The following is a 57671-nucleotide window of genomic DNA, read 5'->3' as shown; positions in this document are numbered from 1 at the left end:
GCGCCGCCTCGGCGAACATCTTCGCCGTCTCGTCATAGCCGGGGTCGCCGCCCGAGACCTCGGTGAACACGCGCCGGCCGCCGCCCTCGCCCACGAACCGGACGGAGAACCAACTGCGCGCCCGCTTCTCGGCGCTCGGCCCGTCCCCGGGCTTCAGCCGGTCCGACAGCCAGTGCCGGGCGGGCGGCAGCTGGGCCGCCGCGAACAGCGCGCCGACGGCCGCGGTACCGCCCAGGGCGACGGGCAGCCGCCGTACGGCCGCGTAGTGCCGGTAGCGGAAGTCGGGGCCGTAGCGCTCCAGTGACTTCGCCGACCGGCGCACGATCTGCGGGTCGATCGTCGGCAGCGGCAGCGCCCACGCGCCGACCTCCGGGGCGAACCGTGGCGTGCCCAGCGCAGCGGTGGCCCGGCGGCCCATCAGCCGCGGCTCGTGCCGGTGCCGCTCGCGCGCCGCGGCCACCATCTGCCGGCCACGCGCGAACTGGTTGAGCGCGGAGGCGAAGGTGCCGCCCGAGAAGGTGGCGTCGGCGGTCACGAAGCCGTCCACGGTCAGGGGCACGCCCTCCGGCAGCTGCCGGACGGTGAAATACGCGCCGAGGTCGTGCGGGACCGAGTCGAACCCGCAGGCGTGCACCAGGCGGGCTCCCGTTTCCCGCGCGCGTGCGTCGTGCCGGACGTACACCAGGTCCACGAACTCCGGCTCACCCGTGAGGTCGACGTAGTCGGTGCCGGCGTCCGCGCAGGCGGCCGCCAGGTCCTCGCCGTACGTCACGTAGGGGCCCACCGTCGTCGCCACCACGCGCGCGTGCTCGGCGAGGGCGCGCAGCGAGGCGGGGTCCGACACGTCCGCCCGCAGCACGCCGGGCTCCGCGCCGCCGGGGAGCCGGTCGCGCAGCCGCCTGAGCCGGATCTCGTCGCGGCCGGCGATCGCCCAGCGCAGGTCCTCGGGCGCGTGGGCCGCGAGGTACTCCGCGGTGAGCGCCCCGACGAAGCCCGTGGCTCCGAAGAGCACGATGTCGTAGGGACGGTCCGTCCTTTTCAGCCTGCTCATGACACCCCTTGGTCGTGCAGCCCGCGCCGCTGTCGGTGGCTGAGGCTAGCGTGAGGAGTGCGGAGCCCGACGACGAGCCCGGAGGCAGCAGGTGGCCGTACCCAGGAACACCCTGAAAAAGTGGGAGAAGGTGCGCGAGTTCGCGCTCGGCCTGCCGGGCGCGACCGAGGAGTTCCCCTGGGGCGAGACCGTCGCCGAGGTCGACAAGAAGGTGTTCGTCTTCCTCGGCGTGGACGGCGGCGGTCACCCGCTGGGCGTCACGGTCGAGCTCAGGGACGACACGGCGCACGCCCACGCGCCGGCCTCCCCGGGCGTCGAATCCGCCGGGTACGGCCTCGGCAGGGCCGGCTGGGTGAGCGTCCCGCCGGAGCGGCAGGGCGCCCCCACGGCGGAGCTGCTGTGCGACTGGGTGGAGGAGAGCTACCGCACGATCGCACCCAGGCGGCTCATGGCGGAGCTGGACGCCCGCTGACCTCCGGGGGAAACTGGCTAAGCGCTTGCTCGCCCCGCTCTTGTCTCCGTGGGAGGGCGTTCCTAGCATCACTGGTGTTACATCGGTTGTGTCACAGCAAGGGGGCTGGATGACAACGGCAGGCACCGCTGCCACCGCAGGGCACGGCCCGCTCGCCGGTGTGCGCGTCGTCGAACTCGCCGGCATCGGGCCCGGCCCCTTCGCGGGCATGCTCCTCGCCGACCTCGGCGCCGACGTCGTCCGCGTGGACCGCCCCGGCGGCTCCTCCCTCGCGATCGACCCGGACCACGACGTCACCAACCGCAACAAGCGCTCGGTGATCGTCGACCTCAAGTCACCGGACGGCCCGGCGCGCTTGCTCGACCTCGCCGCCCGCGCCGACGTGCTGATCGAGGGCTACCGCCCCGGCGTCGCCGAGCGCCTCGGCGTCGGCCCCGAGGCCTGCCACGCCCGCAACCCCCGTCTGGTCTACGGCCGTATGACCGGCTGGGGCCAGGACGGCCCCCTCGCCCACCGCGCCGGCCACGACGTCGCCTACATCGCCCTCACCGGCACCCTCGGCATGATCGGCGCCCCGGACACGCCCCCGGCCGTCCCCGCCAACCTCCTGGGCGACTACGCGGGCGGCTCCCTCTACCTCGTCGTCGGCGTCCTCGCAGCCCTCCACCACGCGCGCGTGACGGGCATCGGCCAGGTCGTCGACGCCGCCATCGTCGACGGCGCCGCCCACCTCACCGCGATGATCCACGGCATGCTCGCCGCCGGCGGCTGGCAGGACCGCCGCGCCGCCAACCTCCTCGACGGCGGCTGCCCGTACTACGGCACCTACGAGACCGCCGACGGGAAGTACATGGCCGTGGGCGCCCTCGAGCCGCAGTTCTACGACGAGTTCGTACGTCTTCTCGGCGTCGAGGACTTCGCGGACGCCCGCAAGGACCCGACCCGCTGGGGAGAGCTGCGCGAGGCGGTCGCCGCCCGGTTCACGTCCCGCACCAGGGACGAGTGGACGGCCGTCTTCGAGGGCTCCGACGCGTGCGTGGCGCCCGTGCTGTCGCTGCGCGAGGCCCCGCACCACCCGCACCTCGCCGCCCGCGGCACCTTCACCGACCACGGCGGCATCACCCAGCCCGCCCCCGCCCCCCGCTTCTCCGCGACCCCCACCGCCGTCCGCAGCGCTCCCGCGCGACCCGGCGCCGGGACGGCGGACGTCGCGCGGGACTGGGACATACCCCGGCTCGCGACAGACCTCCCGCACCAGGGCGACTGACCCCGCTCGGCCCACCCTCCCGAAAGGCCCACCAGTGAGCACCGAAGCGTACGTGTACGACGCGATCCGCACCCCGCGCGGGCGTGGCAAGGCGAACGGCGTCCTGCACGGAACCAAGCCCATCGACCTCGTCGTCGGCCTCATCCATGAGCTGCGCGACCGCTTCCCGTCCCTCGACCCGGCCGCGATCGACGACATCGTCCTCGGCGTCGTCGGCCCCGTCGGCGACCAGGGGTCCGACATCGCGCGGATCGCCGCGATCGCCGCCGGCCTGCCGGACACGGTGGCGGGCGTGCAGGAGAACCGCTTCTGTGCGTCGGGCCTGGAGGCCGTCAACCTGGCCGCCGTCAAGGTCCGTTCCGGCTGGGAGGACCTCGTCCTCGCGGGCGGCGTGGAGTCGATGTCCCGGGTGCCGATGGCCTCCGACGGCGGCGCCTGGTTCAACGACCCGATGACCAACCTCGCCGTGAACTTCGTGCCGCAGGGCATCGGCGCCGACCTGATCGCCACCGTCGAGGGCTTCTCCCGGCGCGACGTCGACGAGTACGCGGCCCTGTCCCAGGAACGGGCGGCCACGGCGTGGAAGGAGGGCCGCTTCGACCGCTCGGTCGTCCCGGTGAAGGACCGCAACGGCCTCGTCGTCCTCGACCACGACGAGCACATGCGCCCGGGTACCACGGCCGACTCCCTCGCCAAGCTGAAGCCCTCCTTCGCCGACATCGGCGACCTGGGCGGCTTCGACGCCGTGGCGCTGCAGAAGTACCACTGGGTGGAGAAGATCGACCACGTCCACCACGCGGGCAACTCCTCCGGCATCGTCGACGGCGCCTCCCTCGTCGCGATCGGCTCGAAGGAGGTCGGGGAGCGCTACGGCCTCGCCCCCCGCGCGCGGATCGTCTCCGCCGCCGTCTCCGGCTCCGAGCCCACCATCATGCTCACCGGACCCGCCCCCGCCACCCGCAAGGCCCTCGCCAAGGCCGGCCTCACCATCGACGACATCGACCTCGTCGAGATCAACGAGGCCTTCGCGGCGGTCGTCCTGCGCTTCGTGAAGGACATGGGCCTGTCCCTGGACAAGGTCAACGTCAACGGCGGCGCCATCGCCCTCGGCCACCCCCTCGGCGCCACCGGCGCGATGATCCTCGGCTCGCTCGTCGACGAACTGGAGCGCCAGGACAAGCGCTACGGCCTCGCCACGCTCTGCGTGGGCGGCGGCATGGGCATCGCCACGATCGTCGAACGCGTCTGAACACCCCGGCGGAACCCACAGACTTCTACGGAGACCCTGTCATGACACAGAGCACCACCATCCGCTGGGAACAGGACCGCACCGGCCTCGTCACCCTCGTCCTCGACGACCCCGGCCAGTCCGCGAACACCATGAACCAGGCGTTCCGCGAGTCCCTCGCGGTGATCACCGACCGCCTGGAGGCCGAGAAGGACACCATCCGGGGCGTCATCATCACCTCCGCCAAGAAGACCTTCTTCGCCGGCGGCGACCTGCGCGACCTCATCCGCGTCACCCCCGACACCGCACAGGAGCTGTTCGACGGCGGCCTGGAGATCAAGCGCAACCTCCGCCGCATCGAGACCCTCGGCAAGCCGGTCGTCGCCGCGATCAACGGCGCCGCCCTGGGCGGCGGCTACGAACTCGCCCTCGCCTGCCACCACCGGATCGCCCTCGACGCCCCCGGCTCCAAGATCGGCTGCCCCGAGGTCACCCTCGGCCTGCTCCCCGGAGGCGGCGGCGTCGTGCGCACCGTACGCCTGCTGGGCATCACCGACGCGCTCCTGAAGGTCCTCCTCCAGGGCACCCAGTACAGCCCGCGGCGCGCCCTGGAGAACGGCCTGATCCACGAGGTCGCCGCCACCCCCGAGGAACTCCTCGCCAAGGCCCGCGCCTTCGTCGACGCGAACCCGCAGTCGCAGCAGCCCTGGGACAGGCCGGGCTACCGGATCCCGGGCGGGACTCCGTCGAACCCCAAGTTCGCGGCGAACCTCCCGGCCTTCCCGGCCACCCTGCGCAAGCAGACCAGCGGCGCCCCCTACCCGGCCCCGCGCAACATCCTCGCCGCGGCCGTCGAGGGCGCCCAGGTCGACTTCGAGACGGCGCAGGTCATCGAGGCCCGCTACTTCGTGGAGCTGGCGGCCGGCCAGACCTCGAAGAACATGATCCAGGCCTTCTTCTTCGACCTCCAGGCCGTCAACTCCGGCGCCAACCGCCCCCAGGGCATCGAGCCCCGCCAGGTCCGCAGGGTCGCCGTCCTCGGCGCCGGGATGATGGGCGCCGGCATCGCCTACTCGTGCGCCCGCGCGGGCATCGACGTCGTCCTCAAGGACGTCTCGCCGGAAGCGGCCGTCAAGGGCAAGGGCTACTCCGAGAAGCTGTGCGCGAAGGCCGTCTCCCGGGGCCGTACCAGCCAGGAGAAGGCGGACGCGCTGCTCGCCCGGATCACCCCCACCGCGGACCCGCAGGACCTGGCCGGCTGTGACGCCGTCATCGAGGCCGTGTTCGAGGACACTTCCCTCAAGCACAAGGTCTTCCAGGAGATCCAGCACGTCGTCGCGCCGGACGCCCTGCTGTGCTCCAACACCTCCACCCTGCCCATCACCGCCCTCGCCGAAGGCGTGGAGCGGCAGGCCGACTTCATCGGGCTGCACTTCTTCTCGCCCGTCGACAAGATGCCGCTCGTCGAGATCATCAAGGGCGAGCGCACCGGCGACGAGGCGCTCGCGCGCGCCTTCGACCTGGTCCGGCAGATCAAGAAGACGCCGATCGTCGTCAACGACTCGCGCGGCTTCTTCACCTCCCGGGTGATCGGCCACTTCATCAACGAGGGCGTCGCCATGGTCGGTGAGGGCATCGAGCCCGCGTCCGTCGAGCAGGCGGCGGCCCAGGCGGGCTACCCGGCCAAGGTGCTGTCCCTGATGGACGAACTGACGCTCACCCTGCCCCGCAAGATCCGGGCCGAGTCGAAGCGGGCCGTCGAGGAGGCCGGCGGCACCTGGCCCGGGCACCCCGCCGAGGCCGTCATCGACCGCATGGTCGACGAGTTCGGCCGCACCGGCCGCAGCGGCGGCGCCGGCTTCTACGACTACGTCGACGGCAGGCGGGCGGGCCTGTGGCCGGGCCTGCGCGAGCACTTCACGCGCGCGGGCGCCGAAATCCCCTTCGAGGACATGCAGGAACGCATGCTCTTCGCCGAGGCCCTCGACACCGTCCGGCTCCTCGAGGAGGGAGTGCTGACCTCCGTGGCCGACGCCAACATCGGCTCCCTCTTCGGCATCGGCTTCCCCGGCTGGACCGGCGGCGTGCTGCAGTACATCAACGGTTACCAGGGTGGGCTGCCCGGATTCGTGGCCCGCGCGCGTGAACTCGCCGAACGCTACGGCGACCGCTTCACCCCGCCGGCGCTGCTGGTGGAGAAGGCGGAGCGGGGGGAGACCTTCACGGACGGGCGCTGAGACGGTTGCCGGCGGGCGGGTCAGCCGGACCCGCCCGCCTCCGGCTCCGTCGGCCACTGCCGCAGCTCCTCCCGCAGCGACCGCTGGAAGGTCGTCAGCAGCGCCTGCACCACCAGCGGATGCATCTGCGCGGTCAGCGACTTCACGTCCTGCGCGTCACGCTCCGCGACGGCCTCCCGCAACAGCCGCGACAGCTCGTGCGCCGCCGCGCGCGCGTGCTCGATCAGCGTGGTGCGCGCCGCCAGGATCACCTCCTGCGACAGCGGCACGTCGAGCAGCCGGACCCCGAGCGGCAGCAGACCGCGGTCGACACGGTAGGAGCCGACCGCGCCCTCGACACCCTCGGCGCCCGCGCCGGCCGGCGGTCCCTCGACGACGTCCATCGCCACCAGCCGCTCCACGTCCTCCTCGCTCAGCGTCCGCCCCGCCCGCTGCTGGAGCTCCTCCCGGGTCACCGTCTCCACCGTGTCCGGCGCCCAGGAGGCCACCACCGCGCGGTGGACGGCGAGGTCGTGCGCGTCGAGACCGGGCGGCAGCCGGTCCAGGTAGCGCTCGATGGCGGCCAGCGTCATGCCCTGCCGCTGCAGCTCCTCGATCAGCGCGAGGAGCGCGAGGTGCTCCGGTCCGTAGCGCCCCACCCGGCGCGGACCGATGACCGGCGGGGGCAGCAGTCCCCGGGTGCTGTAGAAGCGCACCGTCCGGACCGTGACACCGGCCCGGGCGGCCAGCTCGTCGACCGTGAGGGCCGGCTCCTCGGTCTCGATCGTCATACGCAGCAGTATCACTGGCACACCAGTGCTGTGAAACCCGTGGCGCCGCGGTGAGGACCTTGTGAGAAGTAACGCTCTGTGACGCGAGCCATCGCATGGTCGCCGGCCCTCTGGGAAGCTGCCCCTCGGTCTGTGCCCCTACCCGGGAGCCGCGGGCCGTGACCGTACGGACACCCGCGCGCACAACGCCCGGGCGCACCAGAGAGTGGAACCACCCGTGAGCAAGGACACCGTGCACACGGCCGACATCGCCGCCCCTTCCCGGGCGAGCGCGCTGCCCGCCGACGCGGGCGACGCCGGCTACAGCAAGGACCTCAAGCACCGCCACGTCAACATGATCGCCATCGGCGGCGCGATCGGCACCGGCCTCTTCCTGGGCGCCGGAGGGCGCCTCCACGACGCGGGCCCGGCGCTCGCCCTCGCCTACCTGGTCTGCGGCGTCTTCGCCTTCTTCGTCGTCCGGGCCCTCGGTGAGCTGGTCCTGTACCGCCCCTCCTCGGGCTCCTTCGTCTCGTACGCGCGCGAGTTCCTCGGCGAGAAGGGCGCCTACGTCGCCGGCTGGATGTACTTCCTGAACTGGTCGACCACCGGCATCGCCGACATCACCGCCATCGCGCTGTACACCCACTACTGGAGCATGTTCACGAGCATCCCCCAGTGGGTGCTGGCGCTGATCGCGCTCGCCGTGGTGCTGGCCGTGAACCTCATCTCGGTGAAGATCTTCGGCGAGATGGAGTTCTGGTTCGCGATCGTCAAGGTCGCCACCCTCGTCGCCTTCATGTGCGTCGGCATCTTCCTGCTCGCCACCCAGCACGACGTGGGCGGGCAGACGCCCGGCCTGAGCGTGATCACGGACCACGGCGGCGTCTTCCCGCACGGCCTGATGCCCGTCGTCCTCGTCATGCAGGGCGTGATCTTCGCGTACGCCGCCCTGGAGCTCGTCGGCGTGGCCGCGGGCGAGACCGCCGAGCCGGAGAAGGTCGTCCCGCGCGCGGTGAACTCGATCATGTGGCGCGTCGGCCTCTTCTACGTCGGCTCCGTCGTCCTCCTCGCCGTGCTGCTGCCCGGCTCGGTCTACTCCGCCGACGAGAGCCCCTTCGTCACCGTCCTGTCGAAGATCGGCGTCTCCGGCGCCGGCGACGTGATGAACCTCGTCGTCCTCACCGCCGCGATGTCGTCCCTGAACTCCGGCCTGTACTCCACCGGCCGCATCCTGCGCTCCATGGCCATGGCGGGCTCGGCCCCCAGGTTCACCGCCCGCATGAACCGCAGCCAGGTCCCCTACGGCGGCATCCTCCTCACCTGCGCGGTGTGCGTCCTCGGCGTCGGCCTGAACTTCCTGATGCCGGACCAGGCCTTCGAGATCGTGCTGAACGTCGCCTCCCTCGGCATCATCAGCACCTGGGTGATCATCATGATCTGCCACCTGGTCTTCGTCCGCCGCGCCAAGGCCGGACTGCTCGCCCGTCCTTCCTTCCGCCTCCCCGGCAGCCCGGCCACGGAGATCGTCACGATCGCCTTCCTGCTCGCCGTGCTGGGCCTGATATGGAACGACCCCGAGGTCGGCCGCAAGACCCTCCTGCTCGTCCCGGTCGTCGCGGCCGCGCTCGTCGGCGGCTGGTTCGCGATCCGTCGACGGGTGGCCGATGCGGCCGGGCGGGAACTCGCCGATCTCACGAAGTAGCAGGCCAGGGCGGTTGTCAGTGGCATCGCCTACGGTGGCGTCATGTCGGAGATCACTTATGTCCGGGGTGACGCCACCGTGCCGTCGGTCAAGGGCGTCAAGGTGATCGCCCATGTCTGCAACGACATCGGGGGATGGGGGAAGGGCTTCGTCGTGGCGCTCTCGCGCCGCTGGCCGCAGCCGGAGGCGGCCTACCGCGCCTGGCACCGCGACCGCGCGTCCAACGACTTCGGTCTGGGCGCGGTCCAGCTCGTCCAGGTCGAGCCGTACGTGTGGGTCGCCAACATGGTCGGCCAGCGCGGCATCCGGACGGGCAGCAAGGGCGTTCCCGTCCGCTACGAGGCGATCGACGCGGCACTGGCCCGCCTGGCCGACAGGGCCGCCGCACTCGACGCGTCCGTGCACCTGCCCCGGATAGGCTGCGGCCTGGCCGGCGGCAAGTGGTCCCGGATCGAACCGCTGATCACCGAGCGGCTGGTGAAGCGGGGGATCGCGGTGACGGTATACGACCACGGGGAGGGGTAGCGCGGTGAACCGCGACATCGATGTGCTGGTCCTGGGCGGGGCGGGCGTGGACACCGTCGTGTACGTGCCGGAGCTGCCGCTCCCGTACGCCGACAGCTACATGATCGACAGCGGCGTCCGCGCCCGCGCGGGGCAGACCGGGGACTTCGTGGCCCTCGGACTGAGCGCCCTCGGCCTGCGCACTCACCACCTCGACTTCCTCGGCGACGACCCCGAGGGCGACCTGGTCCGCGCCCTGCACCGGGAGAAGGGCATCGCGCTCACCGCGATCCCGCAGCCCGCCGGCACCAAGCGCGCGGTCAACCTGGTCGGCCCGGACGGACGGCGACTGTCCCTGTACGACACGAGCCGCGCGCATCCGGACGACCGGTTCCCGGAGGACACCCTGCGGGCCCTGGCCGCGACCAGCCGCCACGCGCACGTGTCCCTCACCCACCCCTGCGCCCCCGCGTTGCCCGCGCTGCGCGAGGCCGGCGTCACCGTCTCCACCGATCTGCACAACTGGGACGGCCGCAACCCGTACCACGAGGCCTTCGCGTTCGCCGCGGACGTCGTCTTCCTCTCCGCGGCGGCCCTCACGGACCCCGAGGCGACCATGCGCCGCATCGCCGGACGGGGCCGCGCCGAGGTCGTCGTCGCCACCGCCGGCGCACAGGGCGCGTACCTGCTGGCCGACGGTGAGCTGACCCGTGTTCCGGCGGTGGCGCTCCCCGCCCCGGTGGTGGACTCCAACGGGGCGGGAGACGCCTTCGCGGCCGCCTTCCTCTACGGCCGACTCACCGGCGAACCACCGCTCACCTGCGCCCTCTACGGCGCGGTGGCCGGGGCGTACGCCTGCACGGTGCCGTCCACGGAGACGGACGCGATCGGCCGGGACGACCTCCTGGCCCGGACGGCCCGGGGAGCCCCCGCCCCCTGAGCCACCCGGCCGTCACTCAGCCCTCGCGCCCGTGCGCGTGGTCGTGGTCGTGCACGCCGTTCGTCGCGGCGATCTTCTTCCACGACCTGGGCTGCGCGGGCGCCCCCGGCGTGCCCAGTGGCCGGGCCGAGATCGACGCCTCCCGTGCCGCGGGCGCCGCCGGCTTCGACGGCTGGAACAGCCAGGTGTCGAACAGCGCGCCCAGGGACTTCCCGGAGACCTCCTCCGCGTACCGCTGGAACTCGGCGACGGTCGCGTTGCCGTAGGCGTGCTTCTGCGGCCAGCCCTTCAGGATCGCGAAGAACGCCTCGTCCCCGATCTCGTTCCGCAGCGCCTGCAGCGTCAGCGCCCCCCGGTCGTACACCGCGAGGTGGAACTGGTTCTCCGGTCCCGGATCCCCGGGCTTCACCGTCCAGAACGGGTCGTCGGCCGGCCGCGAGGCGTACACGTAGTCGGCGATCTCCTGCGCGGTGCCCTCGCCCTCGTGCTCGGACCACAGCCACTGCGCGTACCGCGCGAAGCCCTCGTTGATCCAGATGTCCTTCCACCCGGCGACGGACACCAGGTCGCCGTACCACTGGTGGGCCAGCTCGTGCACGACCACGGAGGTGTTCGACCCGGCGGCGAACTGCCGGGGGCTGTAGAAGGGTCGCGTCTGCGTCTCCAGCGCGTACCCGGTGGTCACGTTGGGCACATAGCCGCCGAGCGCGTTGTAGGGGTACGGCCCGAAGTACTCGGTCAGCCAGTCGGCGATCTCCCCGGTCCGCTCGATGCTGGCCCGCGCCGCGCCGGCGTTGGCGCCCAGGTCCTTGCTGTAGGCGTTGACGACCGGGATGCCGCTGTCGGTCGTACCGGTCGTGATGTCGAACTTCCCGACCGCGAGCGTGGCCAGATAGGTCGCCTGCGGCTTGTCGGACCGCCAGTTGAAGCGGGTCCAGCCGGCCCGGGAGGTCGTCGACTGCAGCGTGCCGTTGGAGATGGCCTGGGTGCCGTCCGGCACCTGGACCGACACGTCGTAGGTGGCCTTGTCCAGCGGGTGGTCGTTGCTCGGGAACCACCACCAGGCCGCCTCGGGCTCGTTGGCGCCGACCCCGCCGTCGGGGGTGCGGTGCCAACTGGTGAAGCCGTACGCCTGCTTCGACGACGGGACGCCGCTGTAGCGCACCACGACGGTGATCGCGGCGCCCTTGGCCAGCGGCGTCCTCGGCGTGATCTCCAGCTCGTGCTCGCCGGAGGTCGCGAAGGCCGCCTTGGCGCCGTTGACCCGTACCTCGCCGACGTCGAGCAGGAAGTCCAGGTTGAACCGCGACAGGTCCTGGGTGGTCCTCGCGAGGATCGTCGCCGTACCCTCCAGCCGGTCCGTGGCGGGCTGGTACTTCAGCCGCAGGTCGTAGTGGGAGACGTCGTATCCGCCGTTGCCGTAGGCCGGGTAGTAGGGGTCACCGATGCCCGGGGCGCCGGGGGAGACGCTCGCGGCCGACGCCGGGATCGCCAGCAGGACGGACGCGGCGGCCAAGGCGCCCGGCGCGATGAATCTGCGGTGCACGAGAGCTCCAAGTCGTAGGGGCACGAAGTCTGTTCGGAGCCTATTGACTCCCTGTGCCCAGGACCTGCCCACGACCACCGCTGTCACACGATCGCCATTCGGCCGTCATGACCGAACCCGGCCCATGGACGTGTTCCGGCCACATCCGACACCCAATCGCCCTCTTCTGCCCGCGAGTTGACCGCTGTACCGTCCCGCGCATGCCGACACGCACGCGCTTCACGATCTGGAGACCGCTCGCGACCGCCGCCGTCACCGCCCTGGTGGCCGCCCTCCTCACCCCGGCAGCGGCCCACGCCACCACCCCGCGCGAGAGCAGACCCGTCTACTCCTACGAGAACGCCATCCGTGAGGCCGTCTGGGTGGACACCCGCCTCGACGGCGACGGCGACGGGAAGACCGACCGGGTCGCCGTCGACATCGTCCGCCCCCGCGAACCCGCCCGACAGGGCCGCAAGGTGCCCGTCATCATGGACGCCAGCCCCTACTACTCCTGCTGCGGACGCGGCAACGAGAGCCAGAAGAAGACGTACGACGCGAACGGCGACGTCGTGCGGATGCCCCTGTTCTACGACAACTACTTCGTGCCCCGCGGCTACGCCTTCGTCGGCGTCGACCTGGCCGGCACCAACCGCTCCGACGGCTGCGTCGACGTCGGCGGCCGCTCCGACATCCTCTCCGCCAAGGCCGTCGTCGACTGGCTGAACGGCCGCGCCACGGCGTACACGACCCGCACCGGCGCCACCACCGCCACAGCGGGCTGGACCAACGGCAGCACCGGCATGATCGGCAAGAGCTGGGACGGCACCATCGCCAACGGCGTCGCCGCCACCGGCGTGAAGGGCCTGAAGACCATCGTCCCGATCAGCGCCATCTCCTCCTGGTACGACTACTACTTCCAGCAGGGCGCCCCGCTCTACGACTCCGGCCCCGACTGGCTCTCCGACTACGTCGACAGCCCCGACGCCCGCGCCAGGTGCGCCGCCGTGCAGCGCAGACTCGTCGACGACGCCCCGCGCACCGGCGACTGGACAGGCCTGTGGACCGAGCGCGACTACGTCAGGGACGCGAGCAAGGTCAAGGCCAGCGTCTTCCTCGTCCACGGCCTTCAGGACCTCAACGTCCGCATGAAGCACGTCGGCCAGTGGTGGGACGCCCTGGCGAAGAACGGTGTCGAGCGCAAGATCTGGCTCTCCCAGACCGGCCACGTCGACCCCTTCGACTTCCGCCGCGCCACCTGGGTCGAGACCCTGCACCGCTGGTTCGACCACGAACTCCTCGGCTACGACAACGGCATCGACCGCGAGCCCATGGCCGACATCGAACGCCACCCCGACCAGTGGGAGACGTCCACGGTCTGGCCGCCGAGGGGCACGAAGACGACGACCCTGCGGCCGTCCGGCGGCGAGCAGGCGGGCGTCGGCACGCTCGGCCTGCGCAAGGGCACCGGCACCGAGACCTTCACCGACGACCCGCGGACCGGCGAGACCGACTGGGCCGCACGGATCGACACCCCGACCCCCGACAAGGCCGGCTTCGTGACCGCGCCCCTCACCCGTGACCTGCGCCTGTCCGGCTCCTCCGAAGTCACCGTCACCGCCACGCCCACGACCCCCACGGCTCACCTGACGGCCGTCCTGGCCGACCTCGGCCCCGACACCATCCGCGACTACGCGGCGAGCGGCGAGGGCATCACCACCCTCGCCGACCGCACCTGCTGGGGCGTCAGCTCCACCGGCGACAGCGCCTGCTTCAAGGAGACCGAGGCGCGGACCACCGACGTCGACTTCACGGTCCTCAGCCGTGGCTGGGCCGACCTCGGCACCTACGCCCACGCGGGGAAGGGCGTCCCGCTCACCCCGGGCAGGCCCTACGGCATCACCCTCGACCTGGCCGCCACCGACCACGTCGTCCCCGCCGGCCACCGCCTGGCGCTGATCGTCGCGGGCACCGACAAGGACCTCATCGATCCGCCCGCCGACACCCCGACCCTCACCCTGGACCTGTCCCGCACCTCGGCCCGGGTCCCGCTGGTCGGCGGCGCCAAGGCGTTCGCGGGAGCCACAGCCGGCTCCCCACGCGTGACGGCACCCGATTCCACACCCTTGGACGGCGTCTCGGCACCGCGCCACCCGTACCGGATCCCGTAAGCCTCCCAGGCGTTGTCGTCACAGGGTCACGCCCGCGTCGCTCCCGACGCGGGCGTGACGGCTTCTCGGCGGGACCCGGCGGTCTCGCCGCGGCGGACCCCGCATCTCGGGGTGAAGAAGGCCGGCCGCATCCCGACGCGCGTCCCGGGGCAGGGCACCGCCACGGCCGGGGCGGCCTCGCGATCCAGCGGGGCCGCCTCACCCGAACGGGGGCGCCCGGGGCGCGACGGCCGGTACCGGCGGTTAGCGTCCGGAACGAAGCCCGCAGGTGCGACATGGGGGAATCGCAGCCTTCGACCCGTATGGAGGCTCCGCCGTGCGTCGACCCGAAGCCACGCGTCACACCGCGAGAACCGCCCTCATATGCCTGCCGCCGGCCCTGGGGCTGCTGGGCGCTTCGCTCACGGGCTGTGTCGCCACGACGGCCACGGAGGCCGAGAGCGCGCCGAGGGCCTGCTCGTCCGACGAGATCTCCCGAGGCGGCAGCTGCATTCCCTCCGACAGTGAGGCCTTCGTCAGGAACCAGGTCGCCGGCTCCCTGAAGAAGTACAAGCTCACCGCAGCCATGGCCGGGGTCTGGATCGACGGGGAGAAGGTCACGAGCGTCGCTTCCGGAGAGACGATGACCGGCGTCCCCGCGACGACCGACATGCACCTGCGGATCGGCGCGGTCGCCATTCCGTATCTGACGACCGAACTGCTCGAACTCGTCGACGAGGGAAAGGTCCGGCTCGACGACAAGATCTCCCGGTGGCTCCCCGACCTGCCGCACGCGAAGGAGATCACCCTGAAGATGGTGGCCTCCAGCACTTCCGGCTACGCGGACTACGTCCAGAACCCCCAGTTCATCGCCGCGCTCTACAAGAATCCCTTCCGGCACTGGACGCCGGAGCAACTGCTGGGCTTCTCCTTCTCCAAACCCCTCCAGAAACCCCCCGGCTCAGGGTTCGTCTACTCGCATGCCAACTGGGTGATCCTGGGCGACATCATCTCCAAGGTCAGGAAGAAGCCCCTCGCGGAAGTGATGCGCGAAAGAATCCTGAAGCCCCTCGGTCTGACCGGGACCGACAACCCGTCCACGGCCGAGATCCCCGCCCCGGTGCTGCACTCCTTCGACAACGAGCGGGGTGTCTTCGAGGACGCCACCTACTGGGACCCGTCATGGACGCTGGCCCCGGGAGCGGTCATGACGGGCACGCTGGAGGACATGGGGAAGTCGGTGGCAGCGTGGGGCGAGGGGAAGCTGCTCACGCCCGAGTCGCACAAGGCGCAGATCACCCCCGTCGCCAAGGTGACGCCGAGGACGTCCTACGCCCTGGGGCTGGCCGTGCAGAACACCTGGCTCCTGCAGAATCCGTCGTTCGCCGGCTATCAGGGATCGGTCGCCTATCTGCCCTCCAGGAAGATCGCGATCGCGACGGCCGCGACACAGGGAAGGGGCAGCGACACCGCCGAGAACTTCAGCACCGCGCTCCTGGTGTCGATCGCCCAGCATCTCGCCCCGGAGAAACCACTGATCCTGGAGTGAGCGGCGGGCGACGCGCGGGCCAGGTGCGCGAGCGCCACGGCGTCGGCCGGGCCCGGGCCCCGGCGGGGCCACGGACGGGCGGTGGAGCTGTGCGGGAGCGGCCCAGGCCCCGTACCGCTCGGGTCGCATCCTGCCGGCGGCGGCGGTCCGGAACTCCCACACGGTCCCGTGCGGAATCTCCTCCTAGGAGGCGGCGGCGGAGAACACCAGCCCGGCCGCCTCCTCCGCACACCCCCACGCCACGGTCACCCCACCCCCGCCGTGCCCGTAGTGATGCACCACCGTCCGCCCGTCCGGCAGGATCTCCCGCTCCAGCCGCACCGCGTCCCGCACCGGCCGCAGCCCCACCCGGTGGTCCAGGACCCGCGCCTCGGCGACCTCCGGCCGCAGCGCCGCACAGCGCCGCACGATCCCTTCGGCGACCGCCGGGTCCGGCTCCAGCGACCACGCGTCGTCCTCCGCCGTGCCGCCCAGCAACAACCGGCCCGGCTGCGGCAGGAGGTAGGCCGACTCACCGTCCGGGCCGGTGGAGACGAGCCAGGTGCTGATCCCGGGGTTCTCCACGACGACCAACTGCCCCCGCTGCGGCCGTACCGACGCGTCCGCGGCAAGGGCCCGGGCGCCGAGGCCCGTGCAGTTGACGACGACCGGCGCGTCGGCCTCCGCCAGGTCGGACACGGTCCGCTCCTCGACGGTGCCGCCCGCGCGCAGCAACCGCTCCCGCAGCCACGGCAGATGAACCGTCATGTCGATCAGCGGCAACCGCGCCCAGATGCCCCGCCCGGCGCCGTACTCCTCGGCCGTGGCCCGGCGCAGCCCGGTGAGCCGGTCGGCCGCCCAGCGCTCGACGTCGTCCAGGTCGGTCTCGCCCATGACCCCGTCGACCAGGCGCACCCCGGTCGTCCCGGGCCGCATCGCCAGTTCCTCGTACACCTCCAGCGAGCGCAGCGCCCACGTGCGCGCCGACGCGAGCGGCTCGATGTGGTACGGCCACCACAACGCGCCGGCGACGGCCGAGGTGGTCCGCTCGACGGGGTCCCGTGTCCACACCCGCACCCGGCGGCCCCGCTCGGCGAGGACCACCGCCGTCGCCAGCCCGATGACCCCGCCCCCGACCACGACGACCTCGCCGTTGCGCTGAGTGTCCACACCCGGACCGTAACCGAACGGACCGTGGACCGGCGACGGGGGGAAACCGCCGCGACTCCGGCACCGGGGGCCGACTAGGATCCTCCGTCTGTGACCGCCACCCTCGTCGTCAAGAACCTCGCCGCCGGGCACGGCGACCGCTCCCTCTTCTCCGGGCTCGACCTCGTCGTCGCCCCCGGTGACGTGATCGGGCTGGTCGGAGCCAACGGCGCGGGCAAGTCCACGCTGCTCAAGCTGCTCGCCGGCCTCACCGCGCCCGAGCGGGGCGAGCTGCGGCTCTCCCCGCCGACCGCGACCGTCGGCCATCTGCCCCAGGAACCCGAACGCCGCCCCGGCGAGAGCGTGCGCGCGTTCCTCGCCCGCCGCACCGGCGTCGCGGAGGCGCAGCGCACGATGGACGAGGCGACGCAGGCCCTCGTCGACGGCGCACCGGGCGCCGACGACGCGTACGCGACGAGCCTGGAGCGCTGGCTGGACCTCGGCGGCGCCGACCTCGACGAGCGCGCGGAGGAGGTCGCCGGCTCCCTCGGCCTCGGCGTGGACCTCGACCAGCCGATGACGTCCCTGTCCGGCGGCCAGGCCGCCCGCGCGGGCCTCGCCTCCCTCCTCCTGTCCCGCTACGACGTCTTCCTCCTCGACGAGCCCACCAACGACCTCGACCTCGACGGCCTGGAGCGCCTCGAACGCTTCGTGACCGGCCTGCGCGCCGGGACCGTCCTCGTCAGCCACGACCGCGAGTTCCTCACCCGCACGGTCACCAAGGTCCTCGAACTCGACCTCGCGCAGCAGCGGATCAACCTCTACGGCGGCGGCTACGACGCCTACCTGGAAGAACGCGAGGTGGCCCGCCGGCACGCCCGCGAGGACTACGAGGAGTACGCCGACAAGAAGGCCGCGCTCCAGGACCGCGCGCAGACACAGCGCGCGTGGATGGACAAGGGCGTGAAGAACGCGCGCCGCAAGGCGGGCAACGACAACGACAAGATCGGCCGCAAGTTCCGCAGCGAGGCCAGCGAGAAACAGGCCGCGAAGGCCCGCCAGACCCAGCGCATGATCGAACGCCTGGAGGTCGTCGAGGAGCCGCGCAAGGAGTGGGAGCTGCGCATGGAGATCGCGGCCGCCCCGCGCTCCGGCGCGGTCGTCGCCACCCTCCGGGACGCCGAGGTGCGGCGCGGCGACTTCACCTTCGGCCCGGTGTCCCTGCAGATCGACTGGGCCGACCGGGTCGCGGTGACCGGCGCCAACGGAGCGGGCAAGTCGACCCTGCTCGGCGCGCTCCTCGGCCGCGTCCCGCTGGACGCCGGACACGCCGCCCTCGGCTCCGGTGTCCTGGTCGGCGAGGTCGACCAGGCGCGCAAGCTGTTCCACGGCCCAGAGGCACTGCTCGACGCCTTCGGCGCGGCCGTCCCGGACACCGAACCGGTCGAGGTGCGCACCCTTCTGGCCAAGTTCGGCCTGAAGTCGGACCACGTCCTGCGCCCGGCGGCGACCCTGTCACCGGGCGAACGCACCCGCGCCGCCCTCGCCCTGCTCCAGGGCAGGGGCGTCAACCTCCTCGTCCTGGACGAGCCGACCAACCACCTCGACCTCCCCGCCATCGAGCAGCTGGAGTCCGCCCTCGACGGCTACGAGGGCACGCTCATCCTGGTCACCCACGACCGGCGCATGCTGGACGCGGTCCGCGTCACCCGCCGCCTGGAGGTCGCCGACGGCAAGGTGACGGAACCCTGGGCGGGTTGACCCGCCGGAAGTTCACGCGGGCGGTGCCGGGTGGCCGGCCGCCTCCCCGGCCGCCCGCTCCACCCGCTCGCGGTGCTCCCGCCACCACACCGGGTCGGCCTCGGGCGTGTTGGCGCCGCCCGGCCGCTGTCCCGTCGCCCCGTCCAGCAGTTCCCGGACGATGTCGGCGTGCCCGGCGTGCCGCTGCGTCTCGGCGATCATGTGGGCGAGGCTGTGGGGCAGTGTCAGCTCGATTTCTCTTTCCCCGGGCAACCGGCCGACGGCGTCCAGCGGCAGCGCCGCGATCGTCTCGTCCGCGTGCGCGCAGGCCCGCCGGTACAGCCCGACGATCTCCTCCCGCGTCTCGTCGGCCCGCGCCCACAGATCGGCGTTCGGCTCGGCGTCCCCCATGATCCACAACGGCGTCCCCGTGAACGGCCGCCCGTGGACCGCCCCGAAGTACAGCGCCTCCGCGCCGGCCAGGTGCTTGACCAGCCCCAGCAGATTCGTGCCGCTCGGCGTCACGGGCCGCCGCACGTCGTACTCCGACAGCCCGTCGAGCTTCCACAGCAGCACAGCGCGGGCGTCCCGCAGATACTTCTGGAGGTCCGCCTTGGGATCATGTCCGGTCATGCGATCAGTCTGTCGACCGGCTGATCTCCGGCAACGGGTTTTCAGGCGAGGCGTGTGGCCAGCCCCGGGTAGTCGAGGACGTATCCGTCCTCGTCGAACTCGATGTCGGCGCGGAAGGTCCCGGAGGCGAACCGGACCCGTGCGCCCGAGCCGGTCGGTCCGAGATACGTGTAGGTCTGCCACGACGGCCGCACGGTCAGCCCCGGCACCGACACCCACGCCATCAGCAGCCGCCGCTCGCCCGGCCCCCGGTGCAGTCCGTGCCGCAGCACCGGCATCGTGTTGGTGAGCGGGCACAGCCCCAGATCGCAGTCGACGGCGTCCTCGAACCCGGGCAGCCGCTCCCCGTCGGCCGTCCACCCACCCCGGCCGTCGTGCCGCAGATCGAGCGAGCGTGTCCGCTGCGCCGTCTCGACCGTCACCGTCAGCCGACGCGTCACGAACCGGTCGGCGGTGTCGAGCTCGTACGAGACCCAGTACGGCTGCGGCGCCGTCCCGACCGCACGTCCCCGCGCCCGCAGCACGCCGTCGCCGCTCTCGGTCCAAGCGGTCTCGTATCCGCCGCTCGCCGTGACGTTCCAGGTCAGGACACGGGAAGTGCTCATACAGTCACTGTACGAGCGGGCCGGGCTGCGATGCCCGGCCCGCCGCACTCAGCCGCGGCCCTTCTTCGGGTCGAGCAGCCCCGCCCGGCGCAGCGCGTCGGCCATCGCGCTGTTCGCCGGCGCCGGAGCCTGGCGGGCGCCGCCGCCGCGCTGGCCGCCGCCCGCGCCGCGCTGACCGGAGCCGGACTGCCGCTGCTGCGGCGGACGCCCGCCACCGCGCTGCGGCCGGCCCTCGCCGGAGGGACCGCCCTTGGGGGCCGCCTCGTCGTCCAGACGGAGGGTCAGCGAGATCCGCTTGCGCGGGATGTCGACGTCGAGGACCTTCACCTTGACGATGTCGCCGGGCTTGACCACGTCCCGCGGGTCCTTGACGAACGTCCTCGACATCGCGGAGACGTGCACCAGACCGTCCTGGTGGACACCGACGTCGACGAAGGCGCCGAAGGCGGCGACGTTCGTCACCACGCCCTCCAGGATCATCCCGGAGGACAGGTCGGAGATCTTCTCCACGCCCTCCTTGAAGGTGGCCGTCCTGAAGGCGGGCCGCGGGTCGCGCCCGGGCTTCTCCAGCTCCTTGAGGATGTCGGTGACGGTCGGCAGACCGAACGTCTCGTCCACGAAGTCGCCCGGACGCAGCGAGCGCAGCACCGACGTGTTGCCGATGAGGGCGGCCACCTCCTGCCCGGACGTCTTCACCATCCGCCGGACCACCGGATACGCCTCCGGGTGCACGCTGGACGCGTCCAGTGGGTCGTCGCCCCCGCGGATCCGCAGGAAGCCCGCGCACTGCTCGTACGCCTTGGGGCCGAGCCGTGCCACGTTCTTCAGCTGCGAGCGGGAGGTGAACGGCCCGTTGGCGTCGCGGTGCGCCACGATGTTCTCGGCGAGGCCGGAGGTGATGCCGGAGACCCGGGCCAGCAGCGGGGCGGACGCGGTGTTCACATCGACACCGACGCCGTTCACACAGTCCTCCACCACCGCGTCCAGCGAACGCGACAGCTTCACCTCGGACAGGTCGTGCTGGTACTGGCCGACACCGATCGACTTGGGGTCGATCTTCACCAGCTCGGCCAGCGGGTCCTGGAGCCGGCGCGCGATCGACACCGCGCCACGCAGGGAGACGTCCATGTCGGGCAGCTCCTGCGAGGCGAAGGCGGAGGCCGAGTACACGGAGGCGCCGGCCTCGGACACCATCACCTTGGTGAGCTTCAACTCGGGGTGTTTCGTGATGAGTTCACCGGCGAGCTTGTCGGTCTCGCGGGACGCCGTGCCGTTGCCGATGGCGACCAGCTCGACCGCGTGCTCCTTCGCCAGCCGCGCCAGCTTGGCGATCGCCTCGTCCCACCTGTTGGCCGGGACGTGCGGGTGGATCACGTCCGTCGCGACGACCTTGCCGGTCGCGTCGACCACGGCCACCTTCACACCCGTACGGAAGCCGGGGTCCAGGCCCAGCGTCGCGCGCGTGCCCGCCGGGGCGGCCAGCAGCAGGTCGCGCAGGTTCGCCGCGAACACGTTGACCGCCTCGTCCTCGGCGGCCGTACGCAGCCTCAGCCGCAGGTCGATGCCGAGGTGGACGAGGATGCGGGTGCGCCAGGCCCAGCGAACCGTGTCCGTCAGCCACTTGTCGGCGGGGCGGCCGCGATCGGCGATCTGGAACCGGTGGGCGACGATCCCCTCGTACGACGAGGGCCCGTCCGTCGGCTCCTCCGGCTCCAGGACGAGGTCGAGGACCTCCTCCTTCTCGCCGCGCAGCATCGCCAGAACGCGGTGCGAGGGCAGCTCGGTGAACGGCTCGGCGAAGTCGAAGTAGTCGGCGAACTTCGCGCCCGCCTCCTCCTTGCCCTCCCGCACCTTCGCGGCGAGCCGCCCGCGCACCCACATGCGCTCGCGCAGCTCACCGAGCAGGTCGGCGTCCTCCGAGAACCGCTCGGTGAGGATCGCCCGGGCGCCGTCCAGCGCGGCCTGCGGATCGGCGACGCCCTTGTCGGCGTCGACGAAGGCGGCAGCCGCCGCGAGGGGCTCCACGCCCGGATCGCCGAGCAGTCCCTCGGCGAGCGGCTCGAGCCCCGCCTCCCGCGCGATCTGCGCCTTCGTCCGCCGCTTCGGCTTGTACGGCAGGTAGATGTCCTCGAGGCGCGCCTTGGTCTCGGCGCCCCGGATCTGCGCCTCCAGCTCGTCCGTGAGCTTGCCCTGCTCGCGCACGGACTGGAGGATCGCCGCCCGGCGTTCCTCCAGCTCCCGCAGGTAGCGCAGCCGCTCCTCGATCGTGCGCAGCTGCGCGTCGTCGAGCATCTCGGTCGCTTCCTTGCGGTAGCGGGCGATGAAAGGCACCGTCGAGCCGCCGTCGAGCAGCTCCACGGCGGCCTTCACCTGCCGCTCCCGTACGCCGAGTTCCTCGGCGATCCTGCCTTCGATGGACCCTACTTCGATGGACCCGGGTGTCGTCACGATCCCGTACCGCCTTCTCCACTGAGGTTGCGCGGCAATTGTGGCAGGCGAGACCGACACTCGGGGATCAGGGCGCTCCTCTCGGCGAGGCTCAGGCCCTGCCGTGCCGTGTGGAGGCCGAGGCGCCGCCGAACAGCCGGGCCAGAGCCCGGAAGGGCAGGGTCACCACAGTGGCGACGGCGCCACCGATCTGCCGCAGTACGTCTGCGATCGCACGGAACACGTGAATCTCCTTTCCTCTCCCGGCCGCCCGGGCCGGGACGGCACGGGTACCTCGCCGACGCCCGGCCATGCCCGTCCTCCTCCGCCCGGGTGGCAGAAAAGGTGGGGAACTCGTCGTTGCGGCCATCGCGAAGCCCCCGAAGAATCGACCGCATGGCGCAGCGAACCGTTCTCGTCGTCCTCTTCGACGGCGTCCAGAGCCTGGACGTCACCGGCCCGGTCGAGGTCTTCGCCGGGGCCGAGCAGCACACGCCGGGGACGTACCGCCTGCACACGGCCTCCCCGGACGGCGTCCCGGTACGCACCTCCAGCGGGCTCACCCTGGTGCCCGACGGCACCCTCGCCGACGCCCCCGGACCGCACACCCTCCTCGTCCCGGGCGGCCGGGGCACCCGCCGCCCCGACCCCCGCCTGACCGACTGGCTGCGCGCGAACGCCGCCCGCGCCGAACGCCTGGTCTCCGTGTGCACCGGCGCGGTCCTGCTCGCCGAGGCGGGTCTGCTGGACGGCCGCCGCGCCACGACCCACTGGGCGTACTGCGACCAGCTCGCCCGCGACCACCCCGCCGTCGAGGTCGACGCCGACCCCATCTACGTACGCGACGGGCACGTCTCGACCTCGGCCGGCGTCACCTCCGGCATCGACCTCGCCCTGGCCCTCGTCGAGGAGGACCTGGGCCGGGAGGCGGCGCTCACCATCGCCCGCCACCTGGTGGTCTTCCTGCGCAGGCCCGGAAACCAGGCCCAGTTCAGCGCCCAGCTCGCCGCCCAGACCGCGCAGCGCGAACCGTTGCGCGAGGTCCAGCAGTGGATCACCGAGCACCCCGCCGACGACCTGACCGTCGAGTCCCTCGCCGCCCGCGCCCGGCTGTCCCCCCGCCACTTCGCCCGAGCCTTCCGCGCCGAGACCGGCACGACCCCCGGCCGCTACGTCGACCGGGTCCGCCTCGAACACGCCCGCCGCCTCCTGGAGGACACCGGCGACGGTGTCGAGGAGATCTCCCGGGCGAGCGGCTACGGCACCCCCGAGGCCATGCGCCGCGCGTTCGTCAAGGCCCTCGGCGCCGGCCCGGCCGAGTACCGGCGCCGGTTCCGCCCGCTCACCCACTGACCGCCGATCAGCCCGCTCGCCCCCTACCGTCGAAAGGAAGCCCATGCAGATCGCCATCGTGCTCTTCGACCGCTTCACCGCCCTGGACGCCGTCGGCCCGTACGAGACCCTGGGTCGTCTGCCGGACGCGGAGACCGTCTTCGTCGCCGAGAAGTCCGGCCCCGTCCGCACCGACACCGGGAGCCTCGCCCTCACCGCCGACCGGACGTTCGCCGAGGTGCCGAACCCGGACATCGTGGTCGTCCCCGGTGGCCCCGGCCAGACTGCGCAGATGGACAACGAGGTGCTGCTGGAGTGGCTGCGCACCGCCGACGCCACCAGCACGTGGACGACCTCGGTGTGCACCGGCTCCCTGCTGCTGGCCGCCGCCGGACTCCTCGACGGCCGCCGGGCGACCTCCCACTGGCTGGCCCTCGACTTCCTCGAGGGGTTCGGCGTCGAGGCGACTCAGGAGCGGGTCGTGACCGACGGGAAGTACGTCACCGCGGCCGGTGTCTCCTCCGGCATCGACATGGGGCTCATCCTGCTCGGCAGGCTCGCGGGCGACGAACACGCCCAGGCCGTGCAGCTGCTGACCGAGTACGACCCCCAGCCGCCCTACGACGCCGGATCCCCGCGGAAGGCGCCCGCCCACCTCGTCGAGGAGTTCCGGTCCAAGAGCCGCTTCATCCTGACGTAGTCCACGAGAAGCGCGGCTGCCTGCCCTCCAGGAACGCGGCGACGCCCTCCGCGGTGTCGCCGCTGCCCCGGGCCTGCGCGGCCCAGTGCGCGTCCCGGTCCGTGCGGCCGTCCGCGAACTCCTTCGCGGCGGCCTGTGTCAGCTGCGAGCGGGACACCAGCACGCGCGTGAACTCCGCGACCCGCTCGTCGAGTCCGTCGGCCGGCAGCACCTCGTCGATCAGGCCGGTCCGCAGCGCCCGCTCCGTGTCGATCAACTCGCCCGAGAACAGCAGGTACTTGGCGGTGGCCGGACCCACCAGCGCCACCAGCCGCCGGGTGGCGGAGGACGGGTAGACGATCCCGAGCTTCGCCGGCGTCACCCCGAACAGCGCGCCCTCCTCGGCGAACCGCAGATCGCAGGCGGCCGCGAGCTGCGCGCCACCGCCCACACAGTGCCCCCTGACCGCCGCCAGCGTCGGCTTGGGGAACGCGGCGAGGGCCTCCTCGGCCCGTACCGCCAGCCCCTGCGCCTCGTCCGGCGACTCCCGGAGCGTGGAGATGTCGGCCCCCGCGCAGAAGGTGCCGCCCGCACCGGTCAGCACCAGCGCCCGCACGCCGGGGTCGGCGGCCAGCTTGTCCAGCAGCGGCGGCAGCGCCCGCCACATCGCGACCGTCATGGCGTTGCGCTTGGCCGGGTGGTGCAGAACGACGGTGGCGACCGCGTCGGTGACGCCGTGCAACAGCTCGGGCTCCATGGGCCGGATGCTAACCGCCCGCCCGCGCGCGTGACCGACCGCCTCCGGGGCAGCGTTACGACACCGGGGCGAAGGGGACTCAAAGGGGGACAGAGCTCGTGAGGAGGCGTCCATGGCCGCGACCACCCACTCCCACGGCGAGACGGCGAAGCTCCAGCGGGGCTTCGGCTGGCTCGCCGCGCTCGGTGTGATCCTCGTCGGCGCCGGGCTCGTGGGTCTCGTCCACACCGCGGTCGCCACCCTGACCTCGATGCTGCTGTTCGGCTGGCTGCTGCTGATCGGCGGAGCGGTGGGCCTGCTGCACGCGATCCAGGCCCGCGGCAGCAACTTCTTCTGGCTCGGCGTCATCGTCGCCGCCCTGAACATCGCCGCCGGTGCGGTGATCATCCGCAGCCCCGACACGGCCGCCGACGCGCTCACCATGTTCGCCGCCCTGCTCTTCCTCACCGGCGGCCTGTTCCGGCTGGTCGGCAGTCTCGTCGTCCGCGGCCCGCAGTTCGGCTGGACGCTGCTGCTGGGCGCCTTCGACCTGCTGCTGGGCATCCTGGTGCTCGCGAACTGGCCGAGCAGCAGCCAGTACGTCATCGGCTGCTTCTTCTCCCTCGCCCTGCTCTTCGACGGCCTCGGACTGATCGCCACCGGCTTCGGCGGACGGCGCATCGTCGGGCTGGTCTCGGAGCGGCTGGCCGGCGCGAGCGGCCCGGCGGACGAATCGGGCGAGCGTCCCGCCAAACGCGTACAACCCGAATAGTGCACGAAGGCGGCACGACCGCGACAGGAGTCGCCACATTTCCGACCGCCTCGGGCTTCAGCGGTCGGAAACGCTCGATAACAGCTGACTTCTGTTCAGTCATCCGGCGGGGAGCGCCTCGTTGCCAACACTCGACGTGTGGTGACAATCGAGCGCGAGGGTGGCGACCGGACGATGGACAACCACGGGCGCGGGCCCGGCCCACGCCCAGAAGGCGACGCAGGCCCACCTCTCGAACCCTTCGAGAACGAACCCCTTGAGCACGACGTGCCGCGAGCGCTGCCGTACGAAGGGGTCTGGCGGTTCACCGCCGCCGCCGTGGAGGCCTCGGTCCCGCAGGCGCGGCACGCCGTGCGGGACCTGCTGTTCCGCCAGGGAGTACCGGTCTCCGACGACCTGCTCCACGGGCTCCTGCTGATCGTCTCCGAGCTGGTGACCAACGCCGTACGGCACGCGGCGCTGCTGTCGCCGGTGCTGGCGGTGGAGGTGGCCGTCGGCGCCGAGTGGGTGCGGGTGTCCGTGGAGGACAACCACCCCTACCGCCCGACCGCGCTGGAGGCCGACCACGGTCAGACGGGCGGCCGGGGCCTGCTCCTGGTGCGGGAGATCACCCTGGAGGCGGGCGGGGCGTGCGACGTCGAGCACACGACGACCGGCGGCAAGGTGATCTGGGCCGCCCTGCCGCTCAAGACCGCGCACATCGTCTAGTGCGCCGGTCGGCGCCCACCTCAGGGGTCGGCGCCCACCGCACCCGCCGGCGTCCGGCTCACCAGCCGGCCGACGGCCCCGTCAGCTCCCGGACCGCCGGCCGGGCCGCGTCCAGCACGGTCGGGAACCACGAGGAGAACGTGTCCTTCGCGTGCCGCTCGGCCAGCTCGGCCGGCGTCACGAAGGCCGTGTCGTCGACCTCCTCCGGATCCGGCCGCAGCGGGGACTGCACCATGCCGACGAAGAGGTGGTTGTACTCCTGCTCCACCAGGCCCGAGGCCGGGTCGGGGTGGTTGTAGCGGACCGTGCCCGCCTCGGCCAGCAGCGACGGGGAGACGCCCAGCTCCTCGAACGTGCGCCGCGCGGCCGCCGCGAAGGGCGACTCGCCGGGGTACGGGTGGCCGCAGCAGGTGTTGGACCACACACCGGGGGAGTGGTACTTGCCGAGCGCCCGCCGCTGGATCAGCAGCCGGCCGTGCTCGTCGAAGAGGAACACGGAGAACGCCCGGTGCAGCTGCCCCGGCGGCTGATGGGCGGCGAGCTTCTCCGCGGTGCCGATGGTCACGCCGTCCTCGTCGACGAGTTCCAGCAGAATCGCGTCCGCGGTGCCGTTCGACGAGGCGGTCGTCGTGGTGGCAGGTGTGATCGGCATACCCATCCTTAGCATCGGTCCTCGCGCCCCCAGTCTGCCGCACGCGTCCGGCGCTCCCGGTACTTCGCGCGAAAGCCCGCATGTCCGGGCACGGCAACGGAGCCCCGGTGGGTGATCTTGCCCGGCGCGCCGGGCGCGGAACCGTCTGGAACGGTTGTGCGCATACGTCCGGAAAGGGCGTACGGAGTGCGTGCCGCCGATCGCGTACTGATGCCTCACCGCGGGCCGGGAGACCGTGCGGCTCAGTGGCAGAGCCGCGCCTCGTGCTCCGCGTGTCCGCTCGGCTCCAGCTGGAAGGTGCAGTGCGCCACGTCGAAGTGGTCGCCCAGGCAGCCCTGGAGCTCGTGCAGCATCTTCTCGTGGCCGATCGCGTTCAGCACGTCCGGGCGCACCACCACGTGCGCCGACAGCACCGGCATCCCGGAGGTGATCGTCCAGGCGTGCAGATCGTGCATGTCCTCCACGCCGTCCAGGGCGAGGATGTGCTCCCGCACCTCCGCCATGTCGACGTCCTTCGGCGCCGCCTCCAGCAGCACGTCCAGCGTCTCGCGGAGCAGCTTCAGCGTGCGCGGCACGATCATCAGGCCGATGACGAGCGAGGCGACCGGGTCGGCGGCCTGCCAGCCGGTCGTCAGGATCACCGCCGCCGAGATCAGCACCGCCACCGAACCCAGCGCGTCCGCCGCCACCTCCAGGAAGGCCCCCCGCACGTTCAGGCTCTCCGCCTGGCCGCGCATCAGCAGGGTGAGCGAGATCATGTTCGCGACCAGGCCGATCGCACCGAACACGAGCATCAGCCCGCCCTCGGTCGCGGCCGGCGTGAAGAACCGCCGGACCGCCTCGTACAGGACGTAGCCGCCGACCCCGAGCAGCAGCAGACAGTTGGCGAGGGCGGCCAGGATCTCGGCGCGGGCGTAACCGAAGGTGCGGTTCGTGCTCGCGGGCCGGCCCGCGAAGTGGATGGCGAGCAGCGCCATGCCCAGGCCCACCGCGTCCGTCGCCATGTGGGCCGCGTCCGCGATCAGGGCGAGGGAGTCCGCGAGGACCCCGCCGACGATCTGCACCACCATCACGGTCAGCGTGATCGCCAGCGCCCCGCGCAGCCTGCCGCGGTACGCCGCCGCCGCCGTACCGGTGGTCGGCGCGTGTGTGTGGCCGTGGTCGTGCCCAGCCCCCATGAGGACAGCCCTCCTTGTGTCGCCCGGGATCACAGTGAACTACGGGTGGGGGGTATTGGCAACGCGGCACTGAACACCGTTGTCATGTGCCCTGACCTGCGGAAACGAGCCGCAGGTCAGGGCACCCTCACCTCCCGCGCGGGGGCGTCGCACGGCGTTGTGGGAACGCGGTTTGTGGGCCGGGCGGTCAATCACCGATGATGATCTCGGCAAAGGCTGGTCAAGCCGTGCTCCGGGCCGTCATGATCCCTACTGAACGGCCGGTGAACACGGTCTTCACGGCATCCGATAGCCTCTGCCGACATCGCCCGCCTGGTGCCGCCAAGGGGCGCCCCCACCATGCAGATGACCGGCGCGGACGCGTCGGGACCCAGGGAGTGAGTTCGGTTGCCGACCGCCATCCTCACCGGTCCGCCGGTCCCCGGATCGTCGATCGAGCCGGACCTGCGGTCCCTCGGCTTCGACGTGCGGGTCGCCGCGGACGCCGCCGAGGCGGAGACGCTCCTGGCCGCCGTCCCCGGCGACCAGCGGGTGGCCGTCGTCGACACCCGCTTCGTGGGCCACCTGCACGCGCTGCGCCTCGGTCTCGTCGACCCCCGCTTCCCGCTCGCCGCGATCCCGGGCGCCGTCACCGCCCAGCCGGACGGCCGCCAGGCCCTCACCCGCGCGATGGCCCGGGAGAACTCCGCGACGGGCGGTACGGCCCATGGCGGCGCCCCCGCGCGAGCCAGGTCGAGCGTGGGGGACGTCGACAGTCTCCCCGACCGCGTCGTCACCGCCCTCGACGCCGACGGGGCCGACGTCCACCGGCCCGAGCTCGGCAGCCTGGTCGCCGAGGTCCCCGCCGACCCGCAGGCCCGCAACGAGGCACGCCAGGCCGTCGCGGCCGTCGACGACGAGGCCGTGCGCCTGAAGTCGGCCGTGAAGTCCCGCGACGGCTTCTTCACCACCTTCTTCATCAGCCCCTACTCGCGCTACCTCGCCCGCTGGTGCGCCCGCCGGGGCCTCACCCCCAACCAGGTCACCACCGCCTCGCTGATCACCGCGCTCGTCGCGGCCGGGTGCGCGGCCACCGGGACCCGGGGCGGGTTCGTCGCCGCCGGCCTCCTGCTGATCTTCTCCTTCGTCCTGGACTGCACCGACGGCCAGCTCGCCCGCTACTCCCTGCAGTACTCCACGCTCGGCGCCTGGCTGGACGCCACCTTCGACCGGGCCAAGGAGTACGCCTACTACGCCGGTCTCGCGCTCGGTGCGGCCCGCGGCGGCGACGACGTCTGGGCTCTGGCGCTGGGCGCGATGGTCCTGCAGACCTGCCGGCACGTCGTCGACTTCTCCTTCAACGAGGCGAACCACGACGCCACCGCCAACACCAGCCCCACCGCCGCCCTCTCCGACAAGCTGGACAGCGTCGGCTGGACGGTGTGGGTGCGCCGGATGATAGTGCTGCCCATCGGCGAACGATGGGCCATGATCGCCGTCCTGACCGCGGCCACCACCCCCCGCGTCACCTTCTACGCGCTGCTGATCGGCTGCGCCTTCGCGGCGACCTACACCACGGCGGGGCGGGTCCTGCGGTCGGTGACCCGCAGGGCGCGGCGGACGGACCGGGCGGCGAAGGCGCTCGCCGACCTGGCCGACAGCGGTCCGCTCGTGGGAGCGGCGGCCCGGGTCGTGCGGGGCAAGGCCCCCTACCTGGCGCCGCTCAGTGCCGCCCTCGGCGCCGTCCTGGTGGTGACCGGAGCATGGCTGTGGGGGCCGAGCTGGTGGGTCGTCCTGATGGCCGGCGCCTACATCCTGCTGTCGGCCGAAGCGGTCGCGCACCCGCTCAAGGGCGCCCTCGACTGGCTGGTCCCCCCGTTCTTCCGCGCCGCCGAATACCTCACCGTCCTGTTCCTCGCCGCCAAGGCCGATGTGAACGGAGCGCTACCTGCGGCTTTCGGGCTGGTAGCAGCCGTCGCCTACCATCACTACGACACGGTGTACCGCATCCGCGGCAACGCCGGAGCGCCGCCGGCCTGGCTGGTGCGCGCGGTCGGGGGGCAGGAAGGACGGACCCTGCTGGTCGCCGTCCTGGCGGCGCTGCTCACCGCCGAGCAGTTCACGCTCGCGCTCACGGTGCTCGCGGTGGCCGTCGCCCTCGTGGTGCTCGCCGAGAGCATCCGCTTCTGGGTGTCCGCAGGGGCTCCCGCCGTACACGACGAAGGAGAACCCGCATGATCGGCCTCGTGCTGGCGGCCGGCGCCGGACGGCGTCTGCGCCCCTACACCGACACCCTGCCGAAGGCACTGGTGCCGGTGGGGCCCGCGGGCATAGAGGGCGAGCCCACGGTCCTGGACCTGACCCTCGGCAACTTCGCCGAGATCGGCCTGACCGAGGTCGCGGTCATCGTCGGCTACCGCAAGGAGGCCGTCTACGAGCGCAAGGCGGCCCTGGAGGAGAAGTACGGCCTCAAGCTGACCCTCATCGACAACGACAAGGCCGAGGAGTGGAACAACGCCTACTCCCTGTGGTGCGGCCGTGACGCCCTCAAGGGCGGGGTGATCCTCGCCAACGGCGACACCGTCCACCCGGTCTCCGTCGAGAAGACGCTGCTCGCCGCGCGCGGCGAGGGCAAGAGGATCATCCTCGCGCTGGACACCGTGAAGTCGCTGGCGGACGAGGAGATGAAGGTCGTCGCCGATCCCGACAAGGGCGTCCAGAAGATCACCAAGCTGATGGATCCGGCCGAGGCCACCGGCGAGTACATCGGCGTCACCCTCATCGAGGGCGACGCCGCCGCGGAGCTCGCGGACGCGCTCAGGACCGTGTGGGAGACCGACCCGCAGCAGTTCTACGAGCACGGCTACCAGGAGCTGGTCGACCGCGGCTTCCAGATCGACGTGGCGCCGATCGGCGACGTCGACTGGGTCGAGATCGACAACCACGACGATCTCGCCCGGGGACGGGAGATCGCGTGCCAGTACTGACCCGGCTCATTCCGTCGCCGGTCGTCGTGGACATCCGCCCGGGTGCCCTGGACGACCTGGCGTACGTCCTCGCGGACGAACGCATCTCGCACTCCGGCAAGCTCGCCGTCGCCGTCAGCGGCGGCTCGGGCGCCCGGCTGCGCGAGCGGCTCGCCCCCTCGATGCCCGGCGCCACCTGGTACGAGGTGGGCGGCGGCACCCTCGACGACGCCGTACGGCTGGCCGGCGACATAAAGGCCGGCCACTACGACGCGGTCGTGGGCCTCGGCGGCGGCAAGATCATCGACTGCGCGAAGTTCGCCGCGGCACGTGTCGGCCTCCCGCTGGTCGCCGTCCCGACGAACCTCGCCCACGACGGCCTGTGCTCCCCGGTCGCCACCCTCGACAACGACGCGGGCCGCGGCTCGTACGGCGTGCCGAACCCGATCGCGGTCGTCATCGACCTCGACGTCATCCGGGAGGTCCCGGTGCGCTTCGTGCGCGCCGGCATCGGTGACGCCGTCTCCAACATCTCCGCGATCGCGGACTGGGAGCTGGCCCACCGCGTCAAGGGCGAGAAGATCGACGGCCTGGCCGCCGCGATCGCCCGGCAGGCGGGCGAGGCGGTCCTCAGGCACCCGGGCGGCATCGGGGACACCGACTTCCTGCAGGTACTGGCCGAGGCGCTGGTCCTCAGCGGCATCGCCATGTCGGTGTCGGGCGACTCCCGCCCGTCCTCCGGCGCCTGCCACGAGATCAACCACGCCTTCGACCTGCTGTTCCCCCGGCGCGCGGCCGCCCACGGCGAGCAGTGCGGCCTGGGCGCGGCCTTCGCGATGTACCTGCGCGGAGCCCACGAGGAGTCGGCCTACATGGCCGAGGTGCTGCGACGGCACGGACTGCCGGTGCTGCCGGAGGAGATCGGCTTCACCGCGGACGAGTTCGTCCGCGCCGTGGAGTTCGCCCCTCGGACCCGGCCCGGCCGCTACACGATCCTCGAACACCTCGACCTCACGACCGAACAGATCAAGGACATCTACGCCGACTATGTCAAGGCCATCGGTAGCTGAACTCAGACCGGTCGTCCACCCTCCGGGGGTGAAGGACCGGCGCAGCGGTGAGCACTGGATGGGACGCCTCTACATGCGTGAGGTGTCCCTGCGGGTCGACCGCTACCTGGTCAACACCAGGGTCACGCCCAACCAGCTCACGTACCTGATGACCGTCTTCGGCGTGCTCGCGGCCCCGGCCCTGCTGGTGCCGGGGATCACCGGCGCCGTGCTCGGCGTGGTGTGCGTCCAGCTGTACCTGCTGCTGGACTGCGTCGACGGCGAGATCGCGCGCTGGAAGAAGCAGTACTCGCTCGGCGGGGTCTACCTGGACCGCGTCGGCGCCTATCTGACCGACGCCGCGGTGCTCGTCGGCTTCGGTCTGCGCGCCGCCGACCTGTGGGGCTCCGGGCGCATCGACTGGCTGTGGGCCTTCCTCGGCACCCTGGCCGCCCTCGGGGCGATCCTGATCAAGGCCGAGACCGACCTCGTCGGCGTCGCCCGTCACCAGGGCGGGCTGCCGCCGGTCAAGGAGGCGGCGTCCGAGCCCCGCTCCTCCGGCATGGCACTGGCCCGCCGGGCCGCCTCGGCGCTCAAGTTCCACCGGCTGATCCTGGGCATCGAGGCGTCCCTGCTGATCCTGGCCCTCGCGATCGTGGACCAGGTGCGCGGCGACCTGTTCTTCTCCCGGCTCGGGGTCGCGGTGCTGGCCGGCATCGCGCTGCTGCAGACCCTGCTGCACCTCGTGTCCATCCTCGCGTCGAGCAGGCTGCGGTGAGCGCCATGGCCTCTTCCTCCCTGAAGGTCGGCGCGGTCGTCATCACGATGGGCAACCGCCCCGACGAGCTGCGCGCCCTGATCGACTCGGTCGCCAAGCAGGACGGCGACCCGGTCGAGGTGGTCGTCGTCGGCAACGGCTCCCCGGTCCCCGACGTCGCCCGGTTCTCCCCGGCCGTCCGGACCGTCGAGCTGCCGGAGAACCTCGGCATCCCCGGCGGCCGCAACGTCGGCATCGAGGCCTTCGGCCCCAGCGGCCGTGACGTCGACATCCTGCTGTTCCTCGACGACGACGGACTGCTGGCGCGCCACGACACCGCCGAGCTGTGCCGCGAGGCCTTCGCGGCCGACCCGAGGCTCGGCATCATCAGCTTCCGCATCGCCGACCCGGACACCGGTGAGACCCAGCGCCGGCACGTGCCCCGGCTGCGCGCCTCCGACCCGATGCGCAACTCCCGGGTCACCACCTTCCTCGGCGGCGCCAACGCCGTCCGCACCCAGGTCTTCGCCGAAGTCGGCGGGCTCCCGGACGAATTCTTCTACGCACACGAGGAAACCGACCTGGCCTGGCGGGCCCTCGACGCGGGCTGGATGATCGACTACCGGTCCGACATGGTGCTGCACCACCCGACGACCGCGCCCTCGCGGCACGCGGTCTACCACCGCATGGTCGCCCGCAACCGCGTCTGGCTGGCCCGCCGAAACCTTCCCCTCCCACTGGTCCCCGTCTACCTCGGGGTGTGGCTGCTGCTCACGCTGCTGCGCCGCCCCTCGCGGTCCGCGCTGAAGGCGTGGTTCGGCGGCTTCCGGGAAGGGTGGACCACACCGTGCGGACCGCGCAGGCCCATGAAGTGGCGTACGGTGTGGCGGCTGACCCGACTGGGCCGGCCCCCCGTCATCTGACAAGCTCGTCCCCGAGGGCCCCGGAGCGTTCCGTGGCCCCCCGGCTCATGCCAGACCCCTCCAGGCTGCGCATCCCGAAGACGAAAGTTTCCTACTGGTGAGTGAGACAACGCATGACGGTGGTGTCGCGGTGAGCGCGCCCACGTCGCCCGACGAGGGCCTCACGGCGGCGCAGCTGGCCGCCAAGTACGGGCTGGCCGTGAGCGGCGCCCGGCCTTCCCTGCCGGACTACGTCCGCCAGCTCTGGGGCCGACGCCACTTCATCCTGGCCTTCTCCTCGGCGAAGCTGACCGCCCAGTACAGCCAGGCCAAGCTGGGCCAGCTGTGGCAGGTGGCTACGCCCCTGCTGAACGCGGGCGTGTACTTCGCGATCTTCGGCCTGATCCTCGACGCGGGCCGCGGGATGGACAAGGACGTCTACATCCCGTTCCTGGTCACGGGCGTGTTCGTCTTCACCTTCACGCAGAGTTCCGTGATGAGCGGGGTCCGCGCGATCTCCGGCAACCTCGGCCTGGTCCGCGCCCTGCACTTCCCACGGGCCGCGCTGCCGATCTCCTTCGCCCTGCAGCAGCTCCAGCAGCTGCTGTACTCGATGATCGTGCTGTTCCTGGTGGCGGTCGGCTTCGGCAGCTACCCGGACGCGTCCTGGGCCCTGATCGTCCCGGTGCTCGTGCTGCAGTTCCTCTTCAACTCCGGCCTGGCGCTGGTCTTCGCCCGGGCGGGCGCGAAGACCCCGGACCTGGCGCAGCTGATGCCGTTCGTCATGCGCACCTGGATGTACGCGTCCGGCGTGATGTTCTCCATCCCGGTCTTCCTCGCCGACAAGCCGCAGTGGATCGCGAACATCCTCCAGTGGAACCCGGCCGCGATCTACATGGACCTGATGCGCTTCGCCCTCATCGAGGAGTACGGCGCCGAGAACCTCCCCGACCACGTCTGGACGGTCGCGGGCGGCTGGGCCGTCCTGCTCGCCCTCGGCGGCTTCGTGTACTTCTGGAAGGCGGAGGAGAGGTACGGCCGTGGCTGAGCAGACAGCGGGCCGACGCGTCCCCACCGTCATCGCCGACGACGTCCACATCGTCTACCGCGTCAACGGCGCCAAGACCGGCAAGGGCAGCGCCACCGCCGCCCTGAGCCGCATCGTCAAGCGGAGCGAGGACCGCGGCGTGCGCAAGGTGCACGCGGTGCGCGGTGTCTCCTTCACCGCCTACCGGGGCGAGGCCATCGGCCTGATCGGCTCCAACGGCTCCGGCAAGTCCACGCTGCTGCGCGCCATCGCCGGCCTGCTGCCGCCCGAGAGCGGCAAGGTCTACACCGACGGCCAGCCCTCGCTGCTCGGTGTCAACGCGGCCCTGATGAACGACCTCACCGGCGAGCGCAACGTCATCCTCGGCGGCCTGGCCATGGGCATGTCCCGCGAGCAGATCAAGGACCGCTACCAGCAGATCGTCGACTTCTCCGGCATCAACGAGAAGGGCGACTTCATCACCCTGCCGATGCGCACCTACTCCTCCGGTATGCAGGCCCGGCTGCGCTTCTCCATCGCCGCCGCCAAGGACCACGACGTCCTGATGATCGACGAGGCGCTGGCCACCGGCGACCGCAGGTTCCAGGTGCGCTCCGAGCAGCGCATCCGGGAGCTGCGCAAGGAGGCCGGCACGGTCTTCCTGGTGAGTCACAGCAACAAGTCGATCCGGGACACCTGCGACCGCGTGCTGTGGCTCGAGCGCGGCGAACTGCGCTTGGACGGCCCGACCGACGAGGTCCTCAAGGAGTACGAGAAGTTCTCCGGTAAGTAGCGCATGTCGCCCAGGGCCCCGCCGGAACTGCCCGGCGGGGCCCTGCGTCTGCAAAGGAAACGTCAACTCCTGGGCGTCTTAGGAATCTTGACACCAATCGGTGTGTTGTTGTGATCTGCGGGACACCCCCGCGAACCACGCTGCGTTGTACAACGTAAGCTGTACCGGTCCCGAAACGCGTCAAGTGGGGCGATAATGCGCGACACCCTCGGACAGGGCTGCCGTGCGGGCGGCTGGGCGGCGTGTCCGAAATAGTGGGTATCGGGTTGTCGGTGTAGAACGGGAGATGTGACGGCAATGGCTACGGTAACTCCCCAGCTCAACGCTGCATGTGCCGTCCTTGCTCCGGGCAGCCGAGGATGACGGCGCCGACCGTGTCGCGCACCGGGGCCCCGGAGCGCGACACCCTCGCCAAGGCCGCGGACGAGAACTTCCCCGTGGCCCCGTTCTTCCTCCCCCGCGCCTGGCGCGACGACCTCATGGCCGTGTACGGCTTCGCCCGCCTCGTCGACGACATCGGTGACGGCGACCTGGCCCCGGGCGGCGCCGACGCCCGCCTGCTCGGCGTGTCGGCCACCGAGGCCGAGGACCGCCTCGTCCTGCTGGACGCCTTCGAGGCCGACCTGCGCCGGGTCTTCGACGGCACGCCCCGCCACCCCCTGCTGCGCCGGCTCCAGCCGACCGTCCGCCGCCGCGCCCTCACCCCCGCGCCCTTCCTCGGTCTGATCGCGGCCAACCGCCAGGACCAGCTCGTCACGCGCTACGAGACCTACGACGACCTCCTCGCCTACTGCGAACTGTCCGCCAACCCCGTGGGCCGTCTCGTCCTCGCCGTGACCGGCGCGGCGACGCCCGAGCGCGTCCGCCGCTCCGACGCGATCTGCACCGCCCTGCAGATCGTCGAACACCTCCAGGACGTGGCCGAGGACCTCGGCCGTGACCGTGTCTATCTGCCCGCCGCGGACATGAAGCGCTTTCACGTCCAGGAGGCGGACCTCGCCGCGACGACCGCGGGCGCGTCGGTGCGCGCCCTGGTCGCCCACGAAGCGCAACGCGCCCGCGACCTCCTGAATGAAGGCGCCCCCCTGGTGGGTAGCGTCCAGGGCAGGTTGAGGCTGCTGCTCGCAGGGTTCGTGGCGGGGGGAAGGGCGGCGATCCACGCGATCTCCGCCGCCGAGTACGACGTCCTTCCCGGCCCGCCCAAGCCCGGCAAGCTCCGGTTGCTGCGCGAGGTGGGCGTGACCCTGCGAGGAGAGGGGTGATCCGGACCGTGGACTCTCCGCCACACGTGTCCGCACCAGTACTCGCCGCCTACGGCTACTGCGAGGCCGTCACCGGACAGCAGGCCCGGAACTTCGCGTACGGGATCCGGCTTCTGCCCACGCCGAAGCGGCGGGCGATGTCCGCGCTGTACGCGTTCTCGCGCCGTGTCGACGACATCGGCGACGGTGCGCTGCACGGCGACGTCAAGGCCGCCCGGCTCGAGGACACCCGGGCGCTGCTCACCCGGATCCGTGCGGGCGAGGTCGAGGAGGACGACACCGACCCCGTCGCCGTGGCCCTCGCGCACGCCGCGCGCACCTTCCCGATCCCGCTGAGCGGCCTGGACGAGCTGATCGACGGCGTCCTGATGGACGTCCGCGGCGAGACCTACGAGACCTGGGACGACCTGAAGGTGTACTGCCGCTGTGTGGCGGGCGCCATCGGCCGGCTCTCGCTCGGCGTGTTCGGCACCGAACCGGGGGCGCGGGGCGCCGAACGCGCGCCGGAGTACGCCGACACGCTGGGGCTCGCGCTGCAACTCACCAACATCCTCAGAGACGTTCGCGAGGACGCCGCGGGCGGCCGGACCTATCTGCCCGCCGACGACCTCGCGAAGTTCGGCTGTTCGGCCGGGTTCGACGGGCCGAGGCCGCCGGAGGGCTCCGACTTCGCGGGCCTCGTGCACTTCGAAGTGCGGCGGGCCCGCGCCCTCTTCGCCGAGGGCTACCGGTTGCTGCCCATGCTGGACCGGCGCAGCGGCGCCTGTGTCGCGGCGATGGCCGGCATCTACCGGCGCCTCCTCGACCGCATCGAGCGCGATCCCGAGGCCGTTCTGCGCGGCCGGGTCTCGCTGCCCGGCCGGGAGAAGGCCTACGTCGCCGTGCGCGGGCTGTCCGGTCTGGACGCCCGGCACGTGTCCCGGCTGACCGTCAGGAGGCAGAGCTGATGGACACGGGCGACAAAGTGGACCAAGGTGATGTCACCGGCGAAAAGCGGCACGCAACCCTCCGGTGCGGCGCGGCGTCCCTGACTGCGACGGCCCGCCGGGCCGAGGCCGGGCGTCACGGTGGGCGCGCAGGGGAGGGTGCACGATGAGCGACGAGCTGCTCTCACACGCCCCGGAGACGTCCGGGCGGGACGCCGTCGTGGTCGGTGGCGGCCTCGCCGGCGTCACGGCCGCGCTCGCGCTCGCCGACGCGGGCGTACGCGTCACCCTGCTCGAAGGCCGGCCCCGGCTGGGCGGCCTGGCCTTCTCCTTCCGGCGCGGCGCGCTCACCGTCGACAACGGACAGCACGTCTACCTGCGCTGCTGCACCGCCTACCGCTGGTTCCTCGACCGGATCGAGGGCGCGGCGCTGGCACCGCTGCAGGACCGTCTCGACGTGCCCGTCGTCGACGTCGCCAGGCCCGAGGGGCGGCGGCTCGGCCGACTGCGGCGCGACGCGCTGCCCGTCCCCCTCCACCTGGGGCGCAGCCTCGCCACGTATCCGCATCTCTCGCTCGCGGAACGCGCCGGGGTGGGCCGGGCCGCGCTCGCGCTCAAGGGGCTCGACCTCGCCGATCCGAGCCTGGACGCACAGGACTTCGGCAGCTGGCTGACCGCGCACGGCCAGTCGGCGCGTGCCGTCGAGGCCCTCTGGGACCTGGTCGGGGTCGCCACCCTCAACGCGGTCGCCGGCGACGCCTCCCTGAGTCTCGCCGCGATGGTGTTCAAGACCGGTCTGCTGTCCGACCCGGGCGCGGCCGACATCGGCTGGGCGCGCGTCCCGCTGGGTGAACTGCACGACGGGCTGGCCCGCAAGGCGCTCGACTCCGCGGGCGTGCGCACCGAGGTCCGTACACGCGTCACCTCCGTCTCTCCTGACGGGAACGGGCGTTGGAACGTTCAGGTCCCTGGCGAGACGCTCACCGCGGACGCCGTCGTCCTCGCCGTACCGCAGCGCGAGACGTACGACCTGCTGCCGGCCGGGGCGCTCGACGACCCCGAACGGCTCCTGGAGATCGGCACCGCGCCGATCCTCAACGTCCACGTCGTCTACGACCGCAAGGTGCTGGACGCCCCCTTCCTCGCCGCGCTCGGCACGCCCGTGCAGTGGGTGTTCGACCGCACCGACGCGTCCGGGCTATTGGGAGGCGGGCCCGAAGGGCCTCCGTACAAGGGTGGTGGTGGGCGACGGGCGGGCCAGTACCTCGCGCTGTCGCAGTCGGCCGCTCGGGACGAGATCGACGAGCCCGTCGCCGTCCTGCGCGAGCGCTACCTGCGCGAACTGCGGCGGCTGCTGCCCGGCACGCGCGGCGCCGAGGTGAAGGACTTCTTCGTGACCCGGGAGCGCACGGCGACGTTCGCTCCCGCCCCCGGCGTCGGGCGCCTGCGGCCCGGCGCCCGCACCCAAGTCCCCGGCCTGTACCTGGCCGGAGCGTGGACCGCCACAGGGTGGCCCGCGACCATGGAGAGTGCGGTCCGCAGCGGTGTGAGTGCGGCGGACGCCGCACTGAGCGCCCTGGGCCGGCCCCGCCCCCACCGCCTCTTCGCGTTCGAGGAGGCGGCCCACTGCATCGCTCCGGAGGGCGCTGCGGGCCGGACCCCCGGCCGGAAGCCGCAGGCACCCGGCGTCTCACTGCGAGGTGGGACCCGATGAAGGTCGATCAGCACGGCTCGGCACATCCCCGCACCCCCTCCGGTACCGCAACAAGAGGAGAAACTGTGCCCACTGTGCCCCCGGCCTCGACGGCCTCCGACGCGGTGGACGTGACCGCGCTCCTGGAGCGTGGCCGGACCCTGGCCACGCCGGTGCTGCGGGCGGCCGTCGACCGTCTGGCGCCGCCCATGGACACGGTCGCCGCCTACCACTTCGGCTGGATCGACGCCCAGGGCAATCCGACCGACGGGGACGGCGGCAAGGCCGTCCGCCCCGCGCTCGCGGTGCTCTCCGCGGAGGTCACCGGCGCCGCGCCCGAGGTGGGGGTGCCCGGAGCGGTCGCCGTGGAGCTGGTCCACAACTTCTCGCTCCTGCACGACGACCTGATGGACGGCGACGAGCAGCGCCGCCACCGCGACACCGTCTGGAAGGTGCACGGCCCCGCCCAGGCCATCCTGGTCGGCGACGCCCTGTTCGCCCTGGCCAACGAGGTGCTGCTGGAACTCGGCACCGTCGACGCCGGCCGCGCCACCCGTCGCCTGACCACCGCCACCCGCGCCCTGATCGACGGTCAGGCGCAGGACATCTCCTACGAGCACCGCGACCGCGTCAGCGTCGAGGAGTGCCTGGAGATGGAGGGCAACAAGACCGGCGCCCTGCTGGCCTGCGCCAGCTCCATCGGCGCCGTGCTCGGCGGCGCGGACGAGCGCACCGCCGACACGCTGGAGAAGTACGGCTACCACCTCGGCCTCGCCTTCCAGGCCGTCGACGACCTCCTCGGCATCTGGGGCGACCCGGAGGCCACCGGCAAGCAGACCTGGAGCGACCTGCGCCAGCGCAAGAAGTCCCTGCCGGTCGTCGCCGCGCTCGCGGCCGGCGGCTCCGCCTCCGAGCAGCTCGGCGAGATGCTCGCCGCGGACGCCAAGAGCAGTGACTTCGAGAACTTCTCCGAGGAGGAGTTCGCGGCCCGGGCCGCACTGATCGAGGAGGCGGGCGGCCGGGAGTGGACCGCCGAGGAGGCACGCCGTCAGCACACCATCGCCATCGAAGCCCTGAACGCCGTCGACATGCCCGAGCAGGTGCGGGCCCGGTTCGCGGCGCTCGCCGACTTCGTCGTCGTACGAAAGAGATGATCCCTATCGGTCGAATAGCCCTCGCGTAGTCGCCGGCCGGTGCAGCGAGGCGAGTCAGGCACCGGCCGACGGCGGACCCACAGCAGACGCACGACATGCACACTGCACGAAGGGGAAGCCATGACAGCGACGACCGACGGAAGCACCGGGGCCCTGCCGCCCCGCGCTGCCGCGGCCAGCGACACCGACATCGACACCCCCGTGGCGGCCGGGGTACAAGAAGCCGCCGTGCGTGCCGTGCGGCGCGCGACCGACTTCCTGCTCGCCCGGCAGGACGCCGAGGGCTGGTGGAAGGGCGACCTCGAGACGAACGTCACGATGGACGCCGAGGACCTGCTGCTCCGTCAGTTCCTGGGCATCCGCGACGAGCCGACGACCCGGGCCGCCGCCCTCTTCGTCAGAGGCGAGCAACGCGAGGACGGCACCTGGGCCACCTTCTACGGCGGGCCGGGCGAACTCTCCACCACCATCGAGGCGTACGTCGCCCTGCGGCTGGCCGGCGACGCGCCCGACGCACCCCACATGGCCAGGGCCTCCGCCTGGATCCGCGACCAGGGCGGCATCGCCGCCTCCCGCGTCTTCACCCGGATCTGGCTCGCCCTGTTCGGCTGGTGGAAGTGGGAGGACCTGCCCGAACTCCCGCCGGAACTGATGTACTTCCCGAAGTGGTTCCCGCTCAGCATCTACAACTTCGGCTGCTGGGCCCGGCAGACCATCGTCCCCCTCACGATCGTCTCGGCGAAGCGCCCGGTGCGCCCGGCGCCGTTCCCGCTCGACGAGCTGCACACGGACCCCGCGCAGCCCAGTCCGCCCAAGCCCCTTGCCCCGGTGAACAGTTGGGACGGGCTCTTCCAGCGGCTCGACAAGGTCGTGCGCGGCTACCGATCGGTCGCGGTGCGCCGGCTGCGCCGGGCCGCCATGAACTCCGCCGCCCGCTGGATCATCGAGCGGCAGGAGAACGACGGCTGCTGGGGCGGCATCCAGCCGCCGGCCGTGTACTCGGTCATCGCCCTGCACCTGCTCGGCTACGACCTCGAACACCCCGTGATGCGGGCGGGGCTGGAGTCGCTGGACCGGTACGCCGTCCGGCGTGCGGACGGGGCCCGGATGATCGAGGCCTGCCAGTCGCCAGTGTGGGACACCTGCCTGGCGACCATCGCGCTCGCGGACGCGGGACTGCCCGCCGACCATCCCCAACTCGTCAGGGCCGCCGACTGGATGCTCGGGGAGCAGATCGTCCGCCCCGGCGACTGGTCCGTACGCCGACCCCAACTGCCGCCCGGCGGCTGGGCGTTCGAGTTCCACAACGACAACTACCCCGACATCGACGACACCGCCGAGGTCGTCCTCGCGCTGCGCCGCGTCAGGCACCCCGATCCCGACCGGGTGGAGAAGGCGATCGCGCGCGGGGTGCGCTGGAACCTCGGCATGCAGTCGCGGAACGGGGCGTGGGGCGCCTTCGACGTCGACAACACCAGCCCGTTCCCCGACCGGCTGCCGTTCTGCGACTTCGGCGAGGTCATCGACCCGCCGTCGGCCGACGTCACCGCGCACGTCGTCGAGATGCTCGCCGTCGAGGGACTCTCCCACGATCCGCGCACCCGGCGCGGCATCGAGTGGTTGCTCGCCGAACAGGAGCCGGACGGCTCGTGGTTCGGCCGCTGGGGCGTCAACTACGTCTACGGCACCGGCTCGGTGGTGCCCGCCCTGACCGCCGCGGGGCTGCCCGGCCGGCACCCCGCGATCCGCCGGGCGGTGGCCTGGCTGGAGCGGGTGCAGAACGACGACGGCGGCTGGGGCGAGGACCTGCGCTCCTACCAGGACGCCGGCCGGTGGAGCGGCCGGGGCGCCTCGACCGCCTCCCAGACGGCCTGGGCGCTGATGGCGCTGCTGGCGGCCGGCGAGAAGGACTCCAAGGCCGTCGAGCGGGGCATCGCCTGGCTCGCCGAGACCCAGCGGGAGGACGGCTCCTGGGACGAGCCCCACTTCACCGGCACCGGCTTCCCCTGGGACTTCTCCATCAACTACCACCTCTACCGGCAGGTGTTCCCGCTCACCGCCCTCGGCCGGTACGTCCACGGAGAGCCCTTCGGGGCCTCCGCCGAGGTCAAGGGGAGCTGATGAGCCCGCAGCCCGCCGCCACCCCGCTGCTGATCGCCTGCGCGCTCGGCATCGAGCGCCTCGCCCTGCGCACGGGCGACCGCGGCGGGGCCGGCGGGCCGGTCACCTTCCTGCGCACCGGCATGGGGCCCAAGGCGGCCGAGCGCTCCCTCACCCGGGTGCTGGCCGACCCGGTGCTCGGCGGCGCGGCCGTCCTGGCCACCGGCTTCTGCGCGGGGCTCGCCCCCGGCATGCACCCCGGCGACCTGGTCGTCGCCGAGGAGACCCGTGACCCGCGCGGCACCGTGCCGTGCGTCGACACCGAACTGCTCGTCAAGGAACTCGTGCGCGTCCTGCCCGGGCGCACCGTCCACACCGGCCCCCTGACCGGCTCCGACCATGTCGTACGCGGTCCGGAGCGGTCCGACCTGCTGGCGACCGGCGCGATCGCGGTCGACATGGAGTCGGCGGCCACGCTCCTGAGCGCCGTCCGCGCGGGGGCACGCCCGGTTGCGGCCGTCCGGGTGGTGGTGGACGCTCCTGAACATGAACTCGTCCGGATCGGCACGGTGCGCGGTGGAATATCGGCTTTCCGCGTCCTTCGTTCCGTCCTGCCTGCATTCTTCGAATGGCACCGTAATGTGCTGCTCCCCCGGAGGTGAGCCGTATGGCCATGCCGCTGCGCCAGTCCATCAAGGTCGCTACCTACTTGGCTGAACAAAAGCTCCGCAAGCGGGACAAGTTCCCGCTCATCGTCGAGCTGGAACCCCTCTTCGCGTGCAACCTCAAGTGCGAGGGCTGCGGCAAGATCCAGCATCCGGCGGGGGTGCTCAAGCAGCGCATGCCGGTCGCCCAGGCCGTCGGGGCGGTACTCGAATCCGGTGCGCCCATGGTCTCGATCGCCGGCGGCGAGCCGCTGATGCATCCCCAGATCGACGAGATCGTGCGGCAGTTGGTGGCCAAGCGGAAGTACGTCTTCCTCTGCACCAACGCCCTGCTGCTGCGCAAGAAGATCGACAAGTTCAGGCCCTCCCCGTACTTCGCCTTCGCCGTGCACATCGACGGGCTGCGCGAGCGCCACGACGAGTCGGTGGCGAAGGAGGGCGTGTTCGACGAGGCCGTGGAGGCGATCAAGGAGGCCAAGCGGCGCGGCTTCCGGGTCACCACCAACTCGACCTTCTTCAACACCGACACCCCGCAGACCGTCATCGAGGTGCTGAACTTCCTCAACGACGACCTCAAGGTCGACGAGATGATGATCTCGCCCGCCTACGCCTACGAGAAGGCGCCCGACCAGGAGCACTTCCTGGGCGTGGAGCAGACCCGCGAGCTGTTCAGGAAGGCCTTCTCGGGCGGCAACCGGCGCCGCTGGCGCCTCAACCACTCCCCGCTCTTCCTCGACTTCCTCGAGGGCAAGGTCGACTTCCCGTGCACGGCCTGGGCGATCCCGAACTACTCCCTCTTCGGCTGGCAGCGCCCCTGCTACCTGATGAGCGACGGCTACGTCCCGACGTACCGCCAACTCATCGAGGACACCGACTGGGACAAGTACGGCCGCGGCAAGGACCCGCGCTGCGCCAACTGCATGGCGCACTGCGGCTACGAGCCCACCGCCGTCCTCGCCACCATGGGCTCGCTCAAGGAGTCGCTGCGCGCCATGCGCGAGACGGTCTCCGGGAACCGGGAGTGACCCGGTGACCGCCGTCTCGCTTGGCGTTCCCGAGGTCCCGGTCCGGCCGATCGCCGAGCGGCGCGCGTCGCGGCGGATCCAGGTCGGATCGGTGGCGGTCGGGGGCGGGGCCCCGGTGTCGGTGCAGTCGATGACGACGACGCGTACGTCGGACATCGGCGCCACCCTGCAGCAGATCGCGGAACTCACCGCGTCCGGCTGCCAGATCGTCCGCGTCGCCTGCCCCACGCAGGACGACGCGGACGCCCTCGCGACCATCGCCCGCAAGGCGCAGATCCCGGTGATCGCGGACATCCACTTCCAGCCCAAGTACGTGTTCGCGGCGATCGAGGCCGGCTGTGCGGCCGTTCGCGTCAATCCCGGCAACATCAAGCAGTTCGACGACAAGGTGAAGGAGATCGCGCGGGCCGCGAAGGACCACGGCACGCCGATCCGGATCGGGGTCAACGCGGGCTCGCTGGACCGCAGGCTGCTGCAGAAGTACGGGAAGGCGACCCCGGAGGCGCTCGTGGAGAGCGCGCTGTGGGAGGCGTCCCTCTTCGAGGAGCACGACTTCCGCGACATCAAGATCTCCGTCAAGCACAACGACCCGGTCGTGATGGTGGAGGCGTACCGGCAGCTCGCCGCCGCCTGCGACTACCCGCTGCACCTCGGGGTGACGGAGGCCGGTCCGGCGTTCCAGGGCACGATCAAGTCGGCGGTGGCCTTCGGGGCGCTGCTGAGCCAGGGCATCGGCGACACGATCCGCGTGTCCCTGTCCGCGCCGCCCGCCGAGGAGGTCAAGGTCGGCATCCAGATCCTGGAGTCGCTGAACCTCAGGCAGCGGCGGCTGGAGATCGTCTCCTGCCCGTCCTGCGGGCGCGCCCAGGTCGACGTCTACAAGCTGGCCGAGGAGGTCACGGCCGGCCTGACGGGCATGGAGGTGCCGTTGCGGGTCGCGGTCATGGGCTGTGTGGTCAACGGCCCGGGCGAGGCGCGGGAGGCCGACCTGGGAGTCGCCTCCGGCAACGGCAAGGGGCAGATCTTCGTGAAGGGCGAGGTCATCAAGACCGTACCCGAGTCGAAGATCGTCGAGACCCTCATCGAGGAGGCGATGAAGATCGCCGAGCAGATGGAGCAGGACGGCGTCGCGGCGGGGGAGCCGGCCGTCACCGTGAGTTGAACAGCACGGACCGAGAGGGGGCCCGAGCGTGACGATCCTGGAGAACATCCGGCAACCACGCGACCTGAAGGCGCTGTCCGAGGTGGAACTCGGTGAACTGTCCGACGAGATCAGGGAGTTCCTGGTGCACGCGGTCGCCCGGACCGGCGGGCATCTCGGGCCCAACCTGGGCGTGGTGGAACTGACCATCGCGCTCCACCGGGTCTTCGAGTCACCCGCGGACCGCATCCTGTGGGACACCGGCCACCAGAGCTACGTCCACAAGCTTCTGACGGGGCGTCAGGACTTTTCCAAGCTGCGCGGCAAGGGCGGCCTGTCCGGCTATCCCTCGCGTGAGGAGTCCGAGCACGACGTCATCGAGAACAGCCACGCCTCCACGGCCCTCGGCTGGGCCGACGGACTTGCCAAGGCCCGCCAGGTGCAGGGGGAGAAGGGGCACGTCGTCGCGGTCATCGGCGACGGCGCCCTCACCGGCGGCATGGCCTGGGAGGCGCTCAACAACATCGCGGCCGCCAAGGACCGGCCGCTGATCATCGTCGTCAACGACAACGAACGCTCGTACGCGCCGACCATCGGCGGCCTCGCCAACCACCTGGCCACCCTGCGCACCACCGACGGCTACGAGAAGGTCCTGGCCTGGGGCAAGGACGTCCTGCTGCGCACGCCGGTCGTCGGGCACACCGTGTACGAGTCCCTGCACGGCGCGAAGAAGGGCTTCAAGGACGCCTTCGCCCCGCAGGGCATGTTCGAGGACCTGGGCCTGAAGTACGTCGGCCCGATCGACGGACACGACGTCAAGGCCGTCGAGTCGGCGCTGCGCCGGGCCAAGCGCTTCCACGGGCCGGTGCTGGTGCACTGCCTCACGGAGAAGGGCCGCGGCTACGAACCGGCCCTCGCGCACGAGGAGGACCACTTCCACACCGTCGGAGTGATGGACCCGCTGACCTGCGCGCCGCTCGTGCCCTCCGGCGGGCCGTCCTGGACGTCGGTGTTCGGCGACGAGATCGTCCGGATCGGCGAGGAGCGCGACGACGTCGTCGCGATCACCGCGGCCATGCTGCACCCGGTGGGCCTCGGCAAGTTCGCCGAACGCTTCCCGGACCGGGTGTGGGACGTGGGCATCGCCGAGCAGCACGCGGCGGTGAGCGCGGCCGGGCTGGCCACCGGAGGGCTGCATCCCGTCGTCGCCGTCTACGCCACCTTCCTCAACCGCGCCTTCGACCAGCTGCTGATGGACGTGGCGCTGCACCGCTGCGGTGTGACGTTCGTGCTGGACCGGGCCGGTGTGACCGGCGTCGACGGCGCCTCCCACAACGGCATGTGGGACATGTCCGTGCTCCAGGTCGTCCCGGGCCTGAGGATCGCGGCCCCGCGCGACGCCGACCAGCTGCGCGCCCAGCTGCGGGAGGCGGTCGCCGTGGACGACGCGCCGACCCTGGTCCGCTTCCCGAAGGAGTCCGTGGGGCCCGAGATCCCGGCGGTCGACCACGTGGGCGGCATGGACGTCCTGCACCGCGCCGACCGGGCCGACGTGCTCCTGGTGGCCGTCGGCGTGATGGCACCGGTGTGTCTGCAGGCCGCCGAGCTGCTGGAGGCGCGCGGCGTCAACTGCACGGTCGTCGACCCCCGTTGGGTCAAACCGGTCGACCCGGCCCTGCCCGGCCTCGCCGCCGCGCACCGCCTGGTGGCCGTCGTCGAGGACAACAGCCGGGCCGCCGGCGTCGGTTCGGCGGTGGCACTGGCCCTCAGCGACGCCGAAGTCGACGTACCCGTACGGCGGTTCGGCATCCCGGAGCAGTTCCTCGCGCACGCCAAGCGCGCCGAGGTGCTCGCCGACATCGGCCTCACACCCGTCGAGGTCGCCGGACGGATCAGCGCGAGCCTGGCGGTCAGGGAGGCCGCCGGCTCAGGCGAGGAGAAGACTGAATGACCAAGGAGTTCGACCTCGGCGCCCTCCTGGCCGAGCGCGGAGCCGAGCGCTACGAGCTGCACAGCAAGTACCTCAACCACCAGCTCCCGCGCATGCTGCACACCATCGGCTTCGACAAGGTCTACGAGCGCGCCGAGGGCGCCCACTTCTGGGACGCGGACGGCAACGACTACCTGGACATGCTCGCCGGGTTCGGGGTGATGGGCCTGGGCCGCCACCACCCCGTCGTCCGCAAGGCGCTGCACGACGTCCTCGACGCCTCCCTCGCCGACCTCACCCGCTTCGACTGCCAGCCGCTGCCCGGGCTGCTCGCCGAACGCCTCCTCGCCCACAGCCCGCACCTGGACCGGGTGTTCTTCGGCAACAGCGGCACGGAGGCGGTCGAGACCGCCCTGAAGTTCGCCCGCCGGGCCACCGGAAAACCCCGCGTCCTCTACTGCGACCACGCCTTCCACGGCCTCACCACCGGATCGCTCTCCGTCAACGGCGAGAACGGCTTCCGCGACGGCTTCGCCCCGCTGCTGCCCGACACGGCCGTACCCCTCGGCGATCTCGACGCGCTGGCGAGGGAGCTGAAGAAGGGCGACGTCGCCGCCCTCATCGTCGAGCCGATCCAGGGCAAGGGCGTGCACGAGGCCCCGCCCGGTCATCTGCGCGCGGCACAGGAGCTGCTGCACCGGCACAAGGCGCTGCTGATCGCCGACGAGGTGCAGACGGGCCTCGGCCGGACCGGCGACTTCTACGCCTACCAGCACGAGGACGGCGTGGAGCCGGACCTGGTGTGCGTGGCCAAGGCGCTCTCCGGCGGCTATGTGCCGGTCGGCGCCACCCTCGGCAAGGACTGGATCTTCAAGAAGGTGTTCTCCTCGATCGACCGGGTGCTGGTCCACTCGGCGAGCTTCGGCTCCAACGCGCAGGCGATGGCCGCGGGCCTCGCGGTGCTGTCGGTCATGGAGAACGACCAGATCGTGGCGAACGCCCGCGCCACCGGGGAGCGGCTGAAGTCCCGGCTCGCGGCGCTCGTCGACAAGTACGAGCTGCTCGCGGACGTCCGCGGCCGGGGTCTGATGATCGGCATCGAGTTCGGCCGGCCGACGTCACTGAAGCTGCGCAGCCGGTGGGCCATGCTGCAGACCGCGCGCAAGGGGCTCTTCGCCCAGATGGTGGTCGTCCCGCTGCTCCAGCGCCACCGGATCCTCACCCAGGTTTCCGGCGACCACCTGGAGGTGATCAAGCTGATCCCGCCGCTGGTCGTGGACGAGGCGGACGTCGACCGGTTCGTGGACGCGTTCACCGAGGTGATGGACGACGCCCACAGCGGGGGCGGGCTGATGTGGGACTTCGGCAAGACGCTGATCAAGCAGGCGGTGGCCAACCGCTGACGCACCGGCGGTGGCCGAGCCGGCCCACCGAGGGGCTTTGCCTCTGAGGCAAGGAATTTGCCCGAGAGGCAAGGCTTCGGCTCAATGGAGGCATGAGCTCCTCCGACCCCGAGCCGGCCGGGGGCCCCGACACGGGTGACATGCTGCCCGTCGTCGCCCCCCGGCTGCGTTCCCTCCGCCGCCGGGCCGGCCTCACCCTGGAGGCCGCGGCCCGCGCCGCCGGTCTGTCGCCCGCCCATCTCTCCCGACTGGAGACCGGGCAACGACAGCCCTCGCTGCCGATGCTGCTCGCGCTCGCCCGTGTCTACGGTACGACCGTCTCGGAGCTGCTCGGTGAGACGGTCGCCGACCGGGACGCCGTCGTCCGCGCCGCCGACATGGAACCGACCCGGGCGGGCGGGTGGACCTACTGGCAGGCCGGTGCGCCGGGGCGGGGCATGCAGGCCCTGCGGGTCCATGTGCCGTACGGCTCCCAGGGCGACATCGTGCGCGTCCACCCGGGGGAGGAGTGGCTGCACGTCCTGCGGGGGCGGCTGCGGCTGCGCCTCGGGGACACCACCCACCTGCTCGGGCCCGGCGACAGCGCGCACTTCGACTCGCTGACCCCGCACCGCCTCGCCGCGCCGGACCCCGACGGGGTCGAGCTCCTGTTCGTCCACACCCTGTTGCAGAGCCCGACGGCCGCGCTGTGCCTCGGCCCCACCCCTGGAGAGACGCCATGAGCGACATCGAAGAGCGGTTCCCGCGCAGTCTCTGGATCCGGCTGATCATCTACATCGCGGTGGGGCACGTCTTCGCGGCGTTCCTCTGGCTGCTCTTCGAGGTGGGGGCCAACCAGTAGAGGCCCGCGGACGTCAGTCGAGCAGTCGCTCGCGCAGCCGCTCCCGCGTCTCGGGGGCGAGCTCGAGCCCCCGTTCCAGGTAGGCGTCGACGCCGCCCCAGGTCTCCTCGATGGTCTCGAGCGCCGCCGTGAGGTACTCGGCGCGGGCGTCGAAGAGGGGGCTGAGCAACTCCATGACCTCGGGGGAGTAGGCGTCGGCGGAGGCGCCGCCGCGGTGGACCTTGTAGCGGCGGTGCTTGGCGTTGGACTCCAGGTAGTCGGCGAGGATCGCCTCGCGCTCCACGCCCAGGGCGAGCAGCGTCACCGCGACGGACAGGCCGGCACGGTCCTTGCCCGCCGCGCAGTGCATCAGGGCGGGGACGCTGTCCTCCGCGAGCGCGTGCAGCACCTGGGAGTGCTCGGCCGTGCGCTCCTTGATGATCCTGCGGTACGAGGTGATCATCCGGTGGGCGGCCCTGCCCTCGCCGAGGATCTCGCGCAGCTGGTCGATGTCGCCGTCGCGGACCATCTTCCAGAACTCGGCGCCGTCCGCCGGGTCCGTCAGCGGCAGGTTCACGTTGCGCACGCCCGGCAGCTCGACGTCCGGACCCTCCAGCTTCTGGTCCGCCGCGTTGCGGAAGTCGAAGATCGTGTGCAGCCCCAGGGACGAGAGGAACGCGGCGTCCTCGTCGGTCGCGTGCGCGAGGTGGCCGCTGCGGAACAGCACACCCGGGCGCACCCGCCGTCCGTCGGCGGTCGGCAGCCCGCCCACGTCGCGGAAGTTGCGCACAGCGGCCAACTCGGGCTCGGTCGACGGGATCTGCTGCGTCACGGGGGCTCCTCCCAGTCGTCGGCCCCGGTCGGCGCGGCTCCGTGGCCGCCGGGACACCTCCCTGACCATACGACATGCCGTGCCGGGCCCCTGGGTTGTCCACAGGCCCGAAGACGGCTCCCGGCCAGGTGAAGAGTTGCCCACAGGAATTGCCCGCCGGCACACCCGCCCCTGATGATGTGCGTGCTTGATCGCACCTGTTCGAATCAGTGGGAGTTTGTGATGCCCGAGTCCGCCGCCGACGGTCGTACCTGGCTCCTTTCGGGGCCCGGCAGCAGTTACGCCGTCCATGTCACCGAGGCCGACGAGCTCGTGCATCTGCACTGGGGTCCGCGGCTCACGCTCGCCGACGCCGAGGCCCTCGCCGTGCGCCCGCTGCCGGACTACTGGCCCTTCGAGTCCCCGCTCGACGGCCGCGAGGAGTACCCCGTCGAGGGCGGCGCCCGCTTCGTCCGGCCCGCCCTGTCCGTGCGCACCGCCGAGCGGCGCGGCACCGAGTGGACCTTCGCGGGGCACGAGACGGAGGGCGACGAGCTGCGGCTGCGCTTCCGGGACGCGGGGCTGGACATCACCCTGCACTACCGGATGCGCGGCGACGTCGTGGAACGCTGGGCGACCCTGCGCAACGAGGGCGACGAGCCCCTGGAGCTGCTCCGCGCCGACTCGGCCACCTGGACCCTGCCCGACCGCGAGGACTGGCGCCTGTCCCAGCTGCACGGCCGCTGGGCCGCCGAGTCCCGCCTCACCCGGGCCCCCCTCACCTACGGTGAGAAGGTCATCGGCAGCCGCCGCGGCCACACCGGCCACCAGCACCTGCCCTGGGTCGCCCTGGACACCGACGCGACCGAGGAGCACGGCGAGGTCTACGGCTGCGCCCTCGGCTGGTCGGGCTCCTGGCGGATCGCCGTGGCCCAACTCCCCGACGCGCGCGTGCAGATCACCGGCGGCGCCGGGTACGACGACTCGGGTCTGCTGCGGCTGGCGGTGGGGGAGTCCTTCACCACGCCCGTCTTCGCCGGACTGTGGACCGACGGCGGCTTCGGCGGCGCGAGCCGCGCCTGGCACGCCTACCAGCGCGCGCACGTGATCCCGGACGCGGAACGGGACCGGCCGGTGCTGTTCAACTCCTGGGAGGCCACCTACTTCGACATCTCCGAGGAGCAGCAGGCGACCCTCGCCCGGCGCGCCGCGGCCATCGGCGTCGAGCTGTTCGTGGTCGACGACGGCTGGTTCGGGGCGCGCACCGGCGATCACGCCGGGCTCGGCGACTGGCGGCCCAACCCCGACCGCTTCCCCAACGGCCTCAAGCCGCTCGCCGACCAGGTGCACGAGCTCGGCATGCAGTTCGGCATCTGGGTGGAGCCCGAGATGGTCAACCCGGACAGCGACCTGTACCGGGCGCACCCCGACTGGGTGCAGTTCCAGCCGGGACGAAAGCGGACGGAATTCCGCAATCAGCTCGTACTCAACCTCGCGCGCGAGGACGTCCAGGAGTACCTGTGGGAGCAGCTCCACACGCTCCTGTCCAGCGCGCCCATCGACTACGTCAAGTGGGACTTCAACCGCTGCTTCACCGACGCCGGCTGGCCCGACGACTCCTACGCCCAGCGGCTCTGGGTCGACCATGTGCGCGCCCTGTACGCGCTGCTGGACCGGCTGCGGGCGGCCCACCCGGGCGTGGCCTTCGAGTCCTGCTCGGGCGGTGGCGGGCGGATCGACCTCGGGGTCATGAGCCGCACCGACCAGGTGTGGACCTCCGACAACACCGACCCGCTGGACCGGCTCGCCATCCAGCACGGCTTCAGCCAGATCCACCCCGCACGGGTCATGGCCGCCTGGGTCACCGACAGCCCCAACACCCAGCTCAACGGGCGGGTCAGCTCGCTGCGCTTCCGGTTCGTCAGCGCCATGGCGGGGGTGCTCGGCGTCGGCGGCGACCTCGCCGAGTGGACCGAGGAGGAACTCGACGAGGCCGGGCGCTGGGTGGAGCTCTACAAGGAGATCCGGCCCCTGGTGCAGCACGGCGACCTCTACCGGCTGCGGGCCCCGGAGGGCGGGCTCAGCGCGGTGCAGTACGTGCGCGGGGACGAGGCCGTCGTCCTCGCCTGGCTCCAGGCGCAGCGGTACGGCGAGCCGGTTCCGGCGCTGCGGCTGCGCGGCCTCGACCCGACGGCATCGTACGAATGCCTCGAAACGGGCGAAGCGTACCGGGGGGCGGTGCTGTTGCACCACGGGTTGCGCACCGGACTGCGGGGCGACCTTGATGCGGCGGTTATCCGTCTGCGTCGCATCTGAGGTTTCTGTCCGAATTGGATCCTTCATTCCAACTCGCTCCGGAATAAAGGATCCTGGAGGGCTGTCACGTGAGGAGCGTCATATTCGTGACCGTGCGTCGCCCGTCATGTTCACGTAATTATGGCGCTTTTCAAGGGCGTTCCATGGAAAGCGGCCCTTTTGATGCACGGAGCGTGACGGGGAATTCTCGCAGCGGATCAAGAGAAAGGCGTGAACAGCGCAACCTCTGCTTGTCCCTGTGCGTCTAGGTCGCTTACGTTCCACTCCACTCCGGACGGACGCCCAATCCTGCCGCCGCCCGGAGCCCGCACACACTCACCCGTGCACGGCAGGAGCGGGGGACCCACAGGCAGAACCGCCTGTTCCGGTCTCCGGAACAGGCTTGGGGTAAAGCCGTGCCTCGGTACGGCCGGACATCTCCAGTCCGCACCCGACAGCTCACCTCGCAGGCGCCGGAGAGGAATTCGCCATGCCCGCGAAGGGTAAGCACCGCCGTCCGAAGCCCCAGCGCTTCACCCGCTCCATCGCCGCCGCCGGAACCGGCGGCGCCGCGCTCGCACTCCCGCTCATCGGGGCCACCGGCGCCCATGCCGCGCCGGCCCAGTCGGCGGCCGCCCAGTCGATTTCCTCGGTTTCCTCGGTTTCCTCGGTTTCGGAAAAGGCCGTTCAGGCCGTCCCGGTCGCGCAGAAGTCCGCCGCCGAGTCGAAGTCCGCCGCGAGCGCCACGACCTACACGGTGCGGGCCGGCGACTACCTCTCGAAGATCGCCGACGAGCAGCACGTCAGCGGTGGTTGGCAGCGGCTCTACGAGGACAACCGTGAGGCCGTCGGCGGCAACCCGTCGCTCATCCACCCCGGCCTCAAGCTCTCGATCGGCAAGAAGGCCACGGCCGGCGCCACCAAGTCGCCGTCCGCTTCGACCGGTTCGTCCTCCTCCTCGAAGTCCTCGCAGTCGTCGAAGTCCTCGAAGTCGTCGGACTCCTCCAAGTCCTCGGCCTCACAGTCCTCCGCGTCGAAGACGTCGACCACCGAGGCCGCCGAGCTCACCGGCAACGCCACCGGTTACGTCCAGCCCGTGGCCGGCGCCACCGTCGGCACCCCGTACCACATGTCCGGCAGCATGTGGTCCAGCGGTTACCACACCGGCGTCGACTTCGTCGTCCCGACCGGCACCTCGCTCAAGGCGGTCGGCGCGGGCACGGTCGTCTCCGCGGGCTGGGGCGGCGCGTACGGCAACCAGGTCGTCATCAGGCTCGCCGACGGCTACTACGCGCAGTACGGCCACCTGTCCCAGCTCTCGGTCTCGGCCGGCCAGACCGTCTCCGCGGGTCAGCAGGTCGGCCTGTCCGGCGCGACCGGCAACGTGACCGGCCCGCACCTGCACTTCGAGATCCGCACCACGCCGAACTACGGCTCGGACGTCGACCCGGTCGCCTACCTCCGCGCCCGCGGCGTCCCGGTCGGCTGACCTCCCGCACGACCACCTGCCTGACACGCACACCGAAGGCCGGATCCCGATCCACGGGTCCGGCCTTCGGCGTGCGCGGCACCCGTCGGGCCGGTGTGCGGGTGCCGACCGCCATGGTCGGCTTCGCTTTTTCATGATCGTTTCATTGCGGTCCTGTGGCAGGTCGCCCCCGGGCGTCGACAGCCGGGCCGGAGTCGGGACACAGTGATCTCCGTCAGGTGCAAGCGCTTTCTGACGCTCTGTGGAGGTCCCGAGTGAACCCCGTCCGACGCCGAAGAGCCGTCGCCGTCACCGCTGCCGCCCTGCCGGCCGGGCTCTGCTCCCCGCCCGGGGGCCAGGCGGCCGAGCGCTACGCGGGCACCGAGACCCGCCGTGTCCCGCAGCCCTCCCTCATCACCCCCGCCCACTGAAGGAGCCGCATCCCATGACGACCACGCGCAGAGCCTTCGGCGCCCTGGCCGCCGGCGCCGCCCTGTCCGCCCTCGCCCCCACCGCGAGCGCCTCGCCCCGCCACCGCCGCCTCGTCGCCCACGACGACTTCCGCCACGGCCTCGGCAAGTGGGCCGTGGAACTGGAGAACGGCGGCACCGTCACCGCCTCCCGCGGGACGCTGGAGGTCGACGTGCCCGCCGGCGCGACCATCTGGTTCAAGCAGCGCCTCGAAGGGCCGTACGTCCTCGAGTACACCGCGACCCCGGTCTCCGCGGGCGGCGTCAACGACCGCGTCTCCGACCTCAACAACTTCTGGAACGCCGTCGACGTCCGCTCCCCGGACGACCTCTTCGCCACCCCGCGCGGCGGGGCGCTGGCGGAGTACGACCACCTGAAGACGTACTACGTCGGCTACGGCGCCAACACCAACACCACCACCCGGCTGCGCCGCTACGTCGGCCAGGCGGGGGTGCGGCCCCTGATTCTCGACTACACCGAGCCGCTGCTCGTGGCGAACGAGCCGAACCGTGTGCGGATCGTCTCCGACGGCTCCACCGTCCGGTGGTGGAACAACGGGCGGCTCGTCTTCGACTACACCGACCCGGAGCCCTACACCAGCGGGCACTTCGCGTTCCGCACCACCTGGAGCCACTTCCGGATCAGCGGCTTCCGGGTGTGGTCGCTGCGTCGACGTGGCTGACGGGGTGCCTTATTCCCTGATTGGCAAACTCTTTAGGAGTGGCTTATCTCACCGCACGTCAACCCCTGCCTACGGTCGCGTAGGTCACATTCGAAGGAGGATCATGCACTCCTGTGGCAGACGATTCGAAGAGTGACAACAGATCAGTGATCGGGTCGTACGTGGCGGTGGGGGACAGCTTCACCGAGGGCGTGGGCGACCCCGGCCCCGACGGGGCGTTCGTCGGCTGGGCCGACCGGTTCGCGGTACTGCTCGCGGACCGGCGGCCCGAGGGCGACTTCCAGTACACCAACCTGGCGGTGCGCGGAAAGCTGCTCGACCAGATCATGGCGGACCAACTGCCGAAGGCGGTGGAGCGCGCGCCCGACCTGGTCTCCTTCTGCGCGGGCGGCAACGACATCCTCCGCCCCGGCACCGACCCCGACGAGGTCGCCGAGCGCTTCGAGCGGGCCATCGCCGCGCTGACCTCCGCCGCCGGCACCGTCATGGTGACGACCGGCTTCGACACCCGTGGCGTGCCCGTGCTGAAGCACCTGCGCGGCAAGATCGCCACCTACAACGGGCACGTCCGTGCCATCGCCGACCGGTACGGCTGCCCGGTCCTCGACCTGTGGTCCCTGAAGTCGGTGCAGGACCGCAGGGCCTGGGACGACGACCGGCTCCACCTCTCTCCGGAGGGCCACACGCGCGTGGCGCTGCGCGCCGGACAGGTCCTCGGCCTCGACGTCCCGGCCGACCCGGAGCAGCCCTGGCCGCCGCTCCCGCCGCGCGGCACCCTCGATGTCCGGCGCGACGATGTGCACTGGGCGCGCGAGTACCTGGTGCCGTGGATCGGGCGCCGGCTGCGCGGGGAGTCCTCGGGCGACCATGTGACGGCCAAGGGCACGCTGTCGCCCGACGACATCAAGATGCGGATCGCGTCGGTGGCGTGAGCCGCGCCGGTGCGCGGCCGGCCGTCCACGTCGGACGGCCGGCCGCTCCACCAGTGAGGTGAGCACCCGGGAGTGGTGCGGCCGCGCGGCCCGGTCCGGCTGCTGGGATGACCGCACATCGTCCCCCGGCGCCGAAGGAACGCTCCCGCATGCCCCGTCCGCCCATGTCCCGCCCTCGCAAGCCGGTCACCGCCGCCGTCGTGACCCTGCTCGCCCTCGGTCTCCCGGCCGTCGCCGCCCCGGTGGCAACCGCCCTGCCGGCCCGGCCCGTCGCCGCGCTGCCGGCCGCGCCCAGCCCGGCCACCCTCACGGTGACCGGCGAGGGCAGCGCGAGCGCCGACCCCGACCTCGCGATCGTCGGCGCCGGCGTCGAAACCATCGCCCCGACCCCGGGGACGGCCCTGGACGCGCAGACCAGGGCGGCCGACGCGCTGCTGGGGGCCGTCCGCGCGCAGGGCGTCGCCGACCGGGACATCCGTACCGAGAACGTCTCCCTCATGCCCGTCCACGACTCCAGCGACGGCACCTCCCGTCTGAAGGGCTATCAGGCCGCGCAGTCCTTCGTCGTGCAGGTCCGTGAGGTGACGAGGACCGGCGCCGTGCTCCAGGCGATCGCCGAGGCCACCGGTGAGGCGGGCCGCATCACCTCCGTCGCCTTCGACGTGTCCGACCCGGCACCGCTTCAGGACCGCGCCCGCCGGGCCGCGCACGACGACGCCCACGCCAAGGCCGAGCAGTACGCCCGCCTCAGCGGCCACCGCCTCGGCCGGCTCGTCTCCCTCAGCGAGGACGCCGTCGGCCACCCGCGCCCCGTACCGCAGACCGCGGAGGCGGCCGGCCTCGGCGCGGGAGTGCCCGTGGCGCCGGGCATGATCCGCGCGACGGCGACGGTCACGGCGGTGTACGAGCTGGAGTGAGGAGAGGAGGGGGGCGAGGAAGCCGGGCCGACAGGGCCCCTCCGGGCCCCTCAGCGCTCCTGGGCGCTCAACGTCCCGGTGCCCGGCCCGAGTTCCCGGGCCAGTGCCTCGTCCACCCACTCCTGCGCCCGGGCCCGGGACACCGCACCCGCGTAGGACGTCAGCTGCACGGCGAGCCCGTCGAGCAGGGCCGTCAGACGCAGAGCGGTGCCGGACGGGTCGGGGCAGCGGAACTCGCCCGCGGCCACGCCCTCGGCGATCACCTCGGCGAGGGCCGCCTTCCACTGCCGGTCGAGGTCCCGGGCCACTTCCCGCAGGGCGGGCTCGCGCAGCGACACCGCCCAGCCCTCGATCCACAGCCGCCAGCCCTTGGCCTGGCCCGTGGGCGCGTACCAGCGCACGGCCGAGCGCAGCCGGCGCAGTGCGGTCGTACGGCGGCCGAGCAGCTTGCGCAGATGCGCCAGGTCGTCCTCGGCCGCGTACGCGAACGCGGCGGCGACCAGCTTCTCCTTGGTCTCGAAGTGATAGAGCACCAG

General features: G+C 71.9%; 53 protein-coding genes and 1 riboswitch (2 of these 54 running past the window's edge). Of the genes, 40 read left to right on the top strand and 13 right to left on the bottom strand.

The genetic code is table 11. From position 1 onward, the window contains the following. On the bottom strand, positions 1-1051 hold the 5' portion of the coding sequence (locus ACPT94_RS31335) for a saccharopine dehydrogenase family protein (RefSeq protein ID WP_425247372.1). 128 nt of this gene lie to the left of the window's left edge; 1051 of the gene's 1179 nt are visible here — the first part of the coding sequence; it begins with the start codon at positions 1049-1051; its stop codon lies beyond the left edge, outside the window. A gap of 91 nt (positions 1052-1142) precedes the next feature. Here ACPT94_RS31335 and ACPT94_RS31330 point away from each other — a divergent pair, with 91 nt between their 5' ends. From ACPT94_RS31330 to ACPT94_RS31315, 4 genes are all read left to right on the top strand, one after another. Then, positions 1143-1523 (top strand): MmcQ/YjbR family DNA-binding protein, encoded by a 381-nt coding sequence (locus tag ACPT94_RS31330; protein ID WP_425247371.1) that lies wholly within the window; start codon positions 1143-1145, stop codon positions 1521-1523. Between the two features lie 109 nt (positions 1524-1632). Beyond that, positions 1633-2790 (top strand): CaiB/BaiF CoA transferase family protein, encoded by a 1158-nt coding sequence (locus ACPT94_RS31325; protein ID WP_425247370.1) that lies wholly within the window; start codon positions 1633-1635, stop codon positions 2788-2790. A gap of 34 nt (positions 2791-2824) precedes the next feature. Beyond that, positions 2825-4039, top strand: a complete 1215-nt coding sequence (locus ACPT94_RS31320) for an acetyl-CoA C-acetyltransferase (RefSeq protein ID WP_425247369.1) — start codon at positions 2825-2827, stop codon at positions 4037-4039. Between the two features lie 41 nt (positions 4040-4080). Further along, a complete protein-coding gene (locus ACPT94_RS31315; protein ID WP_425247368.1) occupies positions 4081-6255 on the top strand; it encodes a 3-hydroxyacyl-CoA dehydrogenase NAD-binding domain-containing protein in 2175 nt (724 codons plus the stop codon). 20 nt (positions 6256-6275) lie between these two features. Here the strand turns inward: ACPT94_RS31315 and ACPT94_RS31310 are convergent, their stop codons facing one another. After that, positions 6276-7025 (bottom strand): MerR family transcriptional regulator, encoded by a 750-nt coding sequence (locus tag ACPT94_RS31310; protein WP_425247367.1) that lies wholly within the window; start codon positions 7023-7025, stop codon positions 6276-6278. Between the two features lie 217 nt (positions 7026-7242). On the opposite strand from ACPT94_RS31310, the gene ACPT94_RS31305 reads away from it, so the two are divergent. Genes ACPT94_RS31305 through ACPT94_RS31295 form a run of 3 tightly spaced genes read left to right on the top strand, consistent with a single transcriptional unit; the run spans position 7243 to position 10153 of the window. Continuing rightward, the gene (locus tag ACPT94_RS31305) at positions 7243-8709 is read left to right on the top strand and encodes an amino acid permease (protein ID WP_425247366.1); all 1467 of its coding nucleotides are present in this window, start codon (positions 7243-7245) and stop codon (positions 8707-8709) included. A 42-nt stretch (positions 8710-8751) separates the two neighbouring features. Next, positions 8752-9234, top strand: coding sequence for a macro domain-containing protein (locus ACPT94_RS31300; protein ID WP_360341043.1), 483 nt, complete (start codon positions 8752-8754; stop codon positions 9232-9234). A gap of 4 nt (positions 9235-9238) precedes the next feature. Then, positions 9239-10153, top strand: coding sequence for a PfkB family carbohydrate kinase (locus ACPT94_RS31295; protein WP_360341040.1), 915 nt, complete (start codon positions 9239-9241; stop codon positions 10151-10153). Between the two features lie 16 nt (positions 10154-10169). On the opposite strand, the gene ACPT94_RS31290 is transcribed toward ACPT94_RS31295, so the two are convergent. Then, positions 10170-11699 (bottom strand): M1 family metallopeptidase, encoded by a 1530-nt coding sequence (locus ACPT94_RS31290; protein WP_360341037.1) that lies wholly within the window; start codon positions 11697-11699, stop codon positions 10170-10172. 200 nt (positions 11700-11899) lie between these two features. Between ACPT94_RS31290 and ACPT94_RS31285 the strand changes: the two genes are divergently transcribed. After that, positions 11900-13849 carry a Xaa-Pro dipeptidyl-peptidase gene (locus ACPT94_RS31285; RefSeq protein WP_425247365.1) on the top strand — a complete coding sequence of 650 codons (1950 nt, stop codon included), beginning with the start codon at positions 11900-11902 and terminating at the stop codon, positions 13847-13849. 316 nt (positions 13850-14165) lie between these two features. Next, positions 14166-15377: a serine hydrolase domain-containing protein gene (locus ACPT94_RS31280; RefSeq protein ID WP_425247364.1), complete on the top strand. Its 1212-nt coding sequence runs from the start codon at positions 14166-14168 to the stop codon at positions 15375-15377. A gap of 183 nt (positions 15378-15560) precedes the next feature. Here ACPT94_RS31280 and ACPT94_RS31275 read toward each other — a convergent pair whose 3' ends face one another. Further along, complete coding sequence (locus ACPT94_RS31275; protein WP_425247363.1) at positions 15561-16526, bottom strand: NAD(P)/FAD-dependent oxidoreductase; 966 nt, start codon at positions 16524-16526, stop codon at positions 15561-15563. Between the two features lie 90 nt (positions 16527-16616). Between ACPT94_RS31275 and ACPT94_RS31270 the strand changes: the two genes are divergently transcribed. Continuing rightward, complete coding sequence (locus ACPT94_RS31270; protein WP_360341025.1) at positions 16617-18266, top strand: ABC-F family ATP-binding cassette domain-containing protein; 1650 nt, start codon at positions 16617-16619, stop codon at positions 18264-18266. A 12-nt stretch (positions 18267-18278) separates the two neighbouring features. On the opposite strand, the gene ACPT94_RS31265 is transcribed toward ACPT94_RS31270, so the two are convergent. The 4 genes from ACPT94_RS31265 to ACPT94_RS31250 form a co-directional block, all read right to left on the bottom strand. Next, positions 18279-18878, bottom strand: coding sequence for a DinB family protein (locus ACPT94_RS31265; RefSeq protein WP_425247362.1), 600 nt, complete (start codon positions 18876-18878; stop codon positions 18279-18281). Positions 18879-18919: 41 nt separating this feature from the next. Beyond that, the gene (locus tag ACPT94_RS31260) at positions 18920-19483 is read right to left on the bottom strand and encodes a putative glycolipid-binding domain-containing protein (protein WP_425247361.1); all 564 of its coding nucleotides are present in this window, start codon (positions 19481-19483) and stop codon (positions 18920-18922) included. Between the two features lie 48 nt (positions 19484-19531). Next, entirely contained in the window at positions 19532-21931 is a 2400-nt protein-coding gene (locus tag ACPT94_RS31255) for a Tex family protein (protein ID WP_425247360.1), read from the bottom strand. Positions 21932-22022: 91 nt separating this feature from the next. Continuing rightward, positions 22023-22154, bottom strand: a complete 132-nt coding sequence (locus tag ACPT94_RS31250) for an LPFR motif small protein (protein WP_268255999.1) — start codon at positions 22152-22154, stop codon at positions 22023-22025. A 152-nt stretch (positions 22155-22306) separates the two neighbouring features. On the opposite strand from ACPT94_RS31250, the gene ACPT94_RS31245 reads away from it, so the two are divergent. After that, a complete protein-coding gene (locus tag ACPT94_RS31245) occupies positions 22307-23263 on the top strand; it encodes a GlxA family transcriptional regulator (RefSeq protein ID WP_360345891.1) in 957 nt (318 codons plus the stop codon). Between the two features lie 43 nt (positions 23264-23306). Beyond that, entirely contained in the window at positions 23307-23942 is a 636-nt protein-coding gene (locus ACPT94_RS31240; RefSeq protein ID WP_360345889.1) for a DJ-1/PfpI family protein, read from the top strand. Here the strand turns inward: ACPT94_RS31240 and ACPT94_RS31235 are convergent. Further along, a complete protein-coding gene (locus ACPT94_RS31235; protein ID WP_360345887.1) occupies positions 23929-24678 on the bottom strand; it encodes an enoyl-CoA hydratase/isomerase family protein in 750 nt (249 codons plus the stop codon). The two genes, ACPT94_RS31240 and ACPT94_RS31235, sit on opposite strands and share 14 nt — an antisense overlap. Positions 24679-24790: 112 nt before the next feature. On the opposite strand from ACPT94_RS31235, the gene ACPT94_RS31230 reads away from it, so the two are divergent. Together ACPT94_RS31230 and ACPT94_RS31225 are read left to right on the top strand one after the other, a co-directional pair. Next, complete coding sequence (locus ACPT94_RS31230; RefSeq protein ID WP_360345885.1) at positions 24791-25429, top strand: HdeD family acid-resistance protein; 639 nt, start codon at positions 24791-24793, stop codon at positions 25427-25429. Positions 25430-25603: 174 nt separating this feature from the next. Continuing rightward, positions 25604-26137 (top strand): ATP-binding protein, encoded by a 534-nt coding sequence (locus ACPT94_RS31225; RefSeq protein ID WP_360345905.1) that lies wholly within the window; start codon positions 25604-25606, stop codon positions 26135-26137. Between the two features lie 58 nt (positions 26138-26195). Here the strand turns inward: ACPT94_RS31225 and idi are convergent, their stop codons facing one another. Together idi and ACPT94_RS31215 are read right to left on the bottom strand one after the other, a co-directional pair. After that, complete coding sequence (gene idi, locus ACPT94_RS31220) at positions 26196-26789, bottom strand: isopentenyl-diphosphate Delta-isomerase (RefSeq protein ID WP_360345883.1); 594 nt, start codon at positions 26787-26789, stop codon at positions 26196-26198. Positions 26790-27031: 242 nt separating this feature from the next. Beyond that, on the bottom strand, positions 27032-27967 hold the full coding sequence (locus ACPT94_RS31215) for a cation diffusion facilitator family transporter (RefSeq protein WP_360345881.1): 936 nt from the start codon (positions 27965-27967) through the stop codon (positions 27032-27034). A gap of 387 nt (positions 27968-28354) precedes the next feature. On the opposite strand from ACPT94_RS31215, the gene ACPT94_RS31210 reads away from it, so the two are divergent. The 20 genes from ACPT94_RS31210 to ACPT94_RS31115 all read left to right on the top strand — a co-directional run bounded on the left by ACPT94_RS31210 (position 28355) and on the right by ACPT94_RS31115 (position 49580). Beyond that, the gene (locus ACPT94_RS31210; protein ID WP_360345879.1) at positions 28355-30184 is read left to right on the top strand and encodes a DUF5941 domain-containing protein; all 1830 of its coding nucleotides are present in this window, start codon (positions 28355-28357) and stop codon (positions 30182-30184) included. Beyond that, entirely contained in the window at positions 30181-30933 is a 753-nt protein-coding gene (locus tag ACPT94_RS31205; RefSeq protein ID WP_360345877.1) for a phosphocholine cytidylyltransferase family protein, read from the top strand. Before ACPT94_RS31210 ends, ACPT94_RS31205 begins: the two co-directional genes overlap by 4 nt. Then, entirely contained in the window at positions 30921-31982 is a 1062-nt protein-coding gene (locus tag ACPT94_RS31200; protein WP_360345875.1) for an iron-containing alcohol dehydrogenase family protein, read from the top strand. The genes ACPT94_RS31205 and ACPT94_RS31200 overlap by 13 nt, the downstream gene beginning before the upstream one ends. Beyond that, the gene (locus ACPT94_RS31195) at positions 31960-32739 is read left to right on the top strand and encodes a CDP-alcohol phosphatidyltransferase family protein (RefSeq protein WP_360345873.1); all 780 of its coding nucleotides are present in this window, start codon (positions 31960-31962) and stop codon (positions 32737-32739) included. Before ACPT94_RS31200 ends, ACPT94_RS31195 begins: the two co-directional genes overlap by 23 nt. 5 nt (positions 32740-32744) lie before the next feature. Further along, the gene (locus tag ACPT94_RS31190) at positions 32745-33641 is read left to right on the top strand and encodes a glycosyltransferase family 2 protein (protein WP_360345871.1); all 897 of its coding nucleotides are present in this window, start codon (positions 32745-32747) and stop codon (positions 33639-33641) included. A gap of 97 nt (positions 33642-33738) precedes the next feature. Continuing rightward, a complete protein-coding gene (locus ACPT94_RS31185) occupies positions 33739-34668 on the top strand; it encodes an ABC transporter permease (RefSeq protein WP_360345869.1) in 930 nt (309 codons plus the stop codon). Then, positions 34661-35440, top strand: coding sequence for an ABC transporter ATP-binding protein (locus ACPT94_RS31180; protein WP_360345867.1), 780 nt, complete (start codon positions 34661-34663; stop codon positions 35438-35440). The genes ACPT94_RS31185 and ACPT94_RS31180 overlap by 8 nt, the downstream gene beginning before the upstream one ends. Positions 35441-35799: 359 nt before the next feature. Then, complete coding sequence (gene hpnC / locus ACPT94_RS31175) at positions 35800-36702, top strand: squalene synthase HpnC (protein ID WP_360345865.1); 903 nt, start codon at positions 35800-35802, stop codon at positions 36700-36702. Next, the gene (gene hpnD / locus ACPT94_RS31170; RefSeq protein ID WP_360345863.1) at positions 36699-37649 is read left to right on the top strand and encodes a presqualene diphosphate synthase HpnD; all 951 of its coding nucleotides are present in this window, start codon (positions 36699-36701) and stop codon (positions 37647-37649) included. Before hpnC ends, hpnD begins: the two co-directional genes overlap by 4 nt. Continuing rightward, positions 37649-37798: a DUF6380 family protein gene (locus tag ACPT94_RS31165; RefSeq protein WP_360345861.1), complete on the top strand. Its 150-nt coding sequence runs from the start codon at positions 37649-37651 to the stop codon at positions 37796-37798. The genes hpnD and ACPT94_RS31165 overlap by 1 nt, the downstream gene beginning before the upstream one ends. Then, positions 37795-39342: a hydroxysqualene dehydroxylase HpnE gene (gene hpnE, locus ACPT94_RS31160; RefSeq protein ID WP_360345859.1), complete on the top strand. Its 1548-nt coding sequence runs from the start codon at positions 37795-37797 to the stop codon at positions 39340-39342. Before ACPT94_RS31165 ends, hpnE begins: the two co-directional genes overlap by 4 nt. 65 nt (positions 39343-39407) lie before the next feature. Further along, positions 39408-40475, top strand: coding sequence for a polyprenyl synthetase family protein (locus ACPT94_RS31155; RefSeq protein WP_360345857.1), 1068 nt, complete (start codon positions 39408-39410; stop codon positions 40473-40475). A 120-nt stretch (positions 40476-40595) separates the two neighbouring features. Beyond that, on the top strand, positions 40596-42596 hold the full coding sequence (gene shc / locus ACPT94_RS31150) for a squalene--hopene cyclase (RefSeq protein ID WP_360345855.1): 2001 nt from the start codon (positions 40596-40598) through the stop codon (positions 42594-42596). Then, the gene (locus ACPT94_RS31145) at positions 42596-43237 is read left to right on the top strand and encodes a 5'-methylthioadenosine/S-adenosylhomocysteine nucleosidase family protein (RefSeq protein ID WP_360345853.1); all 642 of its coding nucleotides are present in this window, start codon (positions 42596-42598) and stop codon (positions 43235-43237) included. Before shc ends, ACPT94_RS31145 begins: the two co-directional genes overlap by 1 nt. A gap of 5 nt (positions 43238-43242) precedes the next feature. Continuing rightward, positions 43243-44265: an adenosyl-hopene transferase HpnH gene (gene hpnH / locus ACPT94_RS31140; protein WP_360345851.1), complete on the top strand. Its 1023-nt coding sequence runs from the start codon at positions 43243-43245 to the stop codon at positions 44263-44265. A gap of 4 nt (positions 44266-44269) precedes the next feature. Continuing rightward, entirely contained in the window at positions 44270-45427 is a 1158-nt protein-coding gene (ispG, locus tag ACPT94_RS31135; protein WP_360345849.1) for a flavodoxin-dependent (E)-4-hydroxy-3-methylbut-2-enyl-diphosphate synthase, read from the top strand. Positions 45428-45455: 28 nt separating this feature from the next. Then, positions 45456-47357: a 1-deoxy-D-xylulose-5-phosphate synthase gene (dxs, locus tag ACPT94_RS31130; protein WP_425247359.1), complete on the top strand. Its 1902-nt coding sequence runs from the start codon at positions 45456-45458 to the stop codon at positions 47355-47357. Continuing rightward, positions 47354-48739, top strand: coding sequence for an aspartate aminotransferase family protein (locus ACPT94_RS31125; protein ID WP_360345845.1), 1386 nt, complete (start codon positions 47354-47356; stop codon positions 48737-48739). Before dxs ends, ACPT94_RS31125 begins: the two co-directional genes overlap by 4 nt. 92 nt (positions 48740-48831) lie before the next feature. Next, positions 48832-49461 (top strand): helix-turn-helix domain-containing protein, encoded by a 630-nt coding sequence (locus ACPT94_RS31120; protein WP_360345843.1) that lies wholly within the window; start codon positions 48832-48834, stop codon positions 49459-49461. Further along, positions 49458-49580: a DUF6126 family protein gene (locus ACPT94_RS31115; RefSeq protein ID WP_360345841.1), complete on the top strand. Its 123-nt coding sequence runs from the start codon at positions 49458-49460 to the stop codon at positions 49578-49580. Before ACPT94_RS31120 ends, ACPT94_RS31115 begins: the two co-directional genes overlap by 4 nt. Positions 49581-49593: 13 nt before the next feature. On the opposite strand, the gene ACPT94_RS31110 is transcribed toward ACPT94_RS31115, so the two are convergent. Then, positions 49594-50391: a tyrosine-protein phosphatase gene (locus tag ACPT94_RS31110; protein ID WP_360345839.1), complete on the bottom strand. Its 798-nt coding sequence runs from the start codon at positions 50389-50391 to the stop codon at positions 49594-49596. 222 nt (positions 50392-50613) lie between these two features. Between ACPT94_RS31110 and ACPT94_RS31105 the strand changes: the two genes are divergently transcribed. The 6 genes from ACPT94_RS31105 (at position 50614) to ACPT94_RS31080 (ending at position 57135) form a co-directional block, all read left to right on the top strand. Beyond that, a complete protein-coding gene (locus ACPT94_RS31105; protein WP_360345837.1) occupies positions 50614-52686 on the top strand; it encodes an alpha-galactosidase in 2073 nt (690 codons plus the stop codon). Between the two features lie 306 nt (positions 52687-52992). Next, a riboswitch (cyclic di-AMP (ydaO/yuaA leader) is annotated at positions 52993-53151 on the top strand. A 4-nt stretch (positions 53152-53155) separates the two neighbouring features. Then, positions 53156-54154 (top strand): M23 family metallopeptidase, encoded by a 999-nt coding sequence (locus tag ACPT94_RS31100; protein ID WP_360345835.1) that lies wholly within the window; start codon positions 53156-53158, stop codon positions 54152-54154. 254 nt (positions 54155-54408) lie between these two features. After that, entirely contained in the window at positions 54409-54564 is a 156-nt protein-coding gene (locus tag ACPT94_RS31095) for a hypothetical protein (protein ID WP_360345833.1), read from the top strand. 14 nt (positions 54565-54578) lie between these two features. Further along, positions 54579-55286 carry a DUF6250 domain-containing protein gene (locus ACPT94_RS31090; RefSeq protein ID WP_360345831.1) on the top strand — a complete coding sequence of 236 codons (708 nt, stop codon included), beginning with the start codon at positions 54579-54581 and terminating at the stop codon, positions 55284-55286. Positions 55287-55432: 146 nt separating this feature from the next. Next, on the top strand, positions 55433-56218 hold the full coding sequence (locus tag ACPT94_RS31085; RefSeq protein ID WP_360345903.1) for an SGNH/GDSL hydrolase family protein: 786 nt from the start codon (positions 55433-55435) through the stop codon (positions 56216-56218). 149 nt (positions 56219-56367) lie between these two features. Then, on the top strand, positions 56368-57135 hold the full coding sequence (locus tag ACPT94_RS31080; RefSeq protein WP_360345829.1) for an SIMPL domain-containing protein: 768 nt from the start codon (positions 56368-56370) through the stop codon (positions 57133-57135). Between the two features lie 50 nt (positions 57136-57185). Here ACPT94_RS31080 and ACPT94_RS31075 read toward each other — a convergent pair whose 3' ends face one another. Then, a protein-coding gene (locus ACPT94_RS31075) for a TetR/AcrR family transcriptional regulator (RefSeq protein WP_360345827.1) crosses the window boundary here: on the bottom strand, positions 57186-57671 show its 3' portion. The gene runs 135 nt beyond the window's last position; 486 of the gene's 621 nt are visible here — the last part of the coding sequence; its start codon lies off the right edge, out of view; it ends in the stop codon at positions 57186-57188.

This window comes from Streptomyces aurantiaciflavus (genome assembly GCF_049808595.1).
Taxonomy (GTDB): domain Bacteria; phylum Actinomycetota; class Actinomycetes; order Streptomycetales; family Streptomycetaceae; genus Streptomyces.
This window is presented reverse-complemented; position numbering and strand designations above follow the sequence as displayed.

What these genes read in the sequence shown, in the direction of transcription:
- ACPT94_RS31090 (WP_360345831.1), top strand. Translation starts at nt 54,579, where the DNA reads ATGACGACCACGCGCAGAGCCTTCGGCGCCCTGGCCGCCGGCGCCGCC.
- ACPT94_RS31205 (WP_360345877.1), top strand. Translation starts at nt 30,181, where the DNA reads ATGATCGGCCTCGTGCTGGCGGCCGGCGCCGGACGGCGTCTGCGCCCC.
- ACPT94_RS31080 (WP_360345829.1), top strand. Translation starts at nt 56,368, where the DNA reads ATGCCCCGTCCGCCCATGTCCCGCCCTCGCAAGCCGGTCACCGCCGCC.
- hpnC (WP_360345865.1), top strand. Translation starts at nt 35,800, where the DNA reads ATGACGGCGCCGACCGTGTCGCGCACCGGGGCCCCGGAGCGCGACACC.
- ACPT94_RS31310 (WP_425247367.1), bottom strand. Translation starts at nt 7,025, where the DNA reads ATGACGATCGAGACCGAGGAGCCGGCCCTCACGGTCGACGAGCTGGCC.
- ACPT94_RS31315 (WP_425247368.1), top strand. Translation starts at nt 4,081, where the DNA reads ATGACACAGAGCACCACCATCCGCTGGGAACAGGACCGCACCGGCCTC.
- hpnH (WP_360345851.1), top strand. Translation starts at nt 43,243, where the DNA reads ATGGCCATGCCGCTGCGCCAGTCCATCAAGGTCGCTACCTACTTGGCT.
- ACPT94_RS31230 (WP_360345885.1), top strand. Translation starts at nt 24,791, where the DNA reads ATGGCCGCGACCACCCACTCCCACGGCGAGACGGCGAAGCTCCAGCGG.
- ACPT94_RS31105 (WP_360345837.1), top strand. Translation starts at nt 50,614, where the DNA reads ATGCCCGAGTCCGCCGCCGACGGTCGTACCTGGCTCCTTTCGGGGCCC.
- ACPT94_RS31265 (WP_425247362.1), bottom strand. Translation starts at nt 18,878, where the DNA reads ATGACCGGACATGATCCCAAGGCGGACCTCCAGAAGTATCTGCGGGAC.
- ACPT94_RS31195 (WP_360345873.1), top strand. Translation starts at nt 31,960, where the DNA reads ATGTCAAGGCCATCGGTAGCTGAACTCAGACCGGTCGTCCACCCTCCG.
- ACPT94_RS31240 (WP_360345889.1), top strand. Translation starts at nt 23,307, where the DNA reads ATGCAGATCGCCATCGTGCTCTTCGACCGCTTCACCGCCCTGGACGCC.
- ACPT94_RS31165 (WP_360345861.1), top strand. Translation starts at nt 37,649, where the DNA reads ATGGACACGGGCGACAAAGTGGACCAAGGTGATGTCACCGGCGAAAAG.
- ACPT94_RS31215 (WP_360345881.1), bottom strand. Translation starts at nt 27,967, where the DNA reads ATGGGGGCTGGGCACGACCACGGCCACACACACGCGCCGACCACCGGT.
- ACPT94_RS31325 (WP_425247370.1), top strand. Translation starts at nt 1,633, where the DNA reads ATGACAACGGCAGGCACCGCTGCCACCGCAGGGCACGGCCCGCTCGCC.
- ACPT94_RS31260 (WP_425247361.1), bottom strand. Translation starts at nt 19,483, where the DNA reads ATGAGCACTTCCCGTGTCCTGACCTGGAACGTCACGGCGAGCGGCGGA.
- ACPT94_RS31225 (WP_360345905.1), top strand. Translation starts at nt 25,604, where the DNA reads ATGGACAACCACGGGCGCGGGCCCGGCCCACGCCCAGAAGGCGACGCA.
- ACPT94_RS31190 (WP_360345871.1), top strand. Translation starts at nt 32,745, where the DNA reads ATGGCCTCTTCCTCCCTGAAGGTCGGCGCGGTCGTCATCACGATGGGC.
- ACPT94_RS31125 (WP_360345845.1), top strand. Translation starts at nt 47,354, where the DNA reads ATGACCAAGGAGTTCGACCTCGGCGCCCTCCTGGCCGAGCGCGGAGCC.
- idi (WP_360345883.1), bottom strand. Translation starts at nt 26,789, where the DNA reads ATGCCGATCACACCTGCCACCACGACGACCGCCTCGTCGAACGGCACC.
- ACPT94_RS31145 (WP_360345853.1), top strand. Translation starts at nt 42,596, where the DNA reads ATGAGCCCGCAGCCCGCCGCCACCCCGCTGCTGATCGCCTGCGCGCTC.
- ACPT94_RS31115 (WP_360345841.1), top strand. Translation starts at nt 49,458, where the DNA reads ATGAGCGACATCGAAGAGCGGTTCCCGCGCAGTCTCTGGATCCGGCTG.
- ACPT94_RS31100 (WP_360345835.1), top strand. Translation starts at nt 53,156, where the DNA reads ATGCCCGCGAAGGGTAAGCACCGCCGTCCGAAGCCCCAGCGCTTCACC.
- hpnE (WP_360345859.1), top strand. Translation starts at nt 37,795, where the DNA reads ATGAGCGACGAGCTGCTCTCACACGCCCCGGAGACGTCCGGGCGGGAC.
- shc (WP_360345855.1), top strand. Translation starts at nt 40,596, where the DNA reads ATGACAGCGACGACCGACGGAAGCACCGGGGCCCTGCCGCCCCGCGCT.
- ACPT94_RS31245 (WP_360345891.1), top strand. Translation starts at nt 22,307, where the DNA reads ATGGCGCAGCGAACCGTTCTCGTCGTCCTCTTCGACGGCGTCCAGAGC.
- ACPT94_RS31300 (WP_360341043.1), top strand. Translation starts at nt 8,752, where the DNA reads ATGTCGGAGATCACTTATGTCCGGGGTGACGCCACCGTGCCGTCGGTC.
- ACPT94_RS31235 (WP_360345887.1), bottom strand. Translation starts at nt 24,678, where the DNA reads ATGGAGCCCGAGCTGTTGCACGGCGTCACCGACGCGGTCGCCACCGTC.
- ACPT94_RS31285 (WP_425247365.1), top strand. Translation starts at nt 11,900, where the DNA reads ATGCCGACACGCACGCGCTTCACGATCTGGAGACCGCTCGCGACCGCC.
- ACPT94_RS31120 (WP_360345843.1), top strand. Translation starts at nt 48,832, where the DNA reads ATGAGCTCCTCCGACCCCGAGCCGGCCGGGGGCCCCGACACGGGTGAC.